Genomic DNA, 52,500 nt, shown 5'->3' on the forward strand with positions numbered 1-52,500 from the left:
TCCGCTAAGGTTGTGCATTGTTCGTCCCAGCCTCTCCTTTTTTAAAAGTTTGCTCTTGATTGACCGCCATCGACATTGATGGTGGCCCCAACAACCCAGCTCGCTTTCTGAGATGCCAGAAAAACGACGACATTTGCAATTTCCTCAACGGTTCCAAACCGACCTGCGGGGATTTCCTCTTCAACAAAACGGTTGATTTTGTCTGGATTTTCCTTTAGCCGGCGTTGCCAATTCCCCGTTGGATGTAAAATCGAGCCTGGTGCAACACCATTGACACGAATTCCATCTTTAATCCCTTCATCAGCTAGTGCCTTCGTAAAGCTAATCATCGCTGCCTTTGAGCTATTGTAGGTCGGCTTTCCTCCTGATTCTCGTCCAAAAATTGATGATATATTTATTATGGCCCCAGACTGCTTCTCTTTCATGATTGGAAGGACAAGCTTACTAAAATGAACAGCAGAAAAATAGTTTAATGCAAAAGCGTCTTCAAAGGTACGCATGTCTGTATCGGCAATCTTGCCTCCATTGCTTCCACCTGCATTATTAATGAGGACATCAACCGTTCCAAAATGGTTGAGAACTATTTTGAAGGCTTGCTGGCGCTCCTTTTCAACTGTGACGTCAGCTTGAACCGTGAATACATCCCCAAGCTCATTTTTCGCTTTTTCTAAGCCTTCTCCCCCGCGGGCAAGTATGGCAACCTGCGCTCCCTCTTCAGTAAAAGCTTTCGCAATACCTAAGCCGATTCCTTTCGAACCGCCAGTAATTAGCACGACTTTTCCGTTTAATTGCAAATCCATTTGTTCTCAACCCTTTCCATTAAACATTTGCAGCAATTATTTTTTGATGAGAGACTGGAAACGGATAGTCCTCAATTTCTTGGCGACTGACCCATTTCACACCGTCTTCCTCCTGAACCATCCCATCAACAATCATTCCTTCGTACACATGTATATTCCAAATTAAATGGGAGAAAATATGTTCAACTGTTTGAACATGCGCACCAATTTTTACCGTAAGATTAAACGTCTTTCTAAAATAGTGAATGAGCTCTTCTTTTTCCTTTTCAAGGCTTGTCGTCTCTTCGTTTGGAAATTGCCATAGCTTGGCGAGTAGCCCTGTATCTGGACGTCGCTGAATGAGTACTTTCCCTTCCTCATTACGGAGGATAAGTGCAGCAATTTGTTTATGCTTGGGCTTTTGTTTTTTCGCTTTTACTGGCAAGCTTGACTGCATACCGGCTTCATATGCCCGGCAGTGCTCACGAACTGGACAAAGCAGGCAACCAGGTGAAGTGGGGGTACAGACAAGAGCGCCTAGCTCCATTAAGCCTTGATTAAAAAAAGAAGGGTTCTCTTTTGAGATTAATTCGTACAAGATCCCTTCGAAGATCTTTCTTGTTTTTGCTTTTGCAATATCGTCCTCAATCAATAAGATGCGGGACAATACACGCATAACATTCCCGTCGACTGCCGGCTCTGGTTTTCCATAAGCAATACTTAAAATCGCTCCCGCTGTATAGGGTCCGACCCCCTTTAATTTCGAGATTTCTTCTTTCGTGGCTGGGACTTGTCCACCGTAATGCTCCTTCACTTCTCTTACAGCTGTTTGCAAATTCCGAACCCTTGAATAGTAACCAAGCCCTTCCCACGCTTTTAAAACCTTTTCTTCCTCTGCCTCAGCCAATGCATCAATCGTTGGAAAATGACGCATAAATGCTTGAAAATAAGGAATCACTGTATCCACTCTTGTTTGTTGAAGCATAATTTCTGAAACCCAGACACGATAAGGATCTTTATTCTCTCGCCAAGGTAAGTCTCGCTTGTGAGCTTCGAACCAAGAAATAAGATCCTCTTGAAATTTCTCGATGTCAAAATCTCTGAGTTGTTCGTGTGTCACGATTTTTCCCCCTGTCCTTTCCTTTTTTCAAATGCCCAGCAATGGATCTGTTTTGCGCCCCCTTTTATCATCGGTGTAATGCTCCCGAATACTCGGTGCTCTTCTGACTGCCGAAGCTTTTTGATCGCATGATAATGGGAAGCTGTAGGCACTTCAAACATTTCAACATAGAGATGAGGTTGATCAGCCGCAACAAACCATTGAATGTTTGATGCTCCAAACTCCTGTAAAGTCGCTAAAATACGTTCCATCTCTCGTTCATACTCGTCTATTTTTTGTTCTTCTATTTTATATTCCATAAAAATTTGTAGAGGTTGTGGCATTCTCTAACATCCCCTTTTTGTTCTTATCGAAAACGGGTATAAATAAATTATCAAACATGTTAAGATAACTAGAAAAACTTGTACTGTGAGCATAGAAATCTTCGCTCACAATGCTTCATCGAAATAAATCACGATTGTAACGACCTCAAAAACAATAATTGCCATTTAAACTTGCTTGGCTTAGCCAATAATAATGAAAACACCGAAGGAGGCAACAAATCAATGGATACAGGTACCCATGTCGTTATGGGGATTGCGCTTGGTGGGCTGGCTACCCTTGATCCAGTTGTTGCAAATGACCCTGTTATGAAGCAAGCAGTCATGATTGCAGCGATTGTCGGCTCACAAGCACCAGATTTCGATACGGTTTTGAAACTCCGTAATAATGCTGTTTATATTCGAAATCACCGTGGTATTACACATTCGATTCCGGCTCTATTCTTATGGCCCTTACTTATCAGTGGATCGCTTCTTCTTTTTTTTCCTGAAGCGTCTTTTGCCACCTTGTTACTTTGGTCTTTTATTGCCGTATTTTTGCATGTGTTTGTTGATATTTTCAATGCTTATGGGACGCAGGCACTTCGGCCAATAACCAAACGTTGGGTTGCACTTGGCGTGATCAATATTTTTGATCCGTTCATTTTCTTTACACATCTTGGAGCCATTTTCTTATGGCAGCTTGGTCTCGGACCTGCTGAAGCCTTCATAAGCCTATACGTATTGCTTGTCTTCTACTATATATGGCGCATCAAATCAAAAAGAAATGTTGTAAAGCTCGCCCGTCGTCAATTTCCAATTGCTTCTCATATTTTTGTTTCACCCACTTTAAAATGGACGCACTGGCATGTTGTCATCCGAACACCTGATATGCTTTATGTCGCAAAAGCAAGCGACAGTCAGCTACAGTTATACGAGCAGTATCCATTTGAACCGATTCCAGAAACGAAAATTTTAAAGGCAGCGAAAAAAGATGAGAACTTGTCCGCTTTTTTATCTTTCTCACCGACTTATCGCTGGGTTATTAAAGAGACAGATGACATGATCGAAGTTCGCTTTTATGACCTCCGCTACCGCTCAAAAGGTCACTATCCTTTTATTGCGATCGTACAGCTCGATCACAACCTGTCGATCCTGAGCTCTTACACCGGCTGGGTTTATAGTGAGGAAACCTTGCAAAAAAAGCTAGATGTTGTCACTCATACGTAACAGTAGGCACCCCCTTTTTACGGAGCTGCTTTAAGCTAGAAATTGCTTAAACGACATATCCTTTACGTTCCTTAGAAATAACGAAGGCTTTCGCTAAAACGTGGCGAAAGCCAGGTTTTTCTAATGCTTTAGATGCTCATGCTTGTTAAAATGCTTAAACTTTTCTTTCTCTGAGGAATACTTATGCAAATACGGACCATATTGTTTAATCCACTTCCTGACAATTTGTTCAGTCATCTCTAGCCCCTGATATGTGCGACCTGCTTTGGCACGTGTTGCTTCAAAATCCTCCCATAGTCCTTCCACCCATGTGCGTGCCTGTCCATAGGTTAAGTTCTTGTTAAGCAATAACAGCTCATTTGCCAACCGCTCAAATCGTTCTTCCATTAAGGACTACCTCCTTTGACAACAATTATCTAACATAACATCACTTCTTCACTCCATACTAAAAGAGAACCGATTTAGAAAGGAGGGTTTCACCAATGAGAAATAAAGAAAAAGGCTTTCCAAATCGGATTTCATTATCAGGAGAACCGCGCGCTAAAGAAATGTACGCATCAAAACGTGCCGATGGTTCAACGAACACACATCCAACAGAGCGAATGTTTCAATCAAATGAATCACGAAAGTAATGAACTTGAGTGTGTCGTTCGTGTCGAAACAACGATCATTTTGGAGGTGCCACTATGGGTAAGGAGAGAAAAAATTTCCCGTATCAGGATCCATTCCAATCACCAAGAGCAAATCCAAAGCATGCATTCCAGCAAGTAAATGGTGAAACCCAACAAAGCCTGCATAATCATGTATTAGCCGTTGAAACACGTAAGCGTTCTTAAGTTTCTTACCGAATCAACAGAAGGGAAGTGACTTCTTCTGTTGATTCAGTTTATTTTTTTTCCTAATAACGAGATCGGAACAGCTTCTAATGACGTTTGATTGTTTCGGTACCCCCAAGCAAATCGTCCATTCATATATGATATTTGAAAGGTTTCATCTCCATCAAGAATTGAATAGGTGGCACCTGGTTGAAAATCCTCAGGGTTTAACAAATAGGCTTGTGCCATTAGCATTCGTCGCTCGTAGACAGCAAACTCATTCGTTCTTCCTAGCTGCTCTGCTTTCTTTGCTTTTTCATTTAAACGACCAATTTCTGTACGTAGCTCAAACTCACTCATCTCGCTAAATCGCTTCTCTTCCATACGTTCTTTCATTCCTCTCTCTTTTTATTTATTCATTCTCTTTTTCTAAACGACTCAAATATTGTTCGATTAAATGCAGGGGAAAGCCTTTACGATAGAGCGTTTGTTTTACACGTTGAAGAAGCTCCCACCCTTTTAATTTGCCTTGATATTTTCGCCATGCTTTTTCACCTTGAAGGCATAATGCCTCCCATTCTTCATTTTCATCGATCTCTAAGTTGACTTGCTCCATAGCCGATTCAATGACGGAATATGAAAACCCTTTTTGAAGCAGCCGATTTCCAAGCTTTCGCTTAAACACAGCTGCTGAATCTTTAGTTGACCGTTGACTCTGCTTTTCAATCCACTTCTTTAAAAATTCTTTTTGCTCCTCATGGGAATATGCGCTCAAGGCTTCTTCAATAAACGTCTCGCCTACCCCTTTCGCCTTTAGTTCTTGCTTTAGAAGCTGGGGTCCCTTTGACGTCGTTTTTTGCTTTGTATGAACATATGCTTTGGCAAAGGCACGATCATTGACTAAATTTTGCATTTTAAGCCTTTCAATCACCTCATCGATGATCGGCTGCTCGCGCCCTTTTTCCAGCAAATAATTTTTTATTTCTTTTTCTGACCGCATTCGAAAGGACAAATAATTCAGGCATAGGTGAAAAGCCTTCATTATTTCATCATCATAAATGATGCGATCAAGTTCATTCTTTTCAATTTCAAGCCCCTTTTTTAGCCCTCGCTTGACTAAAACATTTTGGTCCACGCTAAAGCCATATTCTTCTCCATTCCCTCGGTCAACATACACATTAAACCGTTCATTATTTCGTTTTTGTATAACAATTCGTGTAATTTTAACCATGGTTCAGGGTCCCCTTTAATAAATCTCCTCTTCATCATAGCACGTAAGGACATGTTCAAAAAAGAAGGGGGATTATTGAATAGCCTTTTTCCGTTTTTCAATGACTTAAGTTAGCTTATTATGGGTATAGGGACACAAGCTTTTAAAGGGAAAGCTTTTTTCTTTCTTATCTACGAAGGATCTCATCATTACGGAGGTATGACTATGAAAATTGCGATTTCAGGCGGCTCAGGATTTATAGGTACAAAATTATCCGATGTTCTTATCGACGAAGGACATGAGGTCTTTATTTTAACAAGAAGCTTAGCAGGAAAAGAAAACAAAGAACGGCTCACCTTTGTTAAATGGCTTACAGATGGTGCTCAACCTGCGCTTGAGCTAGAGGGAATTGATGCAATTGTGAACCTTGCGGGTGAATCGATTGGGGATGGGCGCTGGACGAAAGAGCGGAAGAAGCAAATTTTGCAAAGTCGAATTGATGCAACAAACGCTGTCATTGACCTGATTTCAACATTAAAGAAAAAACCAGAAGTAATCGTTAACGCTTCAGCTATTGGTTATTACGGAAATTCTGAGACAGAAACATTTACTGAACAATCAAATCCAGTCAATCAAGGCTTTTTAGCAACCGTGGTTAAGCGTTGGGAGGAAACTGCGTCAAGGGCAGCCGAATACGGTGTTCGAACCGTTTATACACGAATTGGAATTGTTCTTCACAAAGAGGAGGGGGCACTCCCGCGAATGCTTCTTCCATATAAAATACTTGTGGGAGGGACCATTGGTTCAGGCAAACAATGGCTTTCTTGGATTCATATTGACGATGTGATTGGGATGATGCTCTTTGCTCTGAAAGAACCTTCAATCGAAGGTCCCTTCAATCTAACAGCGCCAAATCCGGTTCAAATGAAGCCCTTCGGTAAAGCCCTTGCAGATGTCACGAACCGTCCTCATTGGGCTCCCGCTCCAGCAATAGCATTAAAAATTATGTTAGGAGAAATGAGTACCCTTGTCTTGGATGGACAAAGGGTATTACCTGAAATCGCAAAAAAGATGGCGTATCCTTATAAATTTCAAGAGCTAAAGCCAGCCCTTGAAAACCTGCTTAAAAAGTAACGAGCCTTAACAAAAATTTCATAAAAATTTTTTTGAAAAACCATTTCTTTTTTGGAAGAAAAAAAGTATTATATAAAAGGATTAACGAGCATCTACGTGCAATATTAAATAATAATGAATTTTTTTACTGTATTCAGCTAAAAATTAAGGATTATCAGGTAATTTAAAATTATATAAGCTTTGGGAAGGCAATTGGTGCGCCACCAGCTTGACTGGTTCTAGTGGGTTCGATTCCCACCCCGAATTTGATATGCACGTTTATTAAATTCGAGGGTGGAACGACACATCTGCCCTCATAAGGAGGGCTTTTTATGATCTTGAAAAAGCGCGATGTCGCCGATTCCCATGCTCTATATGAGCTTATGATTGATCCGTCTGTTTTTCCATTTGTTCGTCAGAAGGCCTATTCTTATGAGGAATTTGTTTTCCTGACAAAACAGACAATTGAGGCTGAAGAACGGGGCGAACTTATTTCTCGCACCATTTTAGATGAATGGAACAACCCAATTGGAACCATTAATCTTTTTGATATTAATGAAAATAGTGGGTTTTTAGGTACTTGGATTGGAAAGCCCTACTTTGGAAAAGGCTATAACAAGCTTGCAAAAGATGCCTTCTTCGAGGAATTGTTTTTCTATTGCGATATTCAAACGGTATTTATGCGAATTCGAAAAGAAAACATCCGCTCCATTAAGGCTGCAAGTAAACTTCCATACACCACCCTTGCTAACGAGCTGCGCTCTGACATTTACGAGAAGATTAATCAGCATGGTGAAGTGTACGACCTTTTTCAAATTGAAAAAGACCAATATCACCTTTACCTCATGCGCAGTGAACAACAAGAAATCGTTGAAGCAAAAGAAGCTTAATGTTATTGACATATTTTTCTTATCCATTGCCCACACTATGGTTATTACCGTATGAAAGTGAGGGTGCATAATTGGAAAGGAAAAAACATCGAGCGCAAGAAGAAAAAAAGTGGTTAAAAAAGGCACAGGAAGTACGCTATGCTTCCGACTTTAAAAGAGCGGATCGAGCTGCTCGCAACGCCAAAATCTAACATGCATGGCCCTTCTGCAAAAGGTTAAAGTAAGCATGGAAGACAATGATTTTACGTCTTCTTTTGATTTACCGAACCTAAGGAGGCATCTATTCATGGCCAAAAAAAGAAAAAACCAGCAACAGCAAGCGATGCAGGATGTTCAATACCAAGCGGAAATAGCAGACGCAGATGATTTAGAAGCACAAGCTCGTTCAAAGGCTGCTGATCAACGGGTTAAAAAGCGCCAAAAAAAGAAATAAAGCATATAAATGAGAGTCAGGTTCACAATCCACGAACCTGACTCTCATTTTTTTTAAAAAAGTTCTCTCTCTTTTTTATTGTTCTCCATCCTTTTCTTGAGAAGCCGCAAACCTTTGTCACGGCAAGGGTTTTTACTGTTTTTACCAGGTTTCTTTTATTGGTGGATTTTTTCAATTTGTTTGAAAACTTAACAATACAGTAGCATTCCATAAGAGCAACGTCCTTACCGAGTGTTATCCGTTCTTACGCCTTCTAAGCCCCATTTATCATCAATAACCTCGTTTGCGTAAACAACATAAAGCCCTATATCATGAAATAGTACTTATCAATCACAGCAGATTAGCCAAACAAAATGATTTTTGCCGTTTGATAAATTTTATTTTGGTTATTAATTAAAAAAGTATCCAGAAGGAGGAATTACCATTAATAGTCAAATCGCAACTGCCCCTCCAAGAACACTTGACACAGTTACCTTTGAAAAACCATCTGTTGAAGACGGTGCAGCAATGTGGGAATTGGTAAACAATTCAACTCTTGATACGAACTCCCCTTATAAATACATCATGATGTGTGAGTTCTTTGCTGAAACATGTGTTGTCGCAAAGGAAAATAATAAAGTTGTTGGCTTTGTCACCGCGTTTATCCCTCCAGAACGCCAAGATGCCGTCTTCGTATGGCAAATTGGTGTTGATTCTTCACAAAGGGGAAAAGGATTAGCTTCACGGCTTTTAGAGGAGTTAATTAATCGCGAAGGCTGCTCTAATGTTCGCTATGTTGAAGCAACTGTCACCCCTTCAAACAAAGCTTCACAATCCTTATTCCGAAAGCTTGCGCGCACTCATCATACAAAGTGTAAAGTAACCGAGTGCTTCTCGAAAGATTTGTTCCCTGGTGACGAACATGAGGAAGAATTGAATTTTCGAATCGGACCATTAAAAAAATAAAAATGAATGTCTTAACTTTAAAGTTTGAAGGATAGAAAATAGGGTATTGTACAATCGTCGAAATACCCATACCTAGTATGTGTATGTAATTTTAAAGGAGGAGTAAACGACAAGATGAATAACTCACTAACGGATATGAAAATATTTGAACAGTTAGAATCAGAGGTTCGTAGTTACTGCAGAAGTTTTCCAACGGTCTTTACAAAAGCCAAAGGCTACAAAATGTGGGACGAAAAGGGTAAAGAGTATATTGATTTTTTCTCAGGTGCTGGCGCTCTAAATTACGGACATAATGACGAGATGATGAAGAAAAAGCTAATTGAATATATCATGGATGACGGAATTGCCCATTCTCTTGATCTGGCAACTGTACCTAAGGCGGAATTTCTCAAAAAATTCAAAGAGGTGATTCTTAAACCTCGAGGCCTTGATTATAAAGTGATGTTCCCAGGTCCTACTGGAACAAATACTGTTGAAAGTGCATTAAAGCTAGCTCGAAAAGTAACCGGACGTACGGATATCATCAGCTTTACAAATGGCTTTCACGGAATGACGATTGGTTCATTATCCGTTACTGGAAATGCATTTAAGCGCAAAGGCGCAGGTATCCCGCTTACAAACGTTGTAACGATGCCATATGACAATTTCATTAATGAAGATCTTCATTCATTAGATTACCTTGAACGTTTTCTTGAGGATGGAGGAAGTGGTGTCGATATTCCTGCAGCGATGATTCTTGAAACGGTTCAAGGAGAAGGCGGAATTAATGCCGCTCGCATGGAGTGGTTACAGCGTATCGAAAAAATTTGTAAGCGTTGGGGCATTCTTCTTATCATCGACGATGTGCAAGCAGGCATCGGACGGACTGGAACCTTTTTCAGCTTCGAAAAAGCTGGCATTAAACCTGATATTGTTTGTTTATCAAAATCAATCGGTGGGTATGGGTTACCACTTGCGATTACATTGTTCCGTCCTGAGCTTGATATTTGGGCGCCAGGTGAACACAACGGAACTTTCCGTGGTAATAACCACGCATTCGTTACAGCCACTGCTGCTCTTTCCTACTGGGAAGATGATCGCCTAGAAAAATCCGTCCAAGAGAAGTCTGATAGAATTTACAAATTCTTGGAGAACATTGTAAAAACGTACCCTGAAATTAAAGGTGAAGTACGAGGCAGAGGTTTTATGGTTGGAATCATGTCTGAGGTTGAAGGCTTCGCATCAAAGGTGGCAGCAGAAGCATTTAAGCGTGGCTTAATCATGGAGACATCTGGCCCAGATGATGAAGTATTTAAACTATTCCCTCCCCTAATTATTGATAATGAGGGGCTTGAAAAAGGCCTTGAAATCCTAGAGGAAAGTGTAAAAAGTATTTTAAAAGCAAAAGAACCAGTTGCACAATAATTCGTCATTCACAAGGAGGCAAACAACATGAAAGTCGTTGCATTAAATGATATTATCGGTACAGACCAAGAAGTGAAGGCAGACAACTGGACGAGTCGCCGTCTACTTCTAAAAAAAGATGGCATGGGCTACTCTGTCCATGACACGATTATCAAAGCAGGTACAGAAACACACATTTGGTACCAAAACCACCTAGAAGCGGTATACTGTATCGAAGGTGAAGGTGAAGTAGAAACATTAAAGGACGGGAAGGTCTGGCCAATCAAGAAAAATGAAATTTATGCTTTAGATGAACATGACGAACACCTACTTCGTGCAAAAACAGATATGCGCATGGTATGCGTGTTTAACCCACCCATCACCGGAACTGAAACTCACGATGAAAACGGAGTATACCCAGTTGTAGAAGATGAATAATTACGACAAAGCCACGGTTCTCAGAAATCGTGGCTTTGTCGTATGGCTTTTTTTCTTCTGTCAAAAAGAGGGCAATACCTTATTTTCCTCGTGGGAAGAGCCCAGCAGCTCATAATGGTTTCTGGTTAATCTTTGCTTCAAAGCTTTATAAAGTTAATAGATTAGTGAATGAGAACTTGTTTAAATTGAAGGTCCTCTTTTCGTAAGCCTAGCTTGCCTAAAAATTCAAAAACATCATCAAATGTAGGGACAGAATAACTTGATTGACACATATAAGAGGCCTTCTCTATATTCGCAATAAACTGTTCACGATCTTTCATCTCTTTTTCAAATGTCCAGATCAGCTTAATCATTTCTTCATCCTTTTCAAATGAAACGACACCGTTGCTTTCATTAAAATAAACAATTAATGGCACATGTGTGTAGGGATGCAAGAAATGCGCTTTGTAAAGCTTCATTCGACCACTCCTTCCTACATCCTTTTTTACATACTATACGAAATGAAGAAGAAGAAGCAAGGCGAATGACTTAGTAGAATCATTGATTTTTCTTAGCAGATGATTATTTCTCCACCAACTCAAGATTAAGCGGGATCATGAAACGTGGTATAATTCTTTATGGAGTTTCAAACAAAGGAGGGATTGTCTTGTCACATTTTCAACCGATGAAAAACCCTGTGTAACCGTCAAGTAGTTCTGAACACATTTTGCTCATTAATTTTGAACACTTTTCGCTTGAAATAAAGACTCTCGATACTTAATTCTATGACTGGCTCCATCAAAGTGAACAACTTCAGAGCGATGGAGAAGGCGATCTAAAATCGCCGTTGTTATTCCTTTGTCTCCTATTAATTCACCCCATTCCTCTGGTCCTTTATTTGATGTAAGAATAATAGAACTTCGTTCATAAAGATGATTAATTAGATGGAAAAAGAGATTAGCTTCATTTTGATCCATGGCCATATACATAAGATCATCAATTATTATCAGATCAGCTTCTCTAATTCTCTTCATTTTTAGTTGAGATTTACGGAGGTACTCCTCACTTTTTAATAGAGGGATTAATTCTCCCATGGACACAAATGACACACGGTGTCCTTTATGAATAGCTTCTAACCCAATCCCAATAGCTATATGCGTTTTGCCAACACCTGGTGGCCCTAAAAATATTAGATTAAAAGATTCATCAAGCCAAGAGAGCTCTTGGAGCTGTCTTAATTGTCTCTTACTAAGTGATGGCAATTCCTTAAGATCAAACTCATCAAGACTTTTTTGATAAGGGAACTTTGCCCACTTCAAGTGTTTTTCGATCATCTTTTCTTCTCGACGATTTTCCTCATAAGAAAGTATTTCCCGAAGAAACTCTTGATAGGTCCATGAGTGTGACTCTGCTTTCCGCAAAAAAGAAGGCAGCTCCTTAGATGTTTCGGACATTCTTAAATGATGCAGTTGTCTTTGTAAACTCTCTACTGAGTATTCCAACTTACACACCTCCTAAAATCTTAAGATAACCATCTAGTTCTCTAACCAATGCTTTTTCTTTGTAGTAAGTGGAGGACATTTCTACAATTGGAATATCAGTTGAGGGTATAATACTCTCTTGATCTTGAATCCTCGCTAAATGTCTAACAACATCATGAAAATCATTAGCACTCCATAAGGTCTGTTTAATACAAATTTCTAAGGCAGATTCAGTAAATGGTTCAAAGTTCTTTACTGCTCTGCTTAAAATCTGTAACTGATCTCGCAAGTATCTCGGATATCGCTTTTCAACTTCTTCAAGAAATAGTTGAATCTTTTTCTGATCATCAAAAGAAGCTTTTATCGTTTCCATATATGCTTGTATACCTTTTGACTTATCTCTTGAATGATCCGAGTTCTTTATCAGCTGCCCTTTTCTTCTTGAAAGAGGATGGGTAGCTAATAGTTTACCTCCAGGATTCTTTTCGATAATCAGTTCTTCCTTATCAATTCGAATATAAACGGTATTATCTCCCTGTGGTTTATAAGTTCCAAGTGGTAGCGAGTAACGATTCGATTGAAATTTGATAATATTGTCCTTATGGACAGTTCTTGTTATACTTGTTCCATGGTTACTCTCGAAAGAGAGTAGGGAGGAGACTTCTCGTAAGTGTGGCTTTTCCAGGGCAAACACTTCGATAGGTCTCTGTTTTATTGTGTTATGTACTTGATAGTTTCCTTTTCTATCAAGCCAAGCTAAACATTGCTCATTCCAAGTCTCTAGCTGATGATACACTCGATTTTTCGCAAAGTTTCTTTTAATGAATTTCACCACATTTTCAATCTTACCTTTAGTTTCTGGATCTGCTGCTTTACACAAATAAACCGAAAACCCTCTTTGCTGTTTATAAGCTTGAAACTCTTCTGTATATATAATGTCGCCTCCATTTTCACTTACTGTCATAAGCTTATCTTGGTCATATACAATTTCGTCTGTTCTGCCTCCGTAATATTCAAATGCATTCTCATGAGAACGTAACACATCACGAGTAGTAAAAGGCCGATCTTGCCACTCCGCATATTTATAACGTGAGTGAGAAAGTACAAAGGCAATTACATATATTTTTATCCATTTCCCTTCAAATGTCCTAATCTTTAATTCTCCAAAATCTACTTGCATTTGTTTTCCTTTTGGTAATTCTTCTATTGCTTCATAACTTCTAAATGTGACGGTTTTAGGTATATGATACTTCTCCCGAAGTTCCCTAACATATGTACGAACCGTACTATCACCTATGTCAGTGAACGAACAACGTTCCTCTAACCAATCAGAGATTTGTGAGGCAGATAAATCTGGATGATCTTTTAGCCAGCCTAAAATTTGATCCTCGAAAGGATCAAGTTTTCTTTTTCTTGTCTTTAAGTCATCCACCCACCTATAAGCTTCCTCAAAATCTTTTTCTAGATATTCATAAACAGTTGTTCTGGATAAATTGCATTTTCTTGCAATAGCTGCAACTTTAAATCCCTGTTGTTTCAATTGATGAACTTCTACAATCACTTCTAATTTCAACACCTTCCCGATCCTCCAGTACATCAGTCATATTCATACTTCTTGATTTTAACTGATTGGAGGTTAATTAGCAGAAAGTGTTCATTTTTATCAAGCAAAAACTGTTCAATTTAGTCTAGCAGTTACAACGTGGGCTTGCAGCTGTATTAAGCGCATTATGGTCTGGTCTCGGGCAAATTTATAATGGTCAAATTGGAAAAGGCATTTTCTTTATGATTATTCAATTTATTAACGGACTTCTCATGTTTGTTCTTATTGGTTTTATCACATACCCGCTCATGTGGATTTGGGGCATGGTCGACGCCTATCGACAAGCAGAAGCGATTAATCGAAGGAATCAGTGAAAAAGTGATTAAAAAAAGCGGGTGACCCACTAGTAATGCTTTGGGCACCTGCTTTTGATTTTTTTCACTCATTTCATCGTCAATTGTACCACGCACTCCACCTGTGTTGAATACATTTCACAGACACATTCAAAGGCGACTATACTACTAAAAAAATAAACGGTAATACCATTTATTAATGATATTACCATCATTCATACCCAAATTAACCTAGACTAGCTAAAAAGCAGAATAGTCTTTAATATCAATGCACTATCCTTAATTTTTCCATACTTTTTTTCCTGTTTCTAAAGGGAGAGCCCTAATAATCTCTCTAAATGCTTCAAGTTGTGAACTTGGTTCTTTATATACATATTTTCTTAACAGGCCAGGAATTTCTCCGGTTTTTCCATCTGGATCTTTTAAAGCCAATGTAATAATAGCAAACTTGTCGCCTTTTTCTTTTTGTTCATCTATCGCGTAATCTACTTCGTCTTCAAGATGATCTTCATCCTTAAATGACGGAGTTACAAAAAAAATAGCTGCACATGACTCTTTAAATCCTTGGTATATTCCTCTATTCAACTTTGTTCCAGCGGCCATTGCGTCTTCATCTAACCATGGATCAAACCCTAATTCTTTTAGAAGTAGAAAATACTCTCTAACTAGTGGTTTATCTGCACCTTTATGACTCAAGAAAATTTTCTTTGGAGAATTAACTTCAATTTCTTTCTTTGTTGCAGAGAAACTTACTATAAATTTCGAGTCATCCAATGCTGGTTCATAGTTAGGCTTAAGCTTAATATAGCTCTTCATCCATTTACATTCTGAAAACACATTAAAGTTTCTCTTAATTTTCTCAAGATCAAATATAAAAGTATCATCTTCCACGTTAATCCAATCAAATTCCTTAGTTAAACTAATAACTTTTAATAAATATTCTTTCTCCGGTATATGTTTGAAGTCTAATATGAAATCTATAGAAATTCCATCATATTCATGCCAAGGTTGGTGACCTATTTCTTCAAGTTTATACCCATCACTAGCAGTTGCTATTGTTATTTTCCTCATTTCCTTCTCCTTTATGAAAATATAAAAATTTTCTATTTGTTTTATAAATATATGATGAAAAGCTTTTAATTAAGTTCTGATACATCTTGAAATCAATATAATCACTGAACTGAATTACATTAGGATACCTAAGTGTGAGGACAGCATTTAATTTAAGAGGTTGGAATTTAAGGTATCTAATGTGAATATCACTAAAGTTAATGATGTTCCTATATTCAAAAGTTTTATTTATAAAACTTCCAGTAAAGGTTTCTGCTTCAAACTCAGAAATGTCCTCACCTTCAATATTTATTTCTAGGAGGTTATTACTAAAATTACTATTAAAGATTGAGTCAACAAAATATTTGTTGGTTACACATATCTTAGACATATACTTGCTTAGTTTCGACTCAATTTTTTTTAGTAAATTTGTATATTCAAATACGTCTTCAACAAACATCCACATTAAATTATTTGTGATGTAAACCTGTATATGACCTTTGTTTTTATCAACCCTAAAAGAATACATACTATTATGTATTTTTTTATCTAATATATTCACATTAAAATAAATTCCTTCACTTATCTCAATTTCGTTTATAACTCGCCTAAAAATTTCCCAAAACTTTTCCTGATCCTTAAATGTATATAGCATAGCCTCATAAAAAACACTATCATTTGTCTTCATTTTAAGAAAGTCCTAACAGTTTTTTTATGTTATCCTCATTTCTTAATTGTGACTGACCATAGTTAGATATAAATACGCTAGTAAGCTCACTATATGCATTCTTAATTACCTGTCGGATATTGTAATCACTATTTTTAATAAAAATTCTTAGGGAACTTTTTCTATCATTAATCATTCCTACCGTAACAAGTTGTTTACTAATATGTCCCTCATTATCCACATGATTATACTCTATAATAAATTCTATATCATAAATAATCCTATTACTAAGTATTAAGTCCTTTACGACTTTATTCTTGAGTAAGTCTCCTCCACCATAATTTTGAGAAACTATTTTGGATTTTGCGTCTCTTCGGTTGATAGTATCTTCGTGATCGAGAGTTATATTGACACATTCAAAACCACTAAAAGAAGAACTTGGTGCGTCTAATTCTAATAAAATATCTAGTAGTTTAATAGTATTTGGATGAACAGAGTTCTCTTCTGTAGCTGCTGTATAGTCATCATTAAAAGTAAGACTTAGATTTTTGCTCATCTTTGGAGGTGTTATAAAGAGCTTTTCAATATCTAATAGGTCTTGCAAGAATACTTTAATGATTGTTTTTATTGCATTATAAATTACAGTATTTGTAGTTTGAACATATACAATACTCTTATCAAAGTGCACCACAACTTTAGCTCTTTTTTCATCGTTATATTTTATACTAAACATACTTTCTTGATCAAAAATAAACTTATCTGTATGTTTTGTTACTAAAAATGTAGCACTCTGATCATTAAATTCTAGAAACTCAATCGCTTTATCATCATTAACCTCATTCCAGTCATTCAAAAATGACTCTAGACCTTCTTCGGTAATATTTGGGGTATCAGCTTCAAAAGAAAAAAAGAAGCCATCTGTACTATCAATATCAGGATTAAAAGCCTGACTTCTTAACTCATTAAATAGACTTTCATTAAACATTCCTTTTTTAAAGCCGTATATGAGGTATTGTATTAACTCCATTTTTTTCTTTACAGTGTCACGATCAATAGAAATATTAAAACTTCCTATAATATTTAAAATCTCAACTTGATTTAATGTATTTAATGAATGGATGATAGTGGTGATTTGTTCATCCGTAGGATTAAAAACACTACTACTATTACATTCTCTAACATCTTCTTCTGAATTTACATTTGCTATATTATTGACATTTCTAGCCATTATTATCCCTCCCACTGTCCAATAGTATAAATATACCATATAATTACCAACCAATCCGACTAAATGTTTAAAATAATTCAGTAATTAGTATCGTTGCTATTAGGTCTGTGAATGATTAACATTTACTTTTTTTATGTGGGGGTATTTATGTTGAAATTTGTGTAATAGCTTATATGTATAGTAGGAGACCACACCACCACTATAAACTATAAACTATAAACTATAAACACTCACCTGACCCACTATCGAATGAATTGATTATGTTCTTACCAATAGCTGCAGCCCTCGTCCTCTCTGTAACAAATTTTTACAAATTTTGCTTGTACGTCATCCTTACCCTATCTCATTAGAACCTTTAAAATGTGTGTCCCTTTTCCTTCTAGTCATTTTTTCTGATTACCCTCTTTTGTTCTGTTACTATCTACTAAGAATTATACTTAGATACCTTCATTATTCTATATAAAATACCTACGTTCGCTCCCCCTCAACGCCTAAAACATCTATTCTTTTGACGTACATTATCCCTATTAGTTAGCAAAATTTTCATCAGAATTAGAAAGATTTATTCTGCTTGTAAGCATCGGTGATAAAATCCCTAATAACAACGGTTTCAAATTCCCCTAAAATAACGGACAATAGTTTCAAAACAAAACACTAACGGAGTGGCGAAACTATGGTCAAGATTGGGGAATTTTTCATGATTAGAGAACTGTATCAGAAAGGATGGACAATCAAGGCGATTTCAGAGGAGACAGGCTTTGATCCAAAAACAATACGAAAATATATAAAGCTCGATACATTGCCTGAAAAGAAACCTGGAGAAGGACGAACAAGTAAATTAGATCCCTATAAGTCATACATCTTTGAAAGAATAAAAGAAGGGACAACCAATTGCGAAGTATTATTTGATGAAATTCAATCATTAGGTTACCAAGGGAAATTAACGATATTAAGAGAGTTTGTAAAACCACATCGTGTTAATCCTAAGAAGCAGGCAACCTTGCGGTTTGAAACACCTCCTGGAAAACAAGCTCAGATGGATTGGGGGTATGTGGGTAAATATTTAGTGGATGGGTTGGAGAAAGAGGTTTATGCCTTTGTCATGGTACTTGGTTATTCTCGTATGAAGTATGTAGAATTTACAACAAGCATGGATTTAGAAACATTAATGAAATGTCATATGAATGCCTTTGCTTATTTTAATGGAGTTCCTGAACAAATTCTTTATGACAATATGAAAACTGCGGTTATCAAGCACTCCCCCATTGAAATTCGGTTTAATCAAAAGTTTGAAGACTTCTTAGCTTATTATGGGATTGTGCCGAAGGCATGTAAACCACATCGCCCTCAAACAAAAGGAAAAGTAGAAAATGTCGTTGGATATTTAAAGAAGAATTTTATGCAGCGTAAGCATGAGCCGACCATTCAAGCACTTAATGAAAACGTAAGGAAATGGCTGGATAAGACAGCGAACTTAAAGCCTAATGCCACAACGAATGAATCGCCACTTAAACGCTTTAATCTCGAAACGAAATATTTAAAAACAAGTAATTTGAAGCCTGTCTTCCCGATAGCTAAGTGGGAAATACGAGAAGTGAGTCGAGATTCCTTTATCTCATACAGAGGTAAACGTTATTCTGTTCCGTACCGGTTTGTAGGGAAATCAGTGAAAATAAAAGAAACACTCGATCATCATATAGAAGTATATGACGAATACGAATGTATCGCTAAACACCCTATTCTCTATGGAAAAACAGAAATGCATATGAATCTAGAACATTATAAAGGGTTGAAAGAGACACAAAAAGGTTTGGCGACCCGTCTCCATCAACCCAATGAGCTTGAAGTAGAACAACGTTCTCTTCAAGTGTATGAACAATTAGAAGGGAGCGAAACATAATGTCTACTCAACTTCTAATCGAACGACTATCACAAATGGGATGGCACCATACAGCTGACCAAATTGATGGTCTTTTAGAAGATGCATCTAAAGATAATGTACCATATTCTGAGTTTCTTAACACTATTCTATTAAATGAAATGGAAAAAAGAGATTCGTTAGCCCTAGAAAAAAGGATCCTTAAAGCGAAGCTTCCCTTCCAAAAGACGATTCATGAATTTGACTTTGAGTTCCAACCAAGCATTAGTGAGAAAAGGGTGAAAGAGGTTTTAACCTGTCGGTTTATTGAGAATGGAGAAAATGTTTTACTTTTAGGGCCACCAGGAGTTGGGAAAACTCATTTATCTGTCGCCTTTTCAATGGAAGCCATTATCAAAGGGTATTCCGCCCTTTTTATTCGAGCAGATGACTTTATCAATGAGTGTAAGAAAGCGGACAAAGCAGGTTTAATAAATCGTGTCATCAAACGTTGGAGCCGCCCAGATCTATTAATTTTAGATGAATTAGGCTATTTCCCTTTTGACGAACTTAGTGCGAATATCTTATTTCAAGTTATCTCAAAAAGATATGATAAAAGAGGAGCAATACTTATTACTTCCAATAAGTCGTTCCTTGACTGGGGAAAAATATTTGGAGATGAAGTGTTAGCAACCGCTATTTTAGACCGCTTACTTCATCACGCAACCACATTTAATGTAAAGGGCGATTCGTATAGGCTTCGTGAGAAGCAAAAAGCTGGAATAGCACCAGTCCAAATTTAACGGTGATAAAAGGGAATTTGGGACCGTTGAAAAGAGGGAATTTCAATCCGTTGTTGATACTGCTTTACGTTCTTTGTTAATTTTTTGTTTTCCTTTCTTATATTGTTAATGAAGTTAAATTAAAAGGATGGTTTAAATGAAAGTACTTACTGTTAAAGATGTATCTGAACTACTCAAACTATCAAAATGCAAAGTCTATGCTCTTGCTAAGAAAGGAGAAATTCCAACGGTTAAAATCGGTGGCTCTATTAGGGTTATTCAAGAAGAATTAGAGAACTTTTTAAAAAGTGGTGAGGTCAAAAATTTTTCTCACACACTTACCCTCGAACAAGCTGCAAGAGTTCTTGAGAAGTTTAGAATTGTTTTCACAGTGGAGGGGGTTAAGGCAAAGATACAACTGCAACAACTAACTGCCATTTCTAAGCCATATGAGGATAGGAGGTATTCAGGTTATCCCTACTTAGTTCTAATCAGTTCTTTAGTAGATTATTTGAGAGCTATACAGATGACGAAATACAGAACGCTTTACCTTACGGTGCTGAAATCTAATCCCCCACCTTTTCGGTGGGTTTTTTAGTGCAACTTTTAAGTTACATGGAACGATTACTAAAGAGATTATTAACTTAGGAGGTTAAACCATGGGAATAACATATACAAATGAGCTACCTAATGGAATAAAGCAAGGTTATGATTACGACACAGAAGAAAAAATGGTTTCAATTCCTGATAATGGGGAGTTTCTAATTACTTCTAGAAAGAAAGTCAATGCTTACAAAGAGCTTATCAAAAATTCTAGGGAACAACCATCTTATACATGTTCTAATATGGACAGTATAAAAAAGAAGTGATAAGAACACTTGAAGAAAAACACTGTGGCTACCTTTTATACCTTCAATGTTTTATGGACTTTGGAGGACTTCTTATTAAAGGCAGTAAATATAAGGATCCTATGAATAAAAATGATATTCAGAAGGCGGTTCTGCCTAGACCTAATACCTTGGAAAGGGAATAGTAATGTAACTAACCTTATCAGGTCTTATACTACTACTCTAAAAAAGTTATATAAGTCAGTCAACGCTAAGGACTTAGGATTTATATACAAGCTACTCCCATATGTCAATAAGGAGACTAACTTCTTATGTGAAAACCCTATTGAAAAAAATCCTTTGTTAATCAGACCTCTAATAAGAAAAATATTGCAAGGATTGTTGGTGTAGACGAAAAGACAGTTTACAGGAAACTTCTCAAACTTAAATTAAGCGATATGTATGTATTTGCTGAGGTAAGCAAAGGGGAAGTAAACAATGCTTACATGATAAATCCCTTTATCTTTTATAGAAAAGGGGGGAAACCTGACAAAACCTTAAAGACTATCTTTCTATTTAACCCCCAAAAATAGGGGTTTTTTATCGACTTATCGGGCATTTCCTGAACCTAAAAAAAGCCCCTTCATCCCTAGAGCCACAGTGCTCCCACAGTTTTCACTTAAGAGATTTCTTGAATATCAGTTAGATACATTATCTTAATAAGTATATACTTCCCTTTATCCCCCTCCGCTTCGCTACGTTGGATAAAGGGAACCAATCAACGAGAGTCGCTATCGCTCCTCTCTTTATTCTTTAACTCTAAACCTTATTAAATATCTATAAAAAGGCACGAGCTTAGCGTGTGACCTGTGCACCTTAACCAACGCAGAGCGGAGGGCAAGTGCACCAATTCATATTGTTTTTTTTATTACGTATCATTTTAATTTCTTATATTCAATTATATTTCCACTTTTCTTCCTTTTGACTATATTCCATTCAGGAGTTTTATTAGGCTGGTTTCCTACACTAGCTAATTATCGTAAAAAATATCGCAACTTATCCCCCGCATAGAACGATTGCTATGGTTGAAAGGGGAGATATTAATGAATATTCAACGAGTCTTCTATACAGACGTTCAAACAGGAACTACAGACAAGCGTGAGGGGTTAAAAAGACTCATCCAAGACGCTGAAAATAAGGAATTTGATGTTATTGTAGCTAAGGAATTAAGTAGGTTAGATCGTAATGTTGAATTACTATATCAACTAAAGCGTGTGGCAGAGACTAAAGGAGTTCGCTTAATCACTTTAGACGGTAAAGTTGATACACAAGACTTTTCAAAACAAGCTATGTTCGGTCTATATGCTTGGATTTATGAAAGTGAAAGTCAACGAATAAGTGACCGTATCAAGTCTGTTTACCACATGAAATACAAAAGCGGAAAATTCATGGGTAGCATTCCTCCCTATGGCTATAAACTTCATAAAGGACAACTATTACTTAGAAATGATTATACAGTAGATATTGTAGGTGAAATCTTTGACAAGTATCTAGAAGGTTGGGGGCATGACAAAATCGCTAGGTATCTCACAAATAGAGATATACCTACACCTTCCAAACTGATTAAGAAAGCTAATGCAGGTCTATATTGGCAAGGTTCTACTGTTAAAAAGATATTAATTAAAGAACCCCCACTACGTAGGAGACCTTGTACAAGGCAGAGAAACTACTATGAACGTGACCAATAAGACACGTAAGGTAAATGACCAAAGTGAATGGATAACCATTTCTGACGCTCATGAGCCTATCATTTCAAGAGAGGTATTTGAACAAGTACAAAAACTACTTGAACAAAAGGCTAAAAGAGGTCGCAGTGGAACTAGGAAGAGTAAGCACCTTTTTACAAATATGGCTTACTGTTCTGAATGTGGTAATGGCATGTGGTATCGTGCCAACCGTAAAGGTTATATTTGTGGAACGTATGCCAAACATGGAAAAAAAGCCTGTTCTAATCACGCAATAAAGGAACAAGAACTAACTGAAATAATCCTTGATGACCTTAAGAAAATGTCTAGTAGTTTAGATCATCCTAACCTAGAAAGTAAGATTGAAAAAAAGGTCAAGGCTACCGCAAAAAAGAACGAGTCTAGACTAGAGTCTATTGAACGACAAGTTCAAAAACAAATAGATCTATAGCGGAACGTCTTAAAAAAGTTTATTAACGAGGATATATCTAAACAGGATTATGATGACTTTGTAAGTATGGTTCAAAAAAAGCTGCAACAACTAGAGTTAGAAAAAGCAGAGTTAAAAAAGGAGATGGCAGAAAGTCACGAAACAAGTAAAATCTCTGCCATCATAGAACAACTTAAAGGGTTTTTGCAGTTCAATAAATTAACATCCGAGATGTTACTACGTTTTGTTGATAAAATCGAAGTAACTGAAAATAAAGATGTTAAGATTTACTATAAGTTTTCACAGGTTGAGAGGCTATAATCCCTCTCAATCATTTTTTAACACTAACTGTGAAACACACTCCACCTGGCTCGTCCACGGAAACATGTCAACAGGCTGAACATAATTCAGCTGATATCCAGCTTTTCTCAATTGTTCTACATCTTTTGCCAAGGTGGACGGGTTACAGGATACGTAGACAATGCGTTTTGGCTTCACGCGGATCATTGTATTTAAAAGCTTGTCATCACAGCCAGTGCGTGGTGGGTCGACAACAAACACATCTGGCTTCCAGCCGTCTTTTACCCACTTTAAAACGACATCTTCTGCTTTTCCTACCTCGTACGTCATATGGTCGTAGCCATGACGTTTTGCGTTTTTTCTTGCATCCTCAATTGCTGCAGGAATTATATCCATGCCTCGTACTTCTTTCGCTTGATCAGCCAGCCACAGCCCAATCGTTCCGACCCCGCAATAAGCGTCAACGACTCGCTCTTCCCCCGTTAATTTGGCAGCTTTTTTTGCTTCATCGTAAAGGCGAACCGTCTGCTTCGGGTTGAGCTGAAAGAAGGCGCGAGCAGAGAGGGAAAATGAAAGACTGCCAAGCTTTTCTTCAATCTCTTCTTCCCCGTGAAGATGGATGGTTTCCTCACCAAAAATAAGCGAAGTTTTCTTTCCATTAATATTTTGCTGCAAGGAGTGAACCTCTGGCAAACGCTTTTTGATCTCTTCAATCAGAAGCTCTTTTCTCGGTATCCTCTCCTCTGTTGTTACAAGCACAACTTGAAGATGGCCCGTTTCAAATCCAACACGTGTCACAATTGAGCGAACAAGTCCTTTACGTTTACGCTCATCATAAATCGGAATGTTGAGATCCTGAAGAATGGTCTTTATCACCTGCGTAGCTTTATTTGCCAAAGGATGCTGAACCATGCATTCAGATAGATCAATTAATAGATGAGAGTTCATGGCAAATAGTCCAGCTAATACTCTCTCCTTCTCCTTTCCAACCTGCATTTGACTTTTGTTTCGATACGCCCAAGGATTTTCCATCCCGATCGTCTGACGAATTTCGATATGAGCCATGTTCATGTTTGTATAGCGTTCAAATGCTTGCTTAACAATGCTTCTTTTTTCCCTCAATGTCGCTTGATAATCTAAATGCTGAAGCTGACATCCTCCGCATCGATCATAAATTGGACAGGGTGGAGTGATTCGCTCAGCTGATTTCTTTCTAATCTTCTTAATTCTTGCTTCAGCAAAGCGAGGGTTTACCTTTGTAACCTCTGCTACGATTTCCTCTCCTGGAAGGGCTCCTGGAACGAACACCACCTGTCGTTTAAAATAGCCTACTCCTTCACCGTTAATGCCAAGTCTCTTAATTGTCAGTGGAAATTGCTGTCCTTTTTCGATCGTAACCGTTGATTTTTCCTTCGTAATTTTTGAACGATTCATATGCTCAACTCCCGTCCTTCTCGCGTTCCCCATTATATCATGTCTGCTGTTCACTTCCTAAACTTACTAGCGCGATTCAAGATTTTTTTTGCTAGAATGGGGGAAGAACACGTAATGAAAAGGGTGATAAACGTTGTCAATACCAACAGACATAGCTTCCTTACAGATTATGGCTCATGTCTACAAAAAAGAAAGCTTGCAATCAATATTTGAAAAGACGGTTGAAAGCCTTGTGATTCAAGTCCCGTATATTGATTGGGCTGGCATTTATGTTTATGAAAACGTCAATCATAAGCTTGTAGCCGCCTCAGATTTTGATAAAGATTTGCGCTGGGATTGTAACGGTGAATTGAAATTTCCAATTAAAAACTCATCCGATCAAGAAATTGGAATGTTAATTGTTCGTACTTTACAATCGATTGCATTTGATGTGACCGACCTCAGCACACTTGAAACCATTGCCACGGCGATTGGACAGGAAAGCTTTGCAAACTAATGAATAATAAAGCCGTTGTGAGGGATGAGTTCCTCTGACGGCCTTTTTCTTTTAACGCTCTTCTCCGGACATTGGAAGAGCCTCCATTTTTCTTTTCAGCATTAAATCATCTAAGCTTTTAAATTCATATCCGTGCTTTCTTGCATCATCAATGACTCGCCCGAGCGCTTCTGCATTATCCTTTGATACGGAATGAAGGAGCATGACTGCACCTGGATGAATACGCTTCATAATTTGCTCATAGGCGAATGAAGCTCCTTTTTGTTTATCAACTTCCCAATCTTTGTAGGCCATCGACCAAAAAACGTTCGTATAGCCGAGTTGATGAGAGAGGGCCAATGACCTCTCACTAAACTCTCCCCGCGGTGGACGTAAATAGTGCATTTCATCTATACCTGTTATTTCAGTGAACGTTGTTTTGATGCTTTCTAACTCTTCTTTAAGCCTTTCGTCACTAATTTTGGGCAAGCTTGGATGATGCCATGAATGATTGCCTATGATATGACCTTCTTGTACCATCCGTTGAACTAGCTCCCCTTCTGTTTTTAAATAGTGACCTGTCACAAAAAAAGCTGCCGGAACTTTTTTCTGTTTAAGAACGTCCAAAATCATAGCTGTGAAGCCATTTTCATAACCATTATCAAACGTTAAATAAAGCTCTTTTTTTGATATATCCCCAATAAAAATGCCTCCGTGCTGCTCAAGCATTGTTAAAAAATGTGGCTCTGTTGTCACAGGCTTGTTTTCTTTTTCTGGTTTAAAGCTCCAATGGTATAACGTCGTATCATAGGCAAGGGCATCTTGCTGGTGCAATATGGCTAGGAGAAAGAATGAAATTAACAAAAGCAATGGGTGTTTTTTCATGATGAAAATGCTCCTTCGTTGTATGATTTTTTTTAGTGTTTCACCCGCTTTTTTCTTTATTCTATGCTAATATGATATGTATCCCAACATTTGATATTAAGAATATACAGAGACGCCATTGTAAACTTTGAAAAAGAAGGTAGGGTCATGATGGATACAACTTCGAATGAACATATTGACTCAGAAATGTATAAGCTTGAAGTAAATTTAGACGACATTTCACCTGAATGGCTTGGCCACCTTATGGATAAACTTCTTTCAGAAGGTGCAAGAGACGTATATTATGTACCCATTTATATGAAGAAAAACCGACCAGCTGTGATGCTTCAATTATTATGTCGAAATGAGGATTTTGAAAAGATAAAACAAATCCTATTTAAAGAAACCACGACCTTAGGGGTTCGCTATTATCCACTTTCTGTTCATCGTTTGGAACGACGTTTTTATAAGCTAGAAACGAAATGGGGCACCGTCACAATGAAAGAAGGGCTGTTGGAAGGCGAAGTTGTTCAAGTGGCACCTGAATACGAGGATTGCAAACGTCTTGCAAAGGCAAACAACGTCCCTTTAAAAATCGTCTATCAGGAAGTATGGCGTAATGTTACATAAATCCAAAATGACATTCATTTTAAATTAATTAAAAAATCCATTCAAAAACGGAGGTTTATGGTTACCTTCGTTTTGTGTATGGATTTTCTTTTCACTTAAATTATAGGGTTTCTCCAATCATTCCTCTTAAAACATTCGGGTGGTGGTCAAAGTCTTTTTTCCCAGCACCATAACCTATTTTTTCAATCATCATTGTTGGAATCGGTCCAAATTCATCAACCAACCCTTTTAAAATCCCTGCACCAGTTGGTGTCGTTAGCTCTCCTGTGACCGTCGTACGCTTGATTGGTATCCCTTTTAAAATTTCAAGCGTCGCAGGAGCAGGAATTGGATAGCGGCCATGATCAATATCGATCGAGCCCGAACCAACGACAACAGGCGAAGCGACAATATGATCGATTTCTAACTGTTCAATCGCAAGAGCGACACCGACAATATCAACAATTGAATCAACTGCGCCCACTTCATGAAAGTGTACTTTTTCCATTGTAGAATGGTGAATTTTCGCTTCTGCCTCCGCAATCGGGTGGAAAATTTTTATGCTAAGCTCCTTTGTCTTATCAGATAAGACACTCGACTCCTCAATCATCTTCTTAATCGTTGAATAATGACGATGGTGGGTAGCCCGTTCTTCTTCCTCAACCACTTCGAGCTTTTGGGCATAGATGCCTTTTTTTATGATCCCTTCTACCTCAATTCGAAATCGCTCAATCGGAAACTCCTTAAGCTTTTCCTCAATTAAAGCAAGATTAGCGCCTAAATCAATCAGCATAGCTAACGTCATATCTCCGCTAATTCCTGATATTCCACAATCTACATATAATGTTCTCATGCGACGCTCTCCTTTATCATTCATGGTCGTATCTATCTACTGGTTGTAAGAATCAGCTCCAGCGTCTTAAAAAAAATCGCTTCATTCATACGTCCTGTATGATAGCCCTTCAAATCTAATGTACCATATTAAAACCTACGTTCGAAAATTTTTCACTTATTGCTTCAGTTAAAAAATAACATACTCTCAACCTATAGAAAGGCGTAATCATTATATCCTTACTCTACTTTTCCCCTTGAGCTTCAGCCCACTTGATAAACTACACAAAGAAAATAGGAAAAGAATAAAACATTTCCCTATTTCTTCCTAACGATTCTTATCAATAAGTCACTTTATGATTGGTTCTCAATCTCTGCTAGATACTCTTCTACAATTTCCCGTCCGATCGCATCAGCGTGTTTTTCAATAACTGGAGCCACAGCATCTCGGAATCGTTGAATTTCTTCAGGTGAAATTTCAGTAAACTCTAGCTCCTCTTTTAGCTTATCTAAGCTTTCCTGATCCCCTTGGCGGTTGACTTCTCGGTTATATTGACCTGCTTCAACAGCCGCTTCTCGAATTAAGGTTTGTTGTTCTTCTGTCATCTCTTCCCAGACAGGCTTACTCATTAAAAAGACAAACGGTGTATAGACATGATTCGTATTTGACATGTAATTTTGCACTTCATAAAAACGACTCATCTCAATGTTCGGGTATGGATTCTCCTGACCATCGATTGTCCCTTGCTGTAATGCGGCAAATAATTCAGTGAACGCAATTGGCGTTGGGTTCGCACCTAGTGCTGCCCACGCATCAATATGGATTTCATTTTCCATTGTACGAACCGAAAGTCCTTTTACATCTTCAAGCGTTGCTACTGGGCGTTCATTATTTGTTAATTGTCTAAATCCATTTTCCCACCAAGCTAAACCGACAATGTTTTGTGATTCTAAAAGTCCAAGCATCTTATCACCAAACGGGCCATCTAATACTTTATCGGCCACTTCAGCATTTGGAATGGTGAAAGGTAAATCAAACACACCATACTCTGGAACAAAATTCACAACTGGTGATGTTGAAGGAATCGTGATTTCAAGTGAACCAAGCTGAAGCATTTCAGTGGCCGTACGGTCATCGGCAATTTGTCCAGAATGATAGACCTCTACTTTAAAGTCTTCACTACGCTCTTCAACTAACTCTTTAAATTTTTGCGCTGCGATTTCTTGTGGATGGCCTTCATTTACACCAATACTAAGACGAAGAGTTTTGACATCCCCACTGCTTTCAACTGCTTCAACTGCCTGCGCTTCGTTATTAGCAGGTTCAGTGCTTGAATCGTTGCCACCACACGCTGCAAGGACTAAAATGAATAACATACCAAGCCAAAATAAACTCTTTTTCACCTTCATTTCCCCCTCATATCATTATTTTTTTGTGAAGCGTTCATTATTTACGAAACGTATTTTCTAACTTTCCAAGCCCTTCCACTTCTACAGTGACGACATCTCCGTCTTTTAACCAATTTCTTTTGTCTTCAGGCTCCCCCATGATGACCCCTTCAGGCGTTCCTGTAAGAATGATATCTCCAGGGCACAGTGTCATATGATGTGATAAGTAACTGATGATTTGTTCACAACTAAAAATCATATCCGCCGTGGTTGAATTTTGACGAACCTCACCATTTACCTCCGTTTTCAGTAATAATTTATTTGGATTTAGGACCTGATCTTTGCTTACAAGGTACGGCCCTACTGGACAAAAATCATCTACTGTTTTTCCAAGCAACCATTGTGCACTTTTAAACTGCCAGTCACGGGCAGACACGTCATTTGCTGTTGCATATCCATACACAGCTGAAAGGGCATCCTGCTCAGAAATTTTTTTTGTTTTTGCGCCAATAATAATAGCTAACTCTACCTCGTAGTCCACTTGATGTGCTTCTTTCGGTATCACAATCTCATTTTTGTGCCCAGTTAAAGCATTTGAAAACTTACTGAAAACAACCGGTTCTTTTGGATAAGGGAGATTGCATTCATCTGCATGTCTTTTATAATTTAAGCCAATACAAATGAGTTTAGATGGCGCTGGAACGGCCGGACCAAGCTTCAGTTCTTCAAGCTTAAGATGCTGAATTCCCTTTTCCAGTGCCTTTTTTTGAAGCGCTCTCAATTTTTCAAGTGCCTTTTCTCCACCTTCAATGACCTGTTGAACGGATATTGGTGTATCTTCAAGCTCCGATTGTTTTGCGGCTGATTCAACATCAATCACACCAGCCTCTGTTTCCAGTCCAAGCTTCAAGGCTCCATTTGAATAAAATGTTAGCGTTTTCATATTTCCTCCTCTTTAAAACATTTAAAATATTAAAATAAGTAGACGGATGCTTCTCCTCTACTCCATGACTGAGTAGAGGAGAATGACAATGGACGACTTTCTATGAACCTTTTACAAACACTGTTTTAATCGAAGTAAAGAACTCAATCGCCGCTTGGCCTTGTTCACGAGAGTGAGAGCTAGATTGTTTCATTCCTCCAAATGGAGCCTGCAATTCAACTCCCGCACTTTCAGCGTTGATACGAACAAGTCCAGCATCTATATCTTCAACGAAATCAAGCATGTTCTGAATATTTGTTGTGAAGATAGAAGCACTTAAGCCAAATTTAACATCATTGGCAACTTTCAGAGCTTCCTCTAAGGAATCAACCTTAATAAGAGCTAGAACTGGTCCAAAGATTTCTTCCTGTGCAATGACCATATCGTTACTTACATTATCAAATACTGTAGGCTCTACATAATAACCTTTTTCGCAGCCATTTTCAGTGTAGCGTTTTCCACCATGAATTAATTGAGCACCTTCCTCAATACCCTTTTCAATATAAGAAAGGACAGTGTTTAATTGTCCTTCACTTGAACAAGGCCCCATCCATGTATCGCCTTCTAATCCGTTGCCCACTTTAATTTCTTTCACCTTTGCTACTAACTTTTCACGGAATTCTTCATATATACTGCTTTCCACAATAACACGGCTTGTTGCTGTACATTTTTGACCTGTAGAGCGCAATCCTCCGCTAATGGTTGCTTCAACCGCTAAATCAAGATCTGCATCTGCAGCGACAATGACCGGGTTTTTGCCACCCATTTCAAGTTGATACTTCGCCCCACGAGCAAGTGCACCTTGACCAACTTGCTTACCAACAGCGTCTGAACCTGTGAAGGTAATCCCGTTAATCCTTTCATGGTCGATGATCCCTTGCCCAATAACAGAACCTGCTCCAGTAATGAAGTTAACAACCCCTGCAGGTAATCCAGCAGCTTCAAAGCATTCTACGACCTTTGCAGCTGTTACAGCAGCTTCTTGAGCAGGCTTGAATACAACGGTATTTCCGTAAATAATAGCTGGAGCAATTTTCCAAATCGGAATTGCCACTGGGAAGTTCCACGGTGTGATAACACCAACAACTCCTAAAGGTGCCCGTGTTGTAAACATAAGTGCCTTTGAATCCGTTGAAGGGATCACATCGCCGACTTTGCGCATGCCTTCTCCTGCATAGTAGCGAAGAATCGCTACACCACGTGCTGTTTCACCTTTTGCTTCAGGGAATGTTTTTCCCATTTCACGTGTCATCGTTTCCGCAATATCATCAAGGCGTGATTCTAAAATGTCAGCCGCTTTGAATAAATAGCTTCCGCGTTCAGCACCTGATAGCTTTCTCCATGCCTTTGCAGCATCACTTGCTGCTGCAACCGCTTGATCCAAGTCCTCCTTCGTCGATTTTTGAACATAACCTACGATCTCTTCAGCATTAGCAGGGTTGGTGCTTGCTTGAACATCATCATTTGCAGCCTTCACCCATTCACCGTTAATAAAATTCAAGCATCTTTTTACTTCTACGTTTGTTGCCATTTTGTACTCCTCCATTTACTTCTAGTTTTCTATGAAACGATTAAAATGTCGGTCCAATTCTCCAAATACCAAAATCATGCTGTTTTAAAATCTCTGCTTTTGTTAATTTTCCTGAGCTAACCGCTTTGATTTCAGAGAAGATACGTTGTCCAACATCTTGTACGGTTTCTTTGCCTTCAATAATTGTCCCGGCATTGAGATCCATATTGTCTCCCATGCTTTCAAACATGCTCGTATTGGTAGCAATTTTAATGACGGGGGCAATCGGAGAACCTGTAGGTGTTCCTCGACCACTTGTGAACAAAACGACTTGGGCTCCACCTGCGACCATTCCTGTCAATTGCTCAATATCATGGCCTGGCGTATCCATCCAGACAAGCCCTTTTTTCGTCGGTGCTTCCGCATAATTAATGAGTTCCTGAAGCGGTTTTGTTCCAGCTTTATTCGCTGCACCAAGAGACTTTTCTTCAAGGGAGCTTAATCCACCACGAATATTTCCAGGACTCGGATTCCCCGTACGAATGTCTACACCCATTTGAATGGAGCGGTTTTCCATCGCTTCAATGACTTCATATACTCGCTTTGCAACTTGTTCGTCAACTGCACGATTAGCAAGTAAATGTTCAGCCCCAATCAATTCAGTTGTTTCAGCGAGAATCGCTGTTCCACCATGATCAACTACTAAATCACTGACTACACCAACAGCTGGATTCGCAGATAGACCAGAACATGCATCGGATCCCCCACACTCTGTTCCAATAATCAACTCACTAAAATCACATAGTTCACGGGTTTGAGCAGATGCGTCTTGAACCATTTTCGCTGCAATCCGTGCACCTTCAGCAATCGTCATCAAGGTTCCACCATGTTCTTGAATGGAGACGGTTTCAACCGGTTTCCCACTTTTTGCAATTTCATCTGCTACACTCCGTGCTTGGTGTGTCTCACAGCCTAATCCGAGCACAACGACCCCATATACATTCGGATTTAATCCCATGCCTGCATAGGTGCGAAACGTTTGTTCATAATCAACACCTACTTGTGCACATCCATGCTGATGGATAAAAGATACGGTACCCTGAACGAGCTCAGTAATTTGTTTGGCTGCTTGAGTAGCACAGGTAATCGTCGGAAGAATTAACACATGGTTTCGCACTCCTACTTTTCCATCAGGTCGGCGATAGCCCCAAAACTTTCCGTTCGTAAATTCGCTCACACCTTGTCACCTCTTCCTCTTTTCCCTTCCAGATTATGAACATGAACATGTTGGCCAGCTGAAATCGCTTGACTCGCTGCTCCGATCACTTCCCCATATTTGATAATATCTTCACCAGCAATCATTGAAGTAACTGCAAATTTATGACCAAACTCGATGGGGTCTTTTAGCGTGACGTTAATCGTTTTCCCTTCACATGTGACAAAAATCTCTGTACCAGCCTCAAGGGCTGTCAAAGCGACAGCTACCTTGTCCTGCGGCTTCATCATCACTGCCTTATGAGCACTTGTCATGTTTGCTACCTCTCTTTTAATTGTTTACTAGTTTGAACGGTCTAGCAAAAAAGGATGGCTTACACTCCACTTTTTACTGGAGCTTGGCTTTTGATTGGGTTGCTAAGCACACCGATACCAGAAATTTCAATGTCAACGCAATCATTGTCTGCAAGTGTAAATTCATTCGGAGGAACAATACACGTTCCAGTAAGCAAAACGGTTCCCGCAAATACCGTGTTATCTCTCAACAAAAATGAAACAAGCTCATCATACTTTCGCTTTAATTGTCCTGTACTTGCAGAGCCTTCGAACTCAAGCTTATCATTGCGGTAGATGCGGCAAGTAATCGTTAAATCATACGCGTTCTCCACTGTTTCAGCTAAGCGGATCGCTGGCCCGATCGAGCAAGAACGAGTCCAAAGCTTGGCCTGAGGTAAATAAAGTGGATTTTCACCTTCAATATCACGGCAGCTCATGTCGTTACCAATTGTATAACCGATGATTTCACCGTCACTAGCTAACACAAGACCTAGTTCTGGCTCTGGAATTTGCCAGTTTGAGTCACTGCGAAGAAACAAGTCATCATTTTGACCAATCGTACGTTCTTTCGTTGATTTAAAGAAAATTTCCGGTCGTTCTGCATCATAGACTTTGTCATAGAATGTTGTGGCATCAAGCTTTCCGCCAGTAGCTTCGTAATTACGTGCTTCCTTACTCTTTTGATATGTTACCCCAGATGCCCAAACCTCTGGAGCTTCAATTGGAACAAGCAATTGTAATTCTTCTAACTTTTTATCAACTGGAACTTGCTCCTGAATATGTTCATTAATAAAAGAAACAGGTGTCAGCCCCTTTTCTTTAGCCACCTCAACAACTTCTAACAAACTTGTATAAGGAAGTTGATAAATTTTATCGTCATCTGTTACTGCTGCTAATGCAGCTTCGTTTTTTTGTTTAAATCGAATAATACGCATGTTAAAGTCCTCCAATTGTTTTATATTATAAAACCGAGTTCTTGCATATAGATATAAAAAATGAACAATACAAGAAATAAATGGTAGAGATTGTTCATTTTTTTAAAATATTATCATGACATTTGATAGCCGTAGCCTAGCTTTACCGATAACGCTTCGGTTTCTTTTTTGAGCAGCTCTACGTATTCATTCAATTTTTCATCGTTAACGCGCATCACTGGACTAGAAATACTAATCGCCGCTACTACTTCTCCTGTATGATCACGAACTGGAAGTGCAACACAACGTATTCCAGGTTCATTTTCTTGGTTATCTATAGCATAACCTTTTCTGCGAATTTCTTCTAGTTCTTTTAAGAAATCTTTTTTATTGGTGATCGTATTTTCTGTTCGTCTGATAAATTCATAGCCATCAAGCAGTTTGTCTAATTCTTCCTCCGACTTGAACGCTACTAATGCCTTCCCTACACCGCTGCAATGAATCGGAATTCTTCGCCCAATTCGTGAATAAACGACGTACGAATCTCCACCCTCAACCTTGTCAATATAGACACCCTCTCTGCCATCAAGAATCACTAAGTGAATCGTTTGGTTTGTTTTTTCAGAAAGGTCGTGAAGATAAGGTTTCGCCACTTCTCTAATATCAATGCTATTAATAACAAAGCTTCCCCGTTCAAACAATTTCAGTCCTAAACGGTATTTGCCGTTTTCCTCGTTTTGCTCAATGTAACGATGCTTTTGAAGTGTTTTTAACAAAGAGTGGACAGTGCTTTTATGAAGCATCATTCGCTCACTGATATCTGTAATTTTCAACTCTGTTTCATACTCATTAAATAAATCTAAGATTTGTAAAGCTCTATCCACCGATTGAATAATTGGCATTAAACAAAATCCTCCTACTACCAAATAACAAATCATCATATGTTATTAGTAGTATATCACAATGTTTTCACCTTTAAGATGTTTGATTTACAAATTTATTTTTGCAAAATCTCGGCTTCAGTTGGCACCCCTAATCCTTCAGCACCTCTTTTTGAGGCAACAAGATCCGGTGCATAACGCTTAATCATTTCTAACCCCAGCTTTGCACGGCGCACACGCTCTCTTGATAATTTTATCGCTGTATCTTCAAGATGTGTACCAGATGGATAAATGTTTGGTGCATTTTTCAAGCCAAATTTAATGTAAACAGGCGCAGCAACTCTGATAATTTCAGGAATTTCGTAATGACGAATGTAGCCGCCAACATCATCTGGAACTTCCACATAGATATCAATGGGTAAATCACACACTTGGCGAATCGCTGCAAGGCGAGCTAATGTAAGGTCAGTTGGAACGTTGTAGGTGTCTGCACCAATTTGCTCCATAAGACGGATCGAAACCGGATTTGCTTGTGCCACTTGTACAGAGACCTTCACCACTAAATCGCTTGGTAGTTCTCCTGCTTTTTTCGCCTCATTTACAAGCCAAAGTAATCCTTCATCTGCAACTAGAATTCCACGAATTCCCTTTGCGCACGCGCGTTTTACATCTTCAAGAGCATAGATAAGCTGATCCATCCCTTGTGAACGGAGCGCAGCAACTTTACCAGCACTCGCATGCTGCATTGGCGTAATATCATAGGTTCCTCTAGGTCCTACAAATAAGCTCACCTCAAGGTTTTCTTCACGACCTAATCTCGCCATGTCTTCTAATTCATCATCCGTTAGAAGCATAATGCCGCTACCTTGTGAAATACGATGAATGTCCACATCAAATTCATCTAAGGCATCAAGCACAGTACGAAACGCTTTAGGTCCTTCAACACTCGGAATCTCCACACGGTATTGAGCTCCGTCAGGAAAACGCTTTGTTGATGTTGGTAAATCGTTACAGTCCCCTGTTGGCAATCCTAATTTCTTTAAAAAGGCTTTTGTTGCTTCCATAACTATTTCCCCCACATTGATTAATTTAGTTTTTGATCTTGCTACCTGAGCTGTTAGGTAACATCACCTCCCGTTCGTAATCAAGCGTCGCATCTTCTGCAACCGCGAATGGAACAACACCATTTGCTGCATCGGTATGGGCAGTCATACGATTGCTTGCTGCAACAAGGCGTTGGCGTTGACGAATTGTAGCCAATCTCTCTTTCCCTAGCTGCTGTCGTTCTTTCGGAATGTTTTCAAACGAGTAACGAAGCTCTCCTTGACGCAACGCTTCTCGGTCCAAAAATTGAATCTCTCTTTCCCTTAAGCCAAGATAGAGTAAATCCCCTGTTTTTAAATAAAGAATGCCACCATCCTCTTTTGCTTCCGGTGTCATATGACCAATCGCTGCACCATAGGTCACACCTGAATAACGGCCATCACTAATTAACGTCGCAATTCCTTTAAGCTTGCGATTCGCATTAATATGCTGCATTGGCGTAAACATCTCTGGCATTCCAAACGCCTGTGGACCTTGCCCAGAAATAATGACGGCAATTTTCATGACTTCCTCATTGACCATTTTTGTAAATAAGTCATCGTAGGAATCATCTTTCCATTCTTCATATGCTTTCTCGTCATTATGCTTTATTGCCGCTAGCAAATCTTCGTGAGCAAAGCTTTGCTTCTCTTTTAATTTTTGAAGAAGGCTTGAGTCTAATAAGCTTTCGTTTGCATCATCTTCATTTTCATAATAAAGAACAAGGGCAACTTTTTTATCAAATGCATCAAGCTGAGATGTTGCCATGCCACTAATCTTCACAACAGCACTCTCAAAGAAATTCCCTGTTAATACATCGACCCCACTAAACGGACGTCTTGGTTTTGAAAGAATAATTGGATTGTCTTTTACATTTGATGCTGGCAGATTATCCGTCATCGTCAGTCGCTCTTTCCACGTTTGTCCTGTGACAGTTGGGGCATCCACATCCATTGGCACACCGTTCTCAAGCAATTCATAAAACAGAGATTCCATTCCCCTGCTTTCACTATCACAGCATTGCATCGCTAAAGCGAAAATGTCCCGTCCTTGCGTTAGACTGTAGTTAAACAGATCCGGAATTGGATGTTCATGATGAATGCGGTCTAAATCCCACAGACTGAATTTGTAGCCACCGTACAGCATTCCTGCAACGACGTGCATCATTAAGTTGGTTGAACCACCTGATGCACTATGGATACGAATGGCGTTTTTGATATTGGCAGCCATAATATTTGCTGCACCAAAAATAGGGTCATTGATCTGGGAAACAAGACTATCTATCGCTTCATTAATCTGTGATTGCTCAGGTGGAGCCGTTAATAGTTCAAGTGCAGGATGTACAAGACCAAGGCCTGCTACAAGATGTCTCGAGCTATTTCCTGTACCATTAAATGCACAAACCCCTCCCTGCCCATCACAGGTTGCTACGGCCAAACGCTTCTCATAATCCTTATGAGCTGCCTTCGTAATAATGCCTCGATCGGTTGCACGCTCAAGCACCCCTTGGAATGCTGTATTCGACGAGCACTGTAAGATATAAGCCATTGCATCACGAAGGTCATAAGCTACATCTTCAGCACCTTGCTGTTCAGCTCGTTTTGCTACGTCTTCCAGCTCTGCAAATAATTGTACTGGAATTGTTCCTCCTTGAAGAACATGTGCAGGTGCAAATGTGGCAAAAAACGGAGCTTCCCCGCGTGTTTTCCGGATCCGATCAAGATGAGCAACGGCACTAACAACGCCCAAAGGTTGTTTGTCACAGCCTTGGATAACGAAAGCACCATGATAGCTATGGGCTTCAATTTGGTTTACAACCATTTGTGCCACAGCATTCCTGCTTTGTAATGAGTAACTCATTCCTTGGTTACTCTGTGCCGTTCCATCACACATAACAGGTGTTGAAAAATAAAAGGGTACACCACCATTTTGCCAAATCCGAATCGCTGCACGAGCGGATGTTTGAAAATCCATAATGTGAGCTGGATGGTCAGATGAACCACCAATAATTGCAATACGCGGAGCATTCTCTTCAAGTCGATTGTAAATCTCTTCGAGGGTCCAATCCGGGGTGCCCCCTTCATAGCTTGGACCTAGGATTTGCTTTGAACGATCAAGTAATCCAGCAACGGTGATTGGTTCGTTCGCTTTTCCTTGCACATTATCTCGGTAAGGATTCACCTTGTTTTCGATAAGAGGAAATTTATTGTTCATTCCACCTCTCCTTTCTAGCTTTTTTTTATTAGCCATACAAAACATACATGAGATACGCCATTCCTGTTCCCAAACTACTAAACATAAAAGCAAAACCAAGATTCCATAAAGAAATTTGATACGGATTCCGATTTGTTAACAGGCCTGTAATGGAGACAGAAATATTAAAGGGTCCTGCCATGACAGTAGATAGACCTGCAATAATTAATACAATTGCAATACTTATTGGCGGGATTGTTCCGAGCATTGGCTGTATTAATTCCCCGATAATACTCATCGTGACAAGTGGGTGAAAGCCAACCATTGCTAATCCCAAAAAAAGTAATTGAATGAATAAAAACACAGCGATTGGGTACTCCATTAATAAAAGAAATGGCACTTGAAGAATATCCATATACACGGTGTTATTTAATGATTGAATAAAAAATCCAACAGCAAGAAATAAAACAACATAATTTTGCAAATTTGATACACGTTGCTTCCATGCATTAATCCCAAACGTAAGATAGCTGCGGATTCGCCGAATCATTAATGCCCAAAAAAACGAGTACGGAATAATGATAAGAGCAACCGTCTCTAAAAATGACAGTTCAAAAAACTCACCTGTAAGGATAATCACAACGATAAAAAGAATTAAGTAACAAAGGAGCACCGTGATTTTCCGAAACACTTTCACAAGATCAACTGTATCCTGCTCTAAAGAAAATGGGTATTTTTTATACTTGCGACCGTTTAGCCATGTAATCAATAACAAGAAAAAGGAGAAACTTAAAAGCCATGGTAATAAGGAGAGGTAGCTTGCACCTGTAATATCAATCGACATAGCTACTAAAATTTCCATCGGGCTCCAGACGAGACAAAGGGCATAGCCCCGAAGCATCGCTTGACTAATAAATGTATCGCGTAACGTTTTACTAAGCTCTTTCATATTAGAAAAAACAACTTGGTAAACGAAAGGAAGCGTACCAATATTCAAGAACATTCCTATTAAATAACTAACAGAAGCTGTTCGACCAAAAAAGCTACCAAGGTTGGTCACATTCACGGTCAATAATTTATTCATTGTCCGATCATAGCGGCCAATAACAATAATGCTGTTTATAAAAGGTAAAACGACAAACATTGCGATCAACACAACGGTAGATGTCATCGAAAGAGGGATGTCTATTATTCGACTTTCTGTTTGAAAATAGAGCAAGAGCCCGACAAGAAGAAAGAGCCCACCAGTTATTTTGTAAAGGCGCTTTGCCTTAGGAAATGATAGAACAATTGAAAGAAAGACAATGGTTCCTATGGCATATTCAAGCCAAATATTCGAAAGAAAAAGACTAATAAAGAACAGCCCAACTAAGCTTGAATATAGGTAGATGATCATCTTTAATGAAACGTCATTTCTGTAGGTTCACTCACAATTTCCAGGTCGGGATGCTCCTTTGCAAAATTATATAGACATTCAGACATCCAAATCTCCTTTATGTCTAATGTATTTGCAATTCGTACAATCTTCACTTTATCCGGTGTGAGCGTATTACATGTCTTAATCCCAGCTTTTACAGCCAGTTCTGCTGTCGAAAGAAACATAGGAAGCTTAACAACCTCCACCACTGTACTCGTTAAAGCATTTGCATATCCTTTTTCCCATTTAATCTCTTCAAACACTTTTTTCGTCGTAAAATCTGCATGGCCAATGCCATTCGCATTCCCATGTGTCTTTTCTGTTAAGCCCAATACAACAATGCGTCTTACATCGGGTCCACCACTTGCATACGGCGTAGCGTATCGACCTGTAATATTAGGGTCCATACCGTCTCCCGAAATATCTTTTCCAATTTCATCAATGACCAGTACATCAATGTCATCAACCATGATACGCGGCATACGTTCCTTCGCTTCGAGCAAAAGTTCTGGTTCCTTGCTTTCAAATTCTTCTGCTGGAATTGCCACAATTTTCGCAGGGCGATCAAAGGCATTTTCAATTGTTGCTAGCCCAAAAATAACTGGTGTCTTTTCAATTACAATTTTCGCCATTTGCGGCACATGCTCATCCATATGCTTAAAGCTATATTTGTGAGCCGCTTCTGCTCCTTTTTGCTTCCCTAAACCAATCGTCACCATTTTCATCAATCCGCTTTCAACTTTTCCACGGAAGGCCGTGTGAGGTTTGATACGGTTGATAATAATAATTTTGTCGGCTTCGTACGCAAGCTTGTCTGTATAAATAGGCAAGCCATTTTCTAAACGCCCAACTTCGACAACTTCCATGCTCGAACGAATTGGAGCTTCCACCGTTTCTTCATTGACACCAAGCTGTGCAAGAACCTCCGCTTGCCCTTCATCAGTGGCACCACCATGACTTCCCATTGCAGGAACAATAAATGGTTCCCCTCCAACACGTTTCACACTACGAACAACCTCTCGAGTAATAATTGGAAGATCAGCAACACCACGGCTTCCTACTGCAATCGCCACTTTATCTCCACTTTTAATGCGTGAGAGAACATTCGCTTGTTCAATCGCAGTCCTAACCTCTGCAGGTACATCTTTGATTTCTGGTGCCACGAAACGCTGCCGAACTTTGAACATTTTAGGAATGGAAACGTCATTAAGTAATTTTTCAACAATCTCCAATTGTAACCCTTCTTTCATTTTGTTTAGGGGAAAGCCTAAGACTTCCCCCTTATGCGATTAATTCGCTTCTGCACGAATACGTTCAACCATATCTTCAGCCCAATCGTATTGCTCAAAGAAAGAATCATACATTGGCTGTGCAGCATCTCTCATTTGCTGACGGAATTCGTCACTAGGCGTTGTGAACGTGAGCCCCTGCTCTTCTAAATAAGCTTTGTCTTCCTCATAACTATTTTCTATTAATTCGAACTCATAGGCTGCCGCTTCTGTTGATGCCTCTTGAATCACTTCTTGCTGTTCAGGAGTGAGGCCATTCCAGAAATTAGAGTTAATAATGTACAAGTTAGGACTGAACATATGATAGGATTCTAAAACATCGGATTGTACTTCATACCAGCCTGACGCACGTAATGTCGCAATTGGGTTTTCTTGACCAGCGATTACGCCTTGCTCAAGACCTGTAAACACTTCAGAAATGGCAAGTGGTGTAACGTTTGTACCCATTAGCTCCCATAGCTCAATATAGTTAGGAATATTCGGCGTTCTAATACGGAACCCTTTAAAATCTTCCATACTTTCAATTGGTTTATCACTCGAGACCATACGGAAACCGTTCGCACTCCAAGCAAGTGGTTTTACACCGTGGATTTTTTCAAGATCAGCCGTTAACTCTTCACCAATTGGTCCATTTAATACGTTTTTCACATGCTCGTAATCTTCAAATAAAAATGGCCATTCGCCAACTGCAAGCTTTTCAACGGATGACTGCATAATCATTCCAGGAATACCCATCTCAATCGTACCATTTCGGACACCATCATAAAATTCCTGCTCAGCACCAAGCTGACTATTCGGATAAATCTCAACCGTTAAGGTTCCACCTGAGTTTTCTTCTACCATTGGCTTAAATACTTCCTTAAGCGCAACGTTTTGTGGATGGTCTTCAGCAAAATAGTGTGCAATCTTAATGTTTTTTGTTTCGACAGGTGCTCCGTCTCCATCTGAAGCTGTTGATCCTCCTGTTTCAGAGCCTCCACCACAAGCAGCTAGAACAAGGACTGACGCCATCGTCAATGCAGTTAAACCACCAAACAAACGACTTTTCTTCATGTTTCTTTCCCCCTTAATCATCTTTTTTATCAGTAACCATAATGGATTACTATCAGGTTAAAAAATTACTTTTTCACGCTGACAAGCTCTTTATTCACAAGGTATTTTGGTAAATTTCCCTTCACAACATCGGCAACATTTTGAGCAACTTTTTGTTTTAACTCAAGCTGTGATTCTTCTGAATACCAAGCCACATGTGGGTTTAGAATCACATTTTCCATTTTCAATAATGGACTATTAGAAGGAATTGGCTCTTCTTCTACAACATCAAGTGCAGCTCCAGCTATTTCTTCGTTTTGTAAAGCACGAACGAGTGCTTTTTCGTCAATCACAGGGCCTCTTGCTGTATTAATAATGAAGGCTTCCTTCTTCATTGCTTTAAACTGCTCATCACTTATTAACCCTTTGGTTCCATTTGTCAGTGGAGCGTGTACAGAAATAAAATCTGACTGTCTACATAATTCATTTAGTTCTAATAATTCAACACCCATTTCAGCTGCAACCTCTTTTGGCATAAATGGATCATAGGCAACAACCTTAATCCCAAACACTTGAGCTTTCTTCGCCAATGTTTGTGGAATTTTACCAAAACCAACAAGACCAAGCACTCGATCACGCAATCGATAAATTGGAATCCCTTTTTTATAATCCCATACGTTGTTTTTCACATAATCATTTAACAAAACGACTTTACGAGCTGCCGCCATCAAAAGAGCAAACGCATGGTCAGACACTTCATCCATGCAATAGTCTGTCACATTACCGACAAGGATCCCCTTTTCTGTAGCCGCTTTCAAATCAATCGTATTGACTCCCACACCATAACGTGAAATGACTTTACAATTTTCTAGCTGCTCAATTACCTTCCGGGAAATGGGCGCATATTGATTAATAATTCCATCTGCATCCTTACAAGCTTCAATCACTTCTTCTTCCGTTCGACACTGGGCACGAACTAGCTCAGCTCCAACCTCATTCAAGATTTCTTCCTCTGGTGCTAGTGAAGCAAATTCAAAATCTGTGATAACAACTTTAAATGACATATCTATCAATCTCCTTTTATTTTTTTACTGTGTCAGCCATTCAAGTGGTACGGTGACAAGCTGCGGGAATAATACGAGTAAAAATAGAACCGTAACTTGAACAAGTAAAAATGGCCAAATCCCTTTTGTGATCTCAATAATGCTGATTTTGCTAATTCCACATGCTACATAAAGAACTGTTCCAACTGGTGGTGTAATGAGTCCGATACATAAATTGATAACCATTAAGATACCGAAATAGACAGGGTCAATTCCAAGAGCAGTCACAGCTGGTAACAGCACTGGTGTGAAAATTAAGATCGCTGGAGTCATATCCATCACTACCCCAACCATTAAGAGGAAAACCATAATAATTAGTAATAAGACAACAGGACTTTCTGTTAAACCAGTTAAGAAAGAAACAAGCTCTGCCGGTATTTGTGCAACCGTAATAACCCATGATGTTACAAGTGCTGCTGCTGCAAGAAACATGACCACACCTGTTGTTTTTGCAGAAGCAACAAGCACTTCAGGTAAAGCTTTTATTTTTAAATCTCCACGATAAACTGTAAGACTAATGAGAAGGGCATACACACACGCAATAACTGCCGCTTCTGTCGGGGTAAAAATCCCACCGCGTAGACCGACAATAATGATAAAAGGTAAGAAAAGAGCCCAAACTGCTTGACCAAGCGCTCGAAGTCTTTCTTTCCCTGATGCTTTCTCCATCTTTTCATAGTTTCCACGTTTTGCGACAAAGTACCATGCGAAGATTAAACCGACTGCAAATAATAGTCCTGGAACAATACCTGCCATAAATAGCTGTGTAATTGAGACCCCGCCAATTACCCCATACATAATGAGCGGGATACTTGGTGGAATAATTGGAGCAATGATACCAGAAGAAGCTACAAGTCCTGAGGCCCGTCTGATATCATAGCCGCGAGCAGCCATCATCGGAATTAAAATTGCCCCAAGCGCTGCTGTATCTGCTACGGCTGAGCCTGAAAGACCTGCAAAAATAACCCCTGCGATAATCGTAACGTAACCAAGACCACCACGAATGTGACCAACAAGTGTTGTTGCAAAGTGCACAACACGCCTTGAAATTCCGCCTGCATTCATAATTTCACCAGCAAGAATGAAGAATGGAATCGCCATTAACGGAAAATTATTCGCTCCATTTACTAGCTGTTGAGTAACAATTTGCGGGTCAAAAATTCCCATTACTAACATCATTGCAACAGCGCTCATTAGCATTGAGAAAACAACTGGTACACCTAAGAACAAGAAGAAAAATAAAACGCCTAAGAAAACCCAAATCATGATGTGCTTTCCTCCTCTTTAGCCTTCGCCCAAGATGGGAGATTTTGATTTAAAAACACATATTGTACCGTCTGCACGAAACTCATAATAATCATGATAGAAGCAGCAAATGTGGCTGCAAAGAACAAGATCGATAAAGGCATACCAGTTGCAGGCCCATAACTATTACTGTTTACTACAATCATTTTTAAACCGCCATCGATAATAATCACTAATAAACCAATAATGACAATTTGATTAACAACATAGATAATTTTCTGACCAATCGGTGGTAGTACACCAAGTAAGACGTCAACCCCTAAATGAGAGCGATCTTTGAATGCTGCAATCGCACCTAAGAAAACAATCCAGACAAACAAATAACGCGCCATTTCCTCAGACCACGTGATCCCAGAATTAAAGCCGTATCTTAAAGCAACATTCATAAACACGAGAGTAACCATGGTAGTGAAAATCAATGTAATAGCTATTGTAAGAAGACCATTTAAAATCTTTAAAACTTTTTGCACCTTCAATCCCCCTATCTGTTTTATATTATAAAACCATGTTTTGTCATTTGGTTTATATTGAGATTTTATTGAAAACCCTTTCAAAAGTCAATCTAATTTTTGAATTTTTTGTTACCTAATATTTTTAATTTTTGAAATACTATTACATTACGGGATCTTTAAATATCCCTTATGTTTTGTAGAGAAACAATGCAAAAGAGTAAAAATAGTATAATTATTTAATGATTTACCTAAATCCATAAAATCATTTAATTTTTCTCTTTAGTCTTTTTTCAACTCCTTAAAAAAACGCAAGGTACCCGCCTAGTGGTGACAAGTACTGATGCCTGTTGCTAGACAGCTTTGAATTGGAGCTTTTCTTGACTTTTATACAAAGAAAAAAGCCGCAGCCAATACGCGCTGCGACTTTCTGTCACTTGCTTTCCTTAAAACACTCGCTCTTCAAATTGTGCAAGCTTTTCAAGAGATGATTTATCAACTTCTGCATGGAGACTGTTTCCATGAGAGTCCATTGTTACAATCGCTGCAAACCCTTCTACCTCAAGATGCCACATTGCTTCTGGAATGCCGAATTCCATTAAGTCTACACCTTTTACTTTTTTAATACAGTCAGCATAATATTGAGCGGCACCGCCAATGGCATTTAAATATACACCGCCGTGCTCTTGAAGGGCCTTTAACGTTTTTGGTCCCATTCCCCCCTTACCAATCACTGCACGGATACCAAATTTTTTCATAATATCACCTTGATATGGCTCTTCACGAATACTTGTTGTTGGTCCTGCAGCTTTTACATGCCATTCTTCATTTTCATCCTTAAGCATAACAGGTCCACAATGGTAAATGATTTGACCATTCAGGTCGATTGGCGCATCATGGTCCATGAGATAATGATGGATGGCATCACGGCCAGTATGCAGCATACCATTAATAATCACAACATCTCCAACCTTCAGTTGACGAATTTGTTCTTCCGTTACAGGTGCCTGTAATACAACTTCTCGTACCTCGTCTTTTACCTCGGCTGCTGCTGCAATTTCCTTTTCCTCACCGTTTAAATCGATGGTTTCATCATCTTTATACAACCATTGTTGGATCTCTCCTGTTTCAGGATCGATTTCAACCCCTAGGCGACGGAATGCCCAGCAATTGTAAGCAACGGAAACGAAAAAGCTCGCCGGAAGCCGGTTCATCACCCCAACCTTACAGCCAAGCAAGGTTGCTTCACCACCAAATCCCATTGTCCCGATTCCAAGCTTATTCGCATTTTCCATCACGTATTCTTCAAGCTTACGCAAATCTTCATTTTCATTTACATCATCAACCGTGCGGAAAAGCTGTTCTTTCGCTAACGCATAGCTTGTCGTCCGATCTCCACCAATTCCCACGCCGATAAACCCTGCACTACAGCCTTGACCTTGTGCCTGGTAGACTGAATGCATGATACATTTACGGATACCATCTAAATCACGGCCAGCTCGACCAAGTCCTTCTAATTCTGTCGGTAGGCTATACTGAATGTTTTTATTCTCACAGCCACCGCCTTTTAAAATCAATCTTGCATCAATATAATTTTCTTCCCATTGTTCAAAATGAATGACAGGTGTTCCTCCCCCTAAATTGTTTCCGCTGTTCTTCCCTGTTAAGGAGTCAACAGAATTGGGACGAAGCTTTCCGTCTTTTGTCGCTCTTTCTATTGCTTCATGAATCGCCTTTTTCATTTCTATTTGATTGACACCAACTGGAACTTTCATTTCAAATGTCGGCATACCTGTATCCTGGCAGATTGGGGATACGTTCTCATCAGCCATTTGAATATTTTCAGTAATCGTCGAAAGTGACAGAGCTGCTCTTGTCCCTGCATTTTCTTTTGCTTTCGCCTCAACAATCGCTCGACGTACATCATTTGGCAAATTTGTTGATGTTTCTACGATTAATTGATACATGCTTTCTATTAGTTTCTCCATCTTTTCTCATCTCCCTTTTCCGTACATGTATGTCCATACATGTACTATTATACGCTTTGCCAGAGCATTCTGAAAGTGGGAATAAGAAAGCGTGTACAAGTTTAAAAGACTTATTTCAGTTAAACCCCCCACCTTTGAGCAATATCCGTACAATATCCGTAATAGGAGTCCCATTTGCCACCAATGTCTTTAACATTTCCAATTCTTTCTTATCTAACTTCTCCGGTCTTCCTCCTAGTCGTCCTCTGGCTCTTGCTGCAGCACGGCCAGCTGCTGAGCGTTCATGAATAAGATTACGCTCAAATTCGGCAAAGGCTGCAAAAAGATGAAACATAAGTTGTCCCGTTGCACTAGCTTTGTCCATTGTGATGTTTTCTTGTAAACTATGAAAACTAATGCCTCGATCATTAAGGTCATTCACAATCTTGATTAAATGCTGCATATTCCTTCCTAATCGATCTAAGCGCCATACTACAATCGTGTCACCCGAACGTACAAATCGAAGAGCTTCTTCCAATCCTTGTCTTTTATCTTTGGCTCCACTAATTTTATCTGTAAATATTTCTTCGCAACCATGTTCTCTAAGAGCATCCAATTGTAAATCTAGATTTTGAATACCTGTTGAAACACGGGCATATCCAACCTTCATTAATTTCTCCCCTTGTTTTAAGTTTTTAACATAGATTTATTTACAGAGTTTATGAACGCTTATAGCTTATAGAAAGCTAGAAAACTAATTAAATTTTTATCTGTTCAGAAATTGTGACTTTTTGAACAAAGTTTTCTTGAAAGAAAAATAATACATTGCATTATTAGGTACTTTAATGTAGACTATGCATATGGGATATTTTTACATAACGTTTATCATTGGAGGGATATGTTTTGGAAGTTGATAAGGAATTACTCAAGGGGCATATTGATACGCTTATACTATCCCTCCTAAGTAAAAGAGATATGTATGGATATGAAATTGCAAAAATGGTTCGTTCTAAAAGTAAGGGTGCATTTGAATTAAAGGAAGGAACACTTTATCTGTCTTTAAAAAGATTGGAGAAAAAAAAATGGATTGTTTCTTATTGGAGTGACGAACAAGGAGCAGGGGCTCGCAGAAAATACTATCAAATGACTAATGAAGGAAACCGCAATTTCCATTTAAAAATCAAAGAATGGAACTTCGTAAAAAAATTAATTGATTCCTTTTTGGAAACATGTGAGGGGGATGAAAATGCGGGTAATCGATGAATATGTTGATAAATTATATAAACATGCAAATCCAAAAGATCCGGAAACAATGGAACTGAAAGAGGAAACCCGTATTCATCTTAATGAATCTGTACAGGAATTAATAAAGGAAGGCTATACGGAAAGTGAAGCATTTAAAATTGCAGTCGAACGTTTTGGTGGATTTGAACAGGCAGAAAAATTAATTTCGTTGATGGAAATTCGACAGAAAACATTTGCAAATTGGTTACTAACCGTTGGGATTTCAATTCTAGTGTTGGTTAGTTTTATGTTTGGTTTTTTCTTATACTTAGGGAACGTTCATGATGCCCACTTCGCAGATATAGGATATAAGATTGGCGAAAATATCTCATTAATGGACTCAGAGCTAACAGATACTTTGTTTGTTGATGAACCTTTAATTTTTAAAGCGTCTATATATAGTAAAGAAGCAAGGGAAAGCAATCCTCAGAAAGCTGACTTTACATTTGAAGGCAACAAACGATGGGTTCCTGATCTATTTAAAAGGGACTTGTACTACGAAACAAATCAATTTTTTGTTTCACTAGAAGTTATAGATGTTCGAGCGATTGGTTTCTTTTTATTTGCTATTGGTTTTACAATTTATTATGTCTTGTTTACTGTATGGGGATTAATCCAATTGTATCATGCGAATAGATTTAAAGTTGTTTGGATTTTATGTCTTGTAATGCTAAATGTTGTTGGTTATTTATTATTTTTGACCAAAAGCAAAGGAGAATTTAGAAAAAAACACCTAAATATAGGTAGGGAAAGCTTATGAATATTAATTTTAATACAAAAGAGCCTCGTTATATTCAAATCGTTCGGTATTTCATATACCAAATAATAAATGGAAAGCTTATACCTGGCGAAAGCATACCATCAAGGAGGGAGTTGGCTTCTATTCTTGGCGTAAATGTTAATACTGTTCAAAGGGCGTATAGTGAATTAGAAAGACAAAAAATAATTGTTACTGAATTAGGCAAAGGGAGTTATATAGAAAATAATCATCTAAGAATTAAGCAAATTCGTACAAGTTTAATTAATAATTCTCTGGATACTTTTTTAAAGCAAATTGAACCATTGAATGTTGATTACGATGAATTGGTTACTCTTATTAAAGAAAAATATTATTCTCAAAGTTAGTAATTAACAGATTAAAATCTACTTTTTTATGTTACAGACAGAATTGTTATATTTTGATTGATAGCTGCCCAATGCTTTGCTATTATTGATATTTGTTTTTTAATATCTTCATCCGAAGGATAAGGAACTGACAATGGTTTTTTATTTGTCATGTTAACTTCACACACCCTTCAGGGGAATTAATAAATTAATTTTTATCAATAGGTAAAAGAATATAAGAGGTGAAATGTATGCTAGGCAATCAGTTGATAGTAGAATTGAAAAGAGCGTGTACGGTGAAAAATTTATTATTATGGGCAGCAATTCTTATTGTGATTCCAACTATCAGGTTTTACACCATAAAAGAAGGATACCAGTTTTCTGATCCCATTGAAGTGTTTCAAGAGATGGTATCAACAATCATTTCGTTACTTTTCCCTGCTCTAGCTATTATCATTTATTTACCATCCTTTCTGCAAGAGCAAAAAAATAATTTTATTTCTTACACTCGTACCAGAACCTCACTCAATACTTATTTACTTAGCAAAGGCATAATAAATGCCTGTTTGACGGGAATAGTTATGTTTTTGTTGGTATTTCTTACGTTTGTTTTTGCAGTGTACGTAGAGCCTCATTTAGGAATAATTTATTATTCACCTATAGACGAGAACTCAGTCATTCCTAGAGTTACTTTCTCTCAGTTCTTATCATATGGAGATTTAACATATGGAGTGATTTATTCTTTGTGGGTTTCCATAAATGCGGTAGTTTATTCTACTATTGCCTTTATGTTACTGCTTATCATAGAAAATCCTTTTGTGGCTTTATCTGCTCCATTTCTTTATTATCATATTTTCAACTTTATAACAGGTGTACTTGCAGCACCATGGTTTTCACCATTAAGTACTATTTTTCCATTCAACATTGTAGAACAAGCTTTATGGACTGTATTCGTACCATTTTCATTTTTGTTAATCGTTATAATAGGACTCTATATTTTTGCAATTCGCAACCGAAAAGAATGGATGATATAAAGATGAGACAAGGAAATCTTTACATAAGAGAGTATCTTGAAGATGTGATCAGTATTAAATGGCTGGCTATAGGAGTTGTTTTTTACTTTTATGGTTTTATGCTAAAGAAGGAAGTCTTTAAGTCCGCTTATGAAATGGGTATTTCTTTTAATAATTGGGACATTACGTTGCGTTTGTTGAACGACATGTACCTTATTGTATATTTCATAATTCCTATCGTGCTATTTATTTCAATAAAATCTATTTTAGTAGATTTTGATTATCAGATTTTAATTCGATTAGGTTCATTCAAAAAATGGGTATACCATTCCCTTAAACATTTTTGGCTGAAAAGTATTCCTCTATTGTTCTTATGGTTATTTGTATCCCTGTTTATGATGATAGGGTTTCCTTATTCATGGAATTGGAGCCAACTTAGTGGATCCAATCATATAACTAATACCCTTTATGAATTAGTTAAATTTTTTGAATTACCAATATTGGTATTTATAGCACAGCTAATACTTTTGGTGTTAACACTTTCGTTGTTACATTCAATTTTAGCAACTGTATATGTGTTGACCAAAAGCAAACATTTTATGATTTTAATTAGTGCAATGATTTTTCTTGGAAGTATTATAGGATTTAAATTATTACCGAAGGAAATGGCCTTTCTGTCTCCAACTACTTATTTTTCAATTACAAAAGCAGTTAATTCGTTTAATTCCCCTATTTCAAGTTATATTGTTGTACTGGTGTTTGGTTTACTTAGTGTCTTATATTTAAGAATCATAGACCTTAATAAAAAAATGTATGTTCAATCTATAAAATCCTATATCCCCATAGGAATTTACTTAATTTTATGTTTAATAGGTATAATCTCGACAGCTAATTCATTAAAACCTTTTGAATCAACGATTTGGGATGTTTGGGTAATGTCTTTTAGAGGTTCAAATGCAGAAAATTTTGCTTATCTTCCTTTTTTCTTTTATTTAATCGTATTCTTTGGTTTTATTTATCTGGTTCAGTTATTTTTAAGTAATGAAATTGAACAGCTAGGATACTACAAAATTATTCGCTATAAAAATTTAAACAAGTGGTTTTGGAGTTGGATGAGAAAACTATTAATAGTAGTGATTTTATTTCTTTTTGTATTAATGGCATTTGCTCTTTTAATAGCTGTATATTTTGGAATGAATACTGATTTTTATGCAACTGTATTGCCGAATTCCTTATATGAGGTTATTTATCATTTCTTTATTAACGGTTTCTTACAAGTTGTTTTTTATATATTTGCTGTGTTTATTGTTTCATGGTTAAGCAAAGAATCAATCCACGGTGTATTACTAATTAGTTTGCTCATGGTATTGATGTTACCAGGTATTAATTCGGTAGGAATTATTCCAGTAGGACTAAATAGTATCGTTTACTTAACTAATTTTTCTCCATATTATCTAACATTTATTCTAATTATAATGAATACTCTCGCTTTGGGAGTAATTAATTACTTGTTTAAACGAAGTTTAAAAATATAGGTGGGGTGAAAGTATGTCTATTATTTCATTAAAAAATGTAAGTAAAACTTATAAGGGGTTAACTCTTTTTGATGATGTTGACTTAAATGTTGAAAAAGGGAAAATATATGGCATTATAGGTCCTAATGGTTCGGGTAAATCAGTCTTGTTTAAGATGATATGCGGCTTCGTATTCCCGGATAACGGCACGATTTATGTTGAAGGCGAAGAAATTGGAAAAAGTAAAAGGTTCCCTGATAATTTTGGTATTATTATAGATCGTCCAGGTTATATTGCAAATAAAACTGGATTTCAAAATCTGAAAGAATTGGCGTTAATTAGAGGGAAAATTAGTGATGAAAAGATTGCTGAAACAATGAAAATAGTAGGGTTACAACCGCAGGCAAAGCAAAAAGTTAAGAATTATTCTTTAGGAATGAAACAAAAACTAGCTATTGCACAGGCTATTATGGAAGACCAACAAGTTCTTATTTTAGATGAAGCATTCAATGCCTTAGACGCAGAAAGTGTAGATAAAATCCGGAATCTGTTATTATCCTTCAAAAATGAAGGTCGTACTATTTTAATCACAAGTCATAATCAGGAAGATATTAATGTTCTTTGTGATCATGTATTTCGTATCAATAGATATAAACTGGAACCGGTCATTTAAAAAATGAAAAATTAAGAACGCTGATAATCAATTAGACTATCAGCGTTCTTGAAACCTGAGATTAATTACTTCTCCAATATCCCGTCACTTGAACATCTACTGGTGTATCTAAATCATTGCTAAACTGAACTCTTGCACTAGTTCCAGCTGGAACTGAGTTTGGTAAACTACGAAAATCGTTATCAGTAACATTTCTAACCCATGAACCTGTCCCGGAACTAGCTTGCATTCTCGCATCGACCACGTAGCTACCGCCAACGCTGCGGGAATCTAAATGACCATATGTTCCTGATGAAGCTTTTGTTTGGTAACCGGTGTAACCACTTCCATTAAATTTACCAACAGTAGTGTTGTAGTAAGAATAACTAGTACCTGCTTGTACTGCCCCACCAAAAGCTAATAAACCTACGGCCAAACCTAAAACTGCTAACTTGTTCTTTTTCATCATAGTCACCATCCTTTAAAATATGTAATACTTGTACACATGTACTATTGTACTGTGTGTACTACCACTTTATAATAGAATGAATTGTAAATTTCTTCAATGAAATTTACAATATTTTAACATATATTTCAATAAATAGTATAAAACCACTATATAAGAATGATAGTTTACTAGTATAAAAATATCATAAATCTCAGATTTCACTCTTTACGAAAAATTTAGAAGATGAGCCTAAACATATTTTTAGTCACAATTTTAATACAAGTAAATATCCGCCGGTAGAACCGGCGG

60 protein-coding genes are annotated in these 52,500 nt (G+C 38.1%); 26 read left to right on the forward strand and 34 right to left on the reverse strand.

Annotation, left to right across the window (positions count from 1 at the left end; all coding sequences use genetic code 11):
- Positions 1 to 41: 41 nt before the first annotated feature.
- From BLT_RS0117045 to BLT_RS0117055, 3 genes are read right to left on the reverse strand one after another with little or no spacing between them, the layout of a single operon-like run.
- Positions 42 to 800, reverse strand: a complete 759-nt coding sequence (locus BLT_RS0117045; protein ID WP_017728956.1) for an SDR family NAD(P)-dependent oxidoreductase — start codon at positions 798 to 800, stop codon at positions 42 to 44.
- A 19-nt stretch (positions 801 to 819) separates the two neighbouring features.
- Positions 820 to 1,899 carry an A/G-specific adenine glycosylase gene (gene mutY / locus BLT_RS0117050; RefSeq protein ID WP_017728957.1) on the reverse strand — a complete coding sequence of 360 codons (1,080 nt, stop codon included), beginning with the start codon at positions 1,897 to 1,899 and terminating at the stop codon, positions 820 to 822.
- On the reverse strand, positions 1,896 to 2,222 hold the full coding sequence (locus tag BLT_RS0117055; protein ID WP_017728958.1) for an MFS transporter: 327 nt from the start codon (positions 2,220 to 2,222) through the stop codon (positions 1,896 to 1,898). Before BLT_RS0117055 ends, mutY begins: the two co-directional genes overlap by 4 nt.
- Before the next feature lie 222 nt (positions 2,223 to 2,444).
- Here BLT_RS0117055 and BLT_RS0117060 point away from each other — a divergent pair, with 222 nt between their 5' ends.
- Positions 2,445 to 3,428, forward strand: a complete 984-nt coding sequence (locus tag BLT_RS0117060) for a metal-dependent hydrolase (RefSeq protein ID WP_017728959.1) — start codon at positions 2,445 to 2,447, stop codon at positions 3,426 to 3,428.
- A 120-nt stretch (positions 3,429 to 3,548) separates the two neighbouring features.
- Here BLT_RS0117060 and BLT_RS0117065 read toward each other — a convergent pair whose 3' ends face one another.
- A complete protein-coding gene (locus BLT_RS0117065) occupies positions 3,549 to 3,815 on the reverse strand; it encodes a YfhJ family protein (RefSeq protein ID WP_017728960.1) in 267 nt (88 codons plus the stop codon).
- Positions 3,816 to 3,910: 95 nt separating this feature from the next.
- Between BLT_RS0117065 and sspK the strand changes: the two genes are divergently transcribed.
- The gene (gene sspK / locus BLT_RS0117070; RefSeq protein WP_017728961.1) at positions 3,911 to 4,060 is read left to right on the forward strand and encodes a small, acid-soluble spore protein K; all 150 of its coding nucleotides are present in this window, start codon (positions 3,911 to 3,913) and stop codon (positions 4,058 to 4,060) included.
- 54 nt (positions 4,061 to 4,114) lie between these two features.
- A complete protein-coding gene (locus BLT_RS23350; protein WP_017728962.1) occupies positions 4,115 to 4,264 on the forward strand; it encodes a YpzG family protein in 150 nt (49 codons plus the stop codon).
- Positions 4,265 to 4,309: 45 nt separating this feature from the next.
- Here the strand turns inward: BLT_RS23350 and BLT_RS0117080 are convergent, their stop codons facing one another.
- Both BLT_RS0117080 and recX read right to left on the reverse strand, forming a co-directional pair.
- Positions 4,310 to 4,639, reverse strand: coding sequence for a YfhH family protein (locus tag BLT_RS0117080; RefSeq protein ID WP_017728963.1), 330 nt, complete (start codon positions 4,637 to 4,639; stop codon positions 4,310 to 4,312).
- A gap of 16 nt (positions 4,640 to 4,655) precedes the next feature.
- Complete coding sequence (recX, locus tag BLT_RS0117085) at positions 4,656 to 5,474, reverse strand: recombination regulator RecX (RefSeq protein ID WP_017728964.1); 819 nt, start codon at positions 5,472 to 5,474, stop codon at positions 4,656 to 4,658.
- A 204-nt stretch (positions 5,475 to 5,678) separates the two neighbouring features.
- On the opposite strand from recX, the gene BLT_RS0117090 reads away from it, so the two are divergent.
- From BLT_RS0117090 to BLT_RS0117125, 7 genes are all read left to right on the forward strand, one after another.
- Positions 5,679 to 6,587, forward strand: coding sequence for a TIGR01777 family oxidoreductase (locus BLT_RS0117090; RefSeq protein ID WP_017728965.1), 909 nt, complete (start codon positions 5,679 to 5,681; stop codon positions 6,585 to 6,587).
- 314 nt (positions 6,588 to 6,901) lie between these two features.
- Positions 6,902 to 7,456, forward strand: a complete 555-nt coding sequence (locus tag BLT_RS0117095) for a GNAT family N-acetyltransferase (protein WP_026105179.1) — start codon at positions 6,902 to 6,904, stop codon at positions 7,454 to 7,456.
- 71 nt (positions 7,457 to 7,527) lie between these two features.
- Positions 7,528 to 7,647: a YfhE family protein gene (locus tag BLT_RS23355; RefSeq protein WP_081599689.1), complete on the forward strand. Its 120-nt coding sequence runs from the start codon at positions 7,528 to 7,530 to the stop codon at positions 7,645 to 7,647.
- 95 nt (positions 7,648 to 7,742) lie between these two features.
- Positions 7,743 to 7,889 (forward strand): YfhD family protein, encoded by a 147-nt coding sequence (locus tag BLT_RS23360; RefSeq protein WP_017728967.1) that lies wholly within the window; start codon positions 7,743 to 7,745, stop codon positions 7,887 to 7,889.
- Between the two features lie 423 nt (positions 7,890 to 8,312).
- On the forward strand, positions 8,313 to 8,834 hold the full coding sequence (gene ectA / locus BLT_RS0117115) for a diaminobutyrate acetyltransferase (protein WP_051045266.1): 522 nt from the start codon (positions 8,313 to 8,315) through the stop codon (positions 8,832 to 8,834).
- Positions 8,835 to 8,948: 114 nt separating this feature from the next.
- Positions 8,949 to 10,238, forward strand: coding sequence for a diaminobutyrate--2-oxoglutarate transaminase (gene ectB, locus BLT_RS0117120; protein ID WP_017728970.1), 1,290 nt, complete (start codon positions 8,949 to 8,951; stop codon positions 10,236 to 10,238).
- Between the two features lie 27 nt (positions 10,239 to 10,265).
- Positions 10,266 to 10,655 carry an ectoine synthase gene (locus BLT_RS0117125; RefSeq protein ID WP_017728971.1) on the forward strand — a complete coding sequence of 130 codons (390 nt, stop codon included), beginning with the start codon at positions 10,266 to 10,268 and terminating at the stop codon, positions 10,653 to 10,655.
- Positions 10,656 to 10,816: 161 nt separating this feature from the next.
- Here BLT_RS0117125 and BLT_RS0117130 read toward each other — a convergent pair whose 3' ends face one another.
- The 3 genes from BLT_RS0117130 to istA (BLT_RS0117140) form a co-directional block, all read right to left on the reverse strand.
- The gene (locus BLT_RS0117130) at positions 10,817 to 11,113 is read right to left on the reverse strand and encodes a hypothetical protein (protein ID WP_017728972.1); all 297 of its coding nucleotides are present in this window, start codon (positions 11,111 to 11,113) and stop codon (positions 10,817 to 10,819) included.
- Positions 11,114 to 11,368: 255 nt separating this feature from the next.
- Entirely contained in the window at positions 11,369 to 12,136 is a 768-nt protein-coding gene (istB, locus tag BLT_RS0117135) for an IS21-like element helper ATPase IstB (RefSeq protein WP_017728973.1), read from the reverse strand.
- A 1-nt stretch (position 12,137) separates the two neighbouring features.
- Entirely contained in the window at positions 12,138 to 13,712 is a 1,575-nt protein-coding gene (gene istA / locus BLT_RS0117140) for an IS21 family transposase (protein WP_152414397.1), read from the reverse strand.
- Between the two features lie 188 nt (positions 13,713 to 13,900).
- Between istA (BLT_RS0117140) and BLT_RS24750 the strand changes: the two genes are divergently transcribed.
- On the forward strand, positions 13,901 to 14,032 hold the full coding sequence (locus BLT_RS24750; protein ID WP_268871136.1) for a hypothetical protein: 132 nt from the start codon (positions 13,901 to 13,903) through the stop codon (positions 14,030 to 14,032).
- Positions 14,033 to 14,290: 258 nt separating this feature from the next.
- Here BLT_RS24750 and BLT_RS0117150 read toward each other — a convergent pair whose 3' ends face one another.
- The 3 genes from BLT_RS0117150 to BLT_RS0117160 are packed head-to-tail and all read right to left on the reverse strand — an operon-like array spanning position 14,291 to position 16,956.
- A complete protein-coding gene (locus tag BLT_RS0117150; protein ID WP_017728976.1) occupies positions 14,291 to 15,082 on the reverse strand; it encodes a toll/interleukin-1 receptor domain-containing protein in 792 nt (263 codons plus the stop codon).
- The gene (locus BLT_RS0117155) at positions 15,054 to 15,749 is read right to left on the reverse strand and encodes a hypothetical protein (protein ID WP_017728977.1); all 696 of its coding nucleotides are present in this window, start codon (positions 15,747 to 15,749) and stop codon (positions 15,054 to 15,056) included. Before BLT_RS0117155 ends, BLT_RS0117150 begins: the two co-directional genes overlap by 29 nt.
- Before the next feature lies 1 nt (position 15,750).
- Entirely contained in the window at positions 15,751 to 16,956 is a 1,206-nt protein-coding gene (locus BLT_RS0117160; RefSeq protein WP_017728978.1) for a hypothetical protein, read from the reverse strand.
- A 673-nt stretch (positions 16,957 to 17,629) separates the two neighbouring features.
- On the opposite strand from BLT_RS0117160, the gene istA (BLT_RS0117165) reads away from it, so the two are divergent.
- The 7 genes from istA (BLT_RS0117165) to BLT_RS24560 all read left to right on the forward strand — a co-directional run bounded on the left by istA (BLT_RS0117165) (position 17,630) and on the right by BLT_RS24560 (position 22,919).
- A complete protein-coding gene (istA, locus tag BLT_RS0117165; RefSeq protein WP_017726155.1) occupies positions 17,630 to 18,856 on the forward strand; it encodes an IS21 family transposase in 1,227 nt (408 codons plus the stop codon).
- Positions 18,856 to 19,617 carry an IS21-like element helper ATPase IstB gene (gene istB, locus BLT_RS0117170; RefSeq protein WP_017726154.1) on the forward strand — a complete coding sequence of 254 codons (762 nt, stop codon included), beginning with the start codon at positions 18,856 to 18,858 and terminating at the stop codon, positions 19,615 to 19,617. The genes istA (BLT_RS0117165) and istB (BLT_RS0117170) overlap by 1 nt, the downstream gene beginning before the upstream one ends.
- Positions 19,618 to 19,753: 136 nt before the next feature.
- Complete coding sequence (locus BLT_RS22250) at positions 19,754 to 20,194, forward strand: helix-turn-helix domain-containing protein (RefSeq protein ID WP_017728979.1); 441 nt, start codon at positions 19,754 to 19,756, stop codon at positions 20,192 to 20,194.
- 61 nt (positions 20,195 to 20,255) lie between these two features.
- Positions 20,256 to 20,465, forward strand: coding sequence for a hypothetical protein (locus BLT_RS0117185; protein WP_017728980.1), 210 nt, complete (start codon positions 20,256 to 20,258; stop codon positions 20,463 to 20,465).
- A gap of 1,061 nt (positions 20,466 to 21,526) precedes the next feature.
- A complete protein-coding gene (locus BLT_RS24550) occupies positions 21,527 to 22,171 on the forward strand; it encodes a recombinase family protein (protein WP_268871137.1) in 645 nt (214 codons plus the stop codon).
- Positions 22,155 to 22,619 carry a recombinase zinc beta ribbon domain-containing protein gene (locus BLT_RS24755; RefSeq protein ID WP_268871138.1) on the forward strand — a complete coding sequence of 155 codons (465 nt, stop codon included), beginning with the start codon at positions 22,155 to 22,157 and terminating at the stop codon, positions 22,617 to 22,619. Before BLT_RS24550 ends, BLT_RS24755 begins: the two co-directional genes overlap by 17 nt.
- A 66-nt stretch (positions 22,620 to 22,685) precedes the next feature.
- On the forward strand, positions 22,686 to 22,919 hold the full coding sequence (locus BLT_RS24560) for a DUF4368 domain-containing protein (RefSeq protein WP_236611109.1): 234 nt from the start codon (positions 22,686 to 22,688) through the stop codon (positions 22,917 to 22,919).
- Between the two features lie 6 nt (positions 22,920 to 22,925).
- Here the strand turns inward: BLT_RS24560 and rlmD are convergent, their stop codons facing one another.
- On the reverse strand, positions 22,926 to 24,332 hold the full coding sequence (rlmD, locus tag BLT_RS0117195) for a 23S rRNA (uracil(1939)-C(5))-methyltransferase RlmD (RefSeq protein WP_017728981.1): 1,407 nt from the start codon (positions 24,330 to 24,332) through the stop codon (positions 22,926 to 22,928).
- A gap of 133 nt (positions 24,333 to 24,465) precedes the next feature.
- Here rlmD and BLT_RS0117200 point away from each other — a divergent pair, with 133 nt between their 5' ends.
- Complete coding sequence (locus BLT_RS0117200; RefSeq protein WP_017728982.1) at positions 24,466 to 24,828, forward strand: hypothetical protein; 363 nt, start codon at positions 24,466 to 24,468, stop codon at positions 24,826 to 24,828.
- 51 nt (positions 24,829 to 24,879) lie between these two features.
- Here the strand turns inward: BLT_RS0117200 and pdaA are convergent, their stop codons facing one another.
- On the reverse strand, positions 24,880 to 25,692 hold the full coding sequence (gene pdaA / locus BLT_RS0117205; protein WP_017728983.1) for a delta-lactam-biosynthetic de-N-acetylase: 813 nt from the start codon (positions 25,690 to 25,692) through the stop codon (positions 24,880 to 24,882).
- A gap of 147 nt (positions 25,693 to 25,839) precedes the next feature.
- Between pdaA and larC the strand changes: the two genes are divergently transcribed.
- On the forward strand, positions 25,840 to 26,301 hold the full coding sequence (gene larC / locus BLT_RS0117210) for a nickel insertion protein (protein ID WP_017728984.1): 462 nt from the start codon (positions 25,840 to 25,842) through the stop codon (positions 26,299 to 26,301).
- Between the two features lie 100 nt (positions 26,302 to 26,401).
- Here the strand turns inward: larC and BLT_RS0117215 are convergent, their stop codons facing one another.
- The 18 genes from BLT_RS0117215 to BLT_RS22265 all read right to left on the reverse strand — a co-directional run bounded on the left by BLT_RS0117215 (position 26,402) and on the right by BLT_RS22265 (position 46,846).
- On the reverse strand, positions 26,402 to 27,133 hold the full coding sequence (locus BLT_RS0117215) for a LarC family nickel insertion protein (RefSeq protein ID WP_017728985.1): 732 nt from the start codon (positions 27,131 to 27,133) through the stop codon (positions 26,402 to 26,404).
- A gap of 332 nt (positions 27,134 to 27,465) precedes the next feature.
- A complete protein-coding gene (locus tag BLT_RS0117220) occupies positions 27,466 to 28,521 on the reverse strand; it encodes a TRAP transporter substrate-binding protein (RefSeq protein WP_035426011.1) in 1,056 nt (351 codons plus the stop codon).
- Positions 28,522 to 28,558: 37 nt separating this feature from the next.
- Positions 28,559 to 29,443 carry a fumarylacetoacetate hydrolase family protein gene (locus BLT_RS0117225; RefSeq protein WP_017728987.1) on the reverse strand — a complete coding sequence of 295 codons (885 nt, stop codon included), beginning with the start codon at positions 29,441 to 29,443 and terminating at the stop codon, positions 28,559 to 28,561.
- Positions 29,444 to 29,543: 100 nt separating this feature from the next.
- Entirely contained in the window at positions 29,544 to 31,013 is a 1,470-nt protein-coding gene (gene gucD, locus BLT_RS0117230) for an alpha-ketoglutaric semialdehyde dehydrogenase GucD (protein ID WP_017728988.1), read from the reverse strand.
- Between the two features lie 40 nt (positions 31,014 to 31,053).
- Positions 31,054 to 32,229 (reverse strand): UxaA family hydrolase, encoded by a 1,176-nt coding sequence (locus BLT_RS0117235; protein WP_017728989.1) that lies wholly within the window; start codon positions 32,227 to 32,229, stop codon positions 31,054 to 31,056.
- Positions 32,226 to 32,522: a UxaA family hydrolase gene (locus BLT_RS0117240; protein WP_017728990.1), complete on the reverse strand. Its 297-nt coding sequence runs from the start codon at positions 32,520 to 32,522 to the stop codon at positions 32,226 to 32,228. The genes BLT_RS0117235 and BLT_RS0117240 overlap by 4 nt, the downstream gene beginning before the upstream one ends.
- A 59-nt stretch (positions 32,523 to 32,581) precedes the next feature.
- Positions 32,582 to 33,478 (reverse strand): fumarylacetoacetate hydrolase family protein, encoded by an 897-nt coding sequence (locus BLT_RS0117245; protein WP_017728991.1) that lies wholly within the window; start codon positions 33,476 to 33,478, stop codon positions 32,582 to 32,584.
- A gap of 113 nt (positions 33,479 to 33,591) precedes the next feature.
- Positions 33,592 to 34,359: an IclR family transcriptional regulator gene (locus BLT_RS0117250; RefSeq protein WP_017728992.1), complete on the reverse strand. Its 768-nt coding sequence runs from the start codon at positions 34,357 to 34,359 to the stop codon at positions 33,592 to 33,594.
- A 95-nt stretch (positions 34,360 to 34,454) separates the two neighbouring features.
- Positions 34,455 to 35,402, reverse strand: coding sequence for a U32 family peptidase (locus BLT_RS0117255; protein WP_017728993.1), 948 nt, complete (start codon positions 35,400 to 35,402; stop codon positions 34,455 to 34,457).
- A 25-nt stretch (positions 35,403 to 35,427) separates the two neighbouring features.
- The gene (locus BLT_RS0117260) at positions 35,428 to 37,635 is read right to left on the reverse strand and encodes a dihydroxy-acid dehydratase domain-containing protein (protein WP_017728994.1); all 2,208 of its coding nucleotides are present in this window, start codon (positions 37,633 to 37,635) and stop codon (positions 35,428 to 35,430) included.
- A 28-nt stretch (positions 37,636 to 37,663) separates the two neighbouring features.
- Positions 37,664 to 39,010: a hypothetical protein gene (locus tag BLT_RS0117265; protein WP_017728995.1), complete on the reverse strand. Its 1,347-nt coding sequence runs from the start codon at positions 39,008 to 39,010 to the stop codon at positions 37,664 to 37,666.
- Positions 39,011 to 39,012: 2 nt separating this feature from the next.
- Positions 39,013 to 40,281: a lactate racemase domain-containing protein gene (locus BLT_RS0117270; RefSeq protein WP_017728996.1), complete on the reverse strand. Its 1,269-nt coding sequence runs from the start codon at positions 40,279 to 40,281 to the stop codon at positions 39,013 to 39,015.
- A gap of 39 nt (positions 40,282 to 40,320) precedes the next feature.
- A complete protein-coding gene (locus BLT_RS0117275; RefSeq protein ID WP_017728997.1) occupies positions 40,321 to 41,373 on the reverse strand; it encodes a TRAP transporter substrate-binding protein in 1,053 nt (350 codons plus the stop codon).
- Between the two features lie 65 nt (positions 41,374 to 41,438).
- Positions 41,439 to 42,416: a C-terminal binding protein gene (locus BLT_RS0117280; protein ID WP_017728998.1), complete on the reverse strand. Its 978-nt coding sequence runs from the start codon at positions 42,414 to 42,416 to the stop codon at positions 41,439 to 41,441.
- A 24-nt stretch (positions 42,417 to 42,440) separates the two neighbouring features.
- Positions 42,441 to 43,724, reverse strand: coding sequence for a TRAP transporter large permease (locus BLT_RS0117285; RefSeq protein WP_026105184.1), 1,284 nt, complete (start codon positions 43,722 to 43,724; stop codon positions 42,441 to 42,443).
- Positions 43,718 to 44,230, reverse strand: coding sequence for a TRAP transporter small permease (locus BLT_RS22260; RefSeq protein ID WP_017729000.1), 513 nt, complete (start codon positions 44,228 to 44,230; stop codon positions 43,718 to 43,720). The genes BLT_RS0117285 and BLT_RS22260 overlap by 7 nt, the downstream gene beginning before the upstream one ends.
- A gap of 425 nt (positions 44,231 to 44,655) precedes the next feature.
- The gene (locus tag BLT_RS0117295; RefSeq protein WP_017729001.1) at positions 44,656 to 46,197 is read right to left on the reverse strand and encodes a fumarate hydratase; all 1,542 of its coding nucleotides are present in this window, start codon (positions 46,195 to 46,197) and stop codon (positions 44,656 to 44,658) included.
- Between the two features lie 115 nt (positions 46,198 to 46,312).
- Positions 46,313 to 46,846, reverse strand: a complete 534-nt coding sequence (locus tag BLT_RS22265; protein WP_051045267.1) for a recombinase family protein — start codon at positions 46,844 to 46,846, stop codon at positions 46,313 to 46,315.
- A gap of 233 nt (positions 46,847 to 47,079) precedes the next feature.
- Here BLT_RS22265 and BLT_RS0117305 point away from each other — a divergent pair, with 233 nt between their 5' ends.
- The 3 genes from BLT_RS0117305 to BLT_RS0117315 are packed head-to-tail and all read left to right on the forward strand — an operon-like array spanning position 47,080 to position 48,585.
- Positions 47,080 to 47,439, forward strand: coding sequence for a PadR family transcriptional regulator (locus tag BLT_RS0117305; protein WP_017729002.1), 360 nt, complete (start codon positions 47,080 to 47,082; stop codon positions 47,437 to 47,439).
- A complete protein-coding gene (locus tag BLT_RS0117310) occupies positions 47,423 to 48,220 on the forward strand; it encodes a permease prefix domain 1-containing protein (protein ID WP_017729003.1) in 798 nt (265 codons plus the stop codon). The genes BLT_RS0117305 and BLT_RS0117310 overlap by 17 nt, the downstream gene beginning before the upstream one ends.
- Entirely contained in the window at positions 48,217 to 48,585 is a 369-nt protein-coding gene (locus BLT_RS0117315) for a GntR family transcriptional regulator (RefSeq protein ID WP_017729004.1), read from the forward strand. The genes BLT_RS0117310 and BLT_RS0117315 overlap by 4 nt, the downstream gene beginning before the upstream one ends.
- A gap of 26 nt (positions 48,586 to 48,611) precedes the next feature.
- Here BLT_RS0117315 and BLT_RS24760 read toward each other — a convergent pair whose 3' ends face one another.
- A complete protein-coding gene (locus tag BLT_RS24760; RefSeq protein ID WP_268871139.1) occupies positions 48,612 to 48,737 on the reverse strand; it encodes a hypothetical protein in 126 nt (41 codons plus the stop codon).
- 123 nt (positions 48,738 to 48,860) lie between these two features.
- Here BLT_RS24760 and BLT_RS0117320 point away from each other — a divergent pair, with 123 nt between their 5' ends.
- From BLT_RS0117320 to BLT_RS0117330, 3 genes are read left to right on the forward strand one after another with little or no spacing between them, the layout of a single operon-like run.
- Entirely contained in the window at positions 48,861 to 49,598 is a 738-nt protein-coding gene (locus tag BLT_RS0117320) for an ABC transporter permease (protein ID WP_236611110.1), read from the forward strand.
- Positions 49,599 to 49,600: 2 nt separating this feature from the next.
- Positions 49,601 to 51,112 (forward strand): hypothetical protein, encoded by a 1,512-nt coding sequence (locus BLT_RS0117325; RefSeq protein WP_017729006.1) that lies wholly within the window; start codon positions 49,601 to 49,603, stop codon positions 51,110 to 51,112.
- A 13-nt stretch (positions 51,113 to 51,125) separates the two neighbouring features.
- Positions 51,126 to 51,764, forward strand: a complete 639-nt coding sequence (locus BLT_RS0117330) for an ABC transporter ATP-binding protein (RefSeq protein ID WP_017729007.1) — start codon at positions 51,126 to 51,128, stop codon at positions 51,762 to 51,764.
- Between the two features lie 61 nt (positions 51,765 to 51,825).
- Here the strand turns inward: BLT_RS0117330 and BLT_RS0117335 are convergent, their stop codons facing one another.
- Positions 51,826 to 52,209, reverse strand: coding sequence for a hypothetical protein (locus tag BLT_RS0117335; RefSeq protein WP_026105185.1), 384 nt, complete (start codon positions 52,207 to 52,209; stop codon positions 51,826 to 51,828).
- Between the last annotated feature and the right edge of the window lie 291 nt (positions 52,210 to 52,500).

The organism is Halalkalibacterium ligniniphilum, from assembly GCF_000334155.1.
GTDB classification, from domain to species: domain Bacteria; phylum Bacillota; class Bacilli; order Bacillales; family Bacillaceae_D; genus Halalkalibacterium; species Halalkalibacterium ligniniphilum.

Bases quoted from the DNA above. Each gene is read 5' to 3' on its own strand.
- BLT_RS0117045 (WP_017728956.1), bottom strand. From the start codon at position 800: ATGGATTTGCAATTAAACGGAAAAGTCGTGCTAATTACTGGCGGTTCG.
- BLT_RS0117055 (WP_017728958.1), bottom strand. From the start codon at position 2,222: ATGCCACAACCTCTACAAATTTTTATGGAATATAAAATAGAAGAACAA.
- BLT_RS0117060 (WP_017728959.1), top strand. From the start codon at position 2,445: ATGGATACAGGTACCCATGTCGTTATGGGGATTGCGCTTGGTGGGCTG.
- BLT_RS0117065 (WP_017728960.1), bottom strand. From the start codon at position 3,815: ATGGAAGAACGATTTGAGCGGTTGGCAAATGAGCTGTTATTGCTTAAC.
- sspK (WP_017728961.1), top strand. From the start codon at position 3,911: ATGAGAAATAAAGAAAAAGGCTTTCCAAATCGGATTTCATTATCAGGA.
- BLT_RS23350 (WP_017728962.1), top strand. From the start codon at position 4,115: ATGGGTAAGGAGAGAAAAAATTTCCCGTATCAGGATCCATTCCAATCA.
- BLT_RS0117080 (WP_017728963.1), bottom strand. From the start codon at position 4,639: ATGAAAGAACGTATGGAAGAGAAGCGATTTAGCGAGATGAGTGAGTTT.
- recX (WP_017728964.1), bottom strand. From the start codon at position 5,474: ATGGTTAAAATTACACGAATTGTTATACAAAAACGAAATAATGAACGG.
- BLT_RS0117090 (WP_017728965.1), top strand. From the start codon at position 5,679: ATGAAAATTGCGATTTCAGGCGGCTCAGGATTTATAGGTACAAAATTA.
- BLT_RS23360 (WP_017728967.1), top strand. From the start codon at position 7,743: ATGGCCAAAAAAAGAAAAAACCAGCAACAGCAAGCGATGCAGGATGTT.
- ectB (WP_017728970.1), top strand. From the start codon at position 8,949: ATGAATAACTCACTAACGGATATGAAAATATTTGAACAGTTAGAATCA.
- BLT_RS0117125 (WP_017728971.1), top strand. From the start codon at position 10,266: ATGAAAGTCGTTGCATTAAATGATATTATCGGTACAGACCAAGAAGTG.
- BLT_RS0117130 (WP_017728972.1), bottom strand. From the start codon at position 11,113: ATGAAGCTTTACAAAGCGCATTTCTTGCATCCCTACACACATGTGCCA.
- istA (WP_152414397.1), bottom strand. From the start codon at position 13,712: ATGTACTGGAGGATCGGGAAGGTGTTGAAATTAGAAGTGATTGTAGAA.
- BLT_RS24750 (WP_268871136.1), top strand. From the start codon at position 13,901: ATGATTATTCAATTTATTAACGGACTTCTCATGTTTGTTCTTATTGGT.
- BLT_RS0117150 (WP_017728976.1), bottom strand. From the start codon at position 15,082: ATGAGGAAAATAACAATAGCAACTGCTAGTGATGGGTATAAACTTGAA.
- BLT_RS0117155 (WP_017728977.1), bottom strand. From the start codon at position 15,749: ATGAAGACAAATGATAGTGTTTTTTATGAGGCTATGCTATATACATTT.
- BLT_RS0117160 (WP_017728978.1), bottom strand. From the start codon at position 16,956: ATGGCTAGAAATGTCAATAATATAGCAAATGTAAATTCAGAAGAAGAT.
- istA (WP_017726155.1), top strand. From the start codon at position 17,630: ATGGTCAAGATTGGGGAATTTTTCATGATTAGAGAACTGTATCAGAAA.
- istB (WP_017726154.1), top strand. From the start codon at position 18,856: ATGTCTACTCAACTTCTAATCGAACGACTATCACAAATGGGATGGCAC.
- BLT_RS22250 (WP_017728979.1), top strand. From the start codon at position 19,754: ATGAAAGTACTTACTGTTAAAGATGTATCTGAACTACTCAAACTATCA.
- BLT_RS0117185 (WP_017728980.1), top strand. From the start codon at position 20,256: ATGGGAATAACATATACAAATGAGCTACCTAATGGAATAAAGCAAGGT.
- BLT_RS24550 (WP_268871137.1), top strand. From the start codon at position 21,527: ATGAATATTCAACGAGTCTTCTATACAGACGTTCAAACAGGAACTACA.
- BLT_RS24755 (WP_268871138.1), top strand. From the start codon at position 22,155: ATGAACGTGACCAATAAGACACGTAAGGTAAATGACCAAAGTGAATGG.
- BLT_RS24560 (WP_236611109.1), top strand. From the start codon at position 22,686: ATGGTTCAAAAAAAGCTGCAACAACTAGAGTTAGAAAAAGCAGAGTTA.
- rlmD (WP_017728981.1), bottom strand. From the start codon at position 24,332: ATGAATCGTTCAAAAATTACGAAGGAAAAATCAACGGTTACGATCGAA.
- pdaA (WP_017728983.1), bottom strand. From the start codon at position 25,692: ATGAAAAAACACCCATTGCTTTTGTTAATTTCATTCTTTCTCCTAGCC.
- larC (WP_017728984.1), top strand. From the start codon at position 25,840: ATGATGGATACAACTTCGAATGAACATATTGACTCAGAAATGTATAAG.
- BLT_RS0117215 (WP_017728985.1), bottom strand. From the start codon at position 27,133: ATGAGAACATTATATGTAGATTGTGGAATATCAGGAATTAGCGGAGAT.
- BLT_RS0117220 (WP_035426011.1), bottom strand. From the start codon at position 28,521: ATGAAGGTGAAAAAGAGTTTATTTTGGCTTGGTATGTTATTCATTTTA.
- BLT_RS0117225 (WP_017728987.1), bottom strand. From the start codon at position 29,443: ATGAAAACGCTAACATTTTATTCAAATGGAGCCTTGAAGCTTGGACTG.
- gucD (WP_017728988.1), bottom strand. From the start codon at position 31,013: ATGGCAACAAACGTAGAAGTAAAAAGATGCTTGAATTTTATTAACGGT.
- BLT_RS0117240 (WP_017728990.1), bottom strand. From the start codon at position 32,522: ATGACAAGTGCTCATAAGGCAGTGATGATGAAGCCGCAGGACAAGGTA.
- BLT_RS0117245 (WP_017728991.1), bottom strand. From the start codon at position 33,478: ATGCGTATTATTCGATTTAAACAAAAAAACGAAGCTGCATTAGCAGCA.
- BLT_RS0117250 (WP_017728992.1), bottom strand. From the start codon at position 34,359: ATGCCAATTATTCAATCGGTGGATAGAGCTTTACAAATCTTAGATTTA.
- BLT_RS0117255 (WP_017728993.1), bottom strand. From the start codon at position 35,402: ATGGAAGCAACAAAAGCCTTTTTAAAGAAATTAGGATTGCCAACAGGG.
- BLT_RS0117260 (WP_017728994.1), bottom strand. From the start codon at position 37,635: ATGAACAATAAATTTCCTCTTATCGAAAACAAGGTGAATCCTTACCGA.
- BLT_RS0117265 (WP_017728995.1), bottom strand. From the start codon at position 39,010: ATGATCATCTACCTATATTCAAGCTTAGTTGGGCTGTTCTTTATTAGT.
- BLT_RS0117270 (WP_017728996.1), bottom strand. From the start codon at position 40,281: ATGAAAGAAGGGTTACAATTGGAGATTGTTGAAAAATTACTTAATGAC.
- BLT_RS0117275 (WP_017728997.1), bottom strand. From the start codon at position 41,373: ATGAAGAAAAGTCGTTTGTTTGGTGGTTTAACTGCATTGACGATGGCG.
- BLT_RS0117280 (WP_017728998.1), bottom strand. From the start codon at position 42,416: ATGTCATTTAAAGTTGTTATCACAGATTTTGAATTTGCTTCACTAGCA.
- BLT_RS0117295 (WP_017729001.1), bottom strand. From the start codon at position 46,197: ATGGAGAAACTAATAGAAAGCATGTATCAATTAATCGTAGAAACATCA.
- BLT_RS22265 (WP_051045267.1), bottom strand. From the start codon at position 46,846: ATGAAGGTTGGATATGCCCGTGTTTCAACAGGTATTCAAAATCTAGAT.
- BLT_RS0117310 (WP_017729003.1), top strand. From the start codon at position 47,423: ATGCGGGTAATCGATGAATATGTTGATAAATTATATAAACATGCAAAT.
- BLT_RS0117315 (WP_017729004.1), top strand. From the start codon at position 48,217: ATGAATATTAATTTTAATACAAAAGAGCCTCGTTATATTCAAATCGTT.
- BLT_RS24760 (WP_268871139.1), bottom strand. From the start codon at position 48,737: ATGACAAATAAAAAACCATTGTCAGTTCCTTATCCTTCGGATGAAGAT.
- BLT_RS0117325 (WP_017729006.1), top strand. From the start codon at position 49,601: ATGAGACAAGGAAATCTTTACATAAGAGAGTATCTTGAAGATGTGATC.
- BLT_RS0117330 (WP_017729007.1), top strand. From the start codon at position 51,126: ATGTCTATTATTTCATTAAAAAATGTAAGTAAAACTTATAAGGGGTTA.
- BLT_RS0117335 (WP_026105185.1), bottom strand. From the start codon at position 52,209: ATGAAAAAGAACAAGTTAGCAGTTTTAGGTTTGGCCGTAGGTTTATTA.